The 57,671-nt window shown below is 34.6% G+C and carries 51 protein-coding genes (2 of these 51 cut by a window edge); 37 read left to right on the top strand and 14 right to left on the bottom strand.

All coding sequences use genetic code 11. The annotated features are described in order from the left end of the window. A protein-coding gene (locus ACXAFS_RS02435; RefSeq protein ID WP_475305062.1) for an aspartate kinase crosses the window boundary here: on the bottom strand, positions 1 to 488 show its start. Its footprint begins 841 nt before the window's first position; only the first 488 of its 1,329 coding nucleotides appear in the window; its start codon is at positions 486 to 488; the stop codon falls past the left edge of the window. Between the two features lie 186 nt (positions 489 to 674). Here ACXAFS_RS02435 and ACXAFS_RS02430 point away from each other — a divergent pair, with 186 nt between their 5' ends. Both ACXAFS_RS02430 and ACXAFS_RS02425 read left to right on the top strand, forming a co-directional pair. Continuing rightward, entirely contained in the window at positions 675 to 1,304 is a 630-nt protein-coding gene (locus ACXAFS_RS02430; protein WP_475305061.1) for a GntR family transcriptional regulator, read from the top strand. Then, positions 1,294 to 2,817: a serine hydrolase gene (locus tag ACXAFS_RS02425; RefSeq protein WP_475305060.1), complete on the top strand. Its 1,524-nt coding sequence runs from the start codon at positions 1,294 to 1,296 to the stop codon at positions 2,815 to 2,817. The genes ACXAFS_RS02430 and ACXAFS_RS02425 overlap by 11 nt, the downstream gene beginning before the upstream one ends. Here ACXAFS_RS02425 and ACXAFS_RS02420 read toward each other — a convergent pair. From ACXAFS_RS02420 to ACXAFS_RS02410, 3 genes are read right to left on the bottom strand one after another with little or no spacing between them, the layout of a single operon-like run. Beyond that, entirely contained in the window at positions 2,814 to 3,518 is a 705-nt protein-coding gene (locus tag ACXAFS_RS02420) for a DNA adenine methylase (protein ID WP_475305058.1), read from the bottom strand. The genes ACXAFS_RS02425 and ACXAFS_RS02420 overlap by 4 nt on opposite strands. After that, entirely contained in the window at positions 3,515 to 4,819 is a 1,305-nt protein-coding gene (gene brnQ / locus ACXAFS_RS02415; RefSeq protein WP_475305057.1) for a branched-chain amino acid transport system II carrier protein, read from the bottom strand. The genes ACXAFS_RS02420 and brnQ overlap by 4 nt, the downstream gene beginning before the upstream one ends. Continuing rightward, positions 4,819 to 6,369, bottom strand: coding sequence for a serine hydrolase (locus ACXAFS_RS02410; RefSeq protein WP_475305056.1), 1,551 nt, complete (start codon positions 6,367 to 6,369; stop codon positions 4,819 to 4,821). Before ACXAFS_RS02410 ends, brnQ begins: the two co-directional genes overlap by 1 nt. Before the next feature lie 92 nt (positions 6,370 to 6,461). On the opposite strand from ACXAFS_RS02410, the gene ACXAFS_RS02405 reads away from it, so the two are divergent. The 3 genes from ACXAFS_RS02405 (at position 6,462) to ACXAFS_RS02395 (ending at position 7,876) form a co-directional block, all read left to right on the top strand. Further along, positions 6,462 to 7,238 (top strand): alpha/beta fold hydrolase, encoded by a 777-nt coding sequence (locus ACXAFS_RS02405; RefSeq protein WP_475305055.1) that lies wholly within the window; start codon positions 6,462 to 6,464, stop codon positions 7,236 to 7,238. 78 nt (positions 7,239 to 7,316) lie between these two features. After that, a complete protein-coding gene (locus tag ACXAFS_RS02400; protein ID WP_475305053.1) occupies positions 7,317 to 7,559 on the top strand; it encodes a hypothetical protein in 243 nt (80 codons plus the stop codon). A gap of 86 nt (positions 7,560 to 7,645) precedes the next feature. Continuing rightward, positions 7,646 to 7,876, top strand: a complete 231-nt coding sequence (locus tag ACXAFS_RS02395; protein ID WP_475305052.1) for a hypothetical protein — start codon at positions 7,646 to 7,648, stop codon at positions 7,874 to 7,876. On the opposite strand, the gene thiL is transcribed toward ACXAFS_RS02395, so the two are convergent. Continuing rightward, positions 7,860 to 8,912, bottom strand: a complete 1,053-nt coding sequence (gene thiL / locus ACXAFS_RS02390) for a thiamine-phosphate kinase (protein WP_475305051.1) — start codon at positions 8,910 to 8,912, stop codon at positions 7,860 to 7,862. The two genes, ACXAFS_RS02395 and thiL, sit on opposite strands and share 17 nt — an antisense overlap. A gap of 108 nt (positions 8,913 to 9,020) precedes the next feature. Between thiL and ACXAFS_RS02385 the strand changes: the two genes are divergently transcribed. The 17 genes from ACXAFS_RS02385 (at position 9,021) to ACXAFS_RS02305 (ending at position 24,035) form a co-directional block, all read left to right on the top strand. Next, positions 9,021 to 10,475: a choice-of-anchor B family protein gene (locus ACXAFS_RS02385; protein ID WP_475305049.1), complete on the top strand. Its 1,455-nt coding sequence runs from the start codon at positions 9,021 to 9,023 to the stop codon at positions 10,473 to 10,475. A gap of 5 nt (positions 10,476 to 10,480) precedes the next feature. Next, a complete protein-coding gene (locus tag ACXAFS_RS02380) occupies positions 10,481 to 11,803 on the top strand; it encodes a hypothetical protein (protein ID WP_475305047.1) in 1,323 nt (440 codons plus the stop codon). A gap of 13 nt (positions 11,804 to 11,816) precedes the next feature. Continuing rightward, positions 11,817 to 12,587 (top strand): MbnP family protein, encoded by a 771-nt coding sequence (locus tag ACXAFS_RS02375; protein ID WP_475305046.1) that lies wholly within the window; start codon positions 11,817 to 11,819, stop codon positions 12,585 to 12,587. A 9-nt stretch (positions 12,588 to 12,596) separates the two neighbouring features. Beyond that, positions 12,597 to 13,649, top strand: coding sequence for a cytochrome-c peroxidase (locus ACXAFS_RS02370; protein WP_475305044.1), 1,053 nt, complete (start codon positions 12,597 to 12,599; stop codon positions 13,647 to 13,649). A gap of 107 nt (positions 13,650 to 13,756) precedes the next feature. Further along, positions 13,757 to 13,993 carry a hypothetical protein gene (locus tag ACXAFS_RS02365; protein ID WP_475305043.1) on the top strand — a complete coding sequence of 79 codons (237 nt, stop codon included), beginning with the start codon at positions 13,757 to 13,759 and terminating at the stop codon, positions 13,991 to 13,993. A 111-nt stretch (positions 13,994 to 14,104) separates the two neighbouring features. Next, the gene (locus ACXAFS_RS02360) at positions 14,105 to 14,434 is read left to right on the top strand and encodes a HesB/IscA family protein (RefSeq protein WP_475305042.1); all 330 of its coding nucleotides are present in this window, start codon (positions 14,105 to 14,107) and stop codon (positions 14,432 to 14,434) included. A gap of 9 nt (positions 14,435 to 14,443) precedes the next feature. Then, positions 14,444 to 15,892 carry a Fe-S cluster assembly protein SufB gene (sufB, locus tag ACXAFS_RS02355; protein WP_475305041.1) on the top strand — a complete coding sequence of 483 codons (1,449 nt, stop codon included), beginning with the start codon at positions 14,444 to 14,446 and terminating at the stop codon, positions 15,890 to 15,892. A 4-nt stretch (positions 15,893 to 15,896) separates the two neighbouring features. Further along, the gene (locus ACXAFS_RS02350) at positions 15,897 to 16,313 is read left to right on the top strand and encodes a hypothetical protein (protein ID WP_475305040.1); all 417 of its coding nucleotides are present in this window, start codon (positions 15,897 to 15,899) and stop codon (positions 16,311 to 16,313) included. A gap of 4 nt (positions 16,314 to 16,317) precedes the next feature. Next, positions 16,318 to 17,070 (top strand): Fe-S cluster assembly ATPase SufC, encoded by a 753-nt coding sequence (sufC, locus tag ACXAFS_RS02345; RefSeq protein WP_475305039.1) that lies wholly within the window; start codon positions 16,318 to 16,320, stop codon positions 17,068 to 17,070. Positions 17,071 to 17,082: 12 nt separating this feature from the next. Beyond that, on the top strand, positions 17,083 to 18,396 hold the full coding sequence (gene sufD, locus ACXAFS_RS02340; protein ID WP_475305038.1) for a Fe-S cluster assembly protein SufD: 1,314 nt from the start codon (positions 17,083 to 17,085) through the stop codon (positions 18,394 to 18,396). Next, positions 18,397 to 19,635: an aminotransferase class V-fold PLP-dependent enzyme gene (locus tag ACXAFS_RS02335; protein WP_475305037.1), complete on the top strand. Its 1,239-nt coding sequence runs from the start codon at positions 18,397 to 18,399 to the stop codon at positions 19,633 to 19,635. Positions 19,636 to 19,722: 87 nt separating this feature from the next. Then, on the top strand, positions 19,723 to 20,250 hold the full coding sequence (locus ACXAFS_RS02330; RefSeq protein ID WP_475305036.1) for a hypothetical protein: 528 nt from the start codon (positions 19,723 to 19,725) through the stop codon (positions 20,248 to 20,250). Positions 20,251 to 20,285: 35 nt separating this feature from the next. Next, positions 20,286 to 20,708 (top strand): SufE family protein, encoded by a 423-nt coding sequence (locus ACXAFS_RS02325; RefSeq protein ID WP_475305035.1) that lies wholly within the window; start codon positions 20,286 to 20,288, stop codon positions 20,706 to 20,708. A gap of 2 nt (positions 20,709 to 20,710) precedes the next feature. Next, positions 20,711 to 21,037: a DUF59 domain-containing protein gene (locus ACXAFS_RS02320; protein ID WP_243473520.1), complete on the top strand. Its 327-nt coding sequence runs from the start codon at positions 20,711 to 20,713 to the stop codon at positions 21,035 to 21,037. Between the two features lie 10 nt (positions 21,038 to 21,047). After that, on the top strand, positions 21,048 to 22,487 hold the full coding sequence (locus ACXAFS_RS02315) for a hydroxymethylglutaryl-CoA synthase family protein (RefSeq protein WP_475305034.1): 1,440 nt from the start codon (positions 21,048 to 21,050) through the stop codon (positions 22,485 to 22,487). A gap of 3 nt (positions 22,488 to 22,490) precedes the next feature. Beyond that, complete coding sequence (locus ACXAFS_RS02310; RefSeq protein ID WP_475305032.1) at positions 22,491 to 23,000, top strand: DUF2480 family protein; 510 nt, start codon at positions 22,491 to 22,493, stop codon at positions 22,998 to 23,000. Between the two features lie 126 nt (positions 23,001 to 23,126). Further along, positions 23,127 to 24,035: a DUF3078 domain-containing protein gene (locus ACXAFS_RS02305; protein ID WP_475305031.1), complete on the top strand. Its 909-nt coding sequence runs from the start codon at positions 23,127 to 23,129 to the stop codon at positions 24,033 to 24,035. Between the two features lie 53 nt (positions 24,036 to 24,088). Here ACXAFS_RS02305 and hflX read toward each other — a convergent pair whose 3' ends face one another. Then, positions 24,089 to 25,300: a GTPase HflX gene (gene hflX, locus ACXAFS_RS02300; protein WP_475305030.1), complete on the bottom strand. Its 1,212-nt coding sequence runs from the start codon at positions 25,298 to 25,300 to the stop codon at positions 24,089 to 24,091. Between the two features lie 72 nt (positions 25,301 to 25,372). On the opposite strand from hflX, the gene ACXAFS_RS02295 reads away from it, so the two are divergent. From ACXAFS_RS02295 to ACXAFS_RS02280, 4 genes are all read left to right on the top strand, one after another. After that, the gene (locus ACXAFS_RS02295; RefSeq protein ID WP_475305029.1) at positions 25,373 to 26,323 is read left to right on the top strand and encodes an endonuclease/exonuclease/phosphatase family protein; all 951 of its coding nucleotides are present in this window, start codon (positions 25,373 to 25,375) and stop codon (positions 26,321 to 26,323) included. A 210-nt stretch (positions 26,324 to 26,533) separates the two neighbouring features. Then, a complete protein-coding gene (locus ACXAFS_RS02290) occupies positions 26,534 to 32,245 on the top strand; it encodes a fibronectin type III domain-containing protein (protein WP_475305027.1) in 5,712 nt (1,903 codons plus the stop codon). Between the two features lie 28 nt (positions 32,246 to 32,273). After that, positions 32,274 to 33,185 (top strand): PorP/SprF family type IX secretion system membrane protein, encoded by a 912-nt coding sequence (locus ACXAFS_RS02285; RefSeq protein ID WP_475305025.1) that lies wholly within the window; start codon positions 32,274 to 32,276, stop codon positions 33,183 to 33,185. A gap of 19 nt (positions 33,186 to 33,204) precedes the next feature. Further along, on the top strand, positions 33,205 to 35,118 hold the full coding sequence (locus ACXAFS_RS02280; RefSeq protein ID WP_475305024.1) for an OmpA family protein: 1,914 nt from the start codon (positions 33,205 to 33,207) through the stop codon (positions 35,116 to 35,118). Between the two features lie 60 nt (positions 35,119 to 35,178). Here ACXAFS_RS02280 and ACXAFS_RS02275 read toward each other — a convergent pair whose 3' ends face one another. Continuing rightward, the gene (locus ACXAFS_RS02275; RefSeq protein WP_475305023.1) at positions 35,179 to 35,718 is read right to left on the bottom strand and encodes a YciI family protein; all 540 of its coding nucleotides are present in this window, start codon (positions 35,716 to 35,718) and stop codon (positions 35,179 to 35,181) included. Next, entirely contained in the window at positions 35,715 to 36,191 is a 477-nt protein-coding gene (locus ACXAFS_RS02270; RefSeq protein WP_475305021.1) for a CYTH domain-containing protein, read from the bottom strand. Before ACXAFS_RS02270 ends, ACXAFS_RS02275 begins: the two co-directional genes overlap by 4 nt. Before the next feature lie 30 nt (positions 36,192 to 36,221). Here ACXAFS_RS02270 and dinB point away from each other — a divergent pair, with 30 nt between their 5' ends. Continuing rightward, a complete protein-coding gene (gene dinB / locus ACXAFS_RS02265) occupies positions 36,222 to 37,334 on the top strand; it encodes a DNA polymerase IV (RefSeq protein WP_475305020.1) in 1,113 nt (370 codons plus the stop codon). Between the two features lie 47 nt (positions 37,335 to 37,381). Next, positions 37,382 to 38,356: a TolB-like translocation protein gene (locus ACXAFS_RS02260; RefSeq protein ID WP_475305019.1), complete on the top strand. Its 975-nt coding sequence runs from the start codon at positions 37,382 to 37,384 to the stop codon at positions 38,354 to 38,356. Positions 38,357 to 38,407: 51 nt separating this feature from the next. Here the strand turns inward: ACXAFS_RS02260 and pyk are convergent, their stop codons facing one another. From pyk to ACXAFS_RS02235, 5 genes are all read right to left on the bottom strand, one after another. Beyond that, the gene (gene pyk, locus ACXAFS_RS02255; protein ID WP_475305017.1) at positions 38,408 to 39,847 is read right to left on the bottom strand and encodes a pyruvate kinase; all 1,440 of its coding nucleotides are present in this window, start codon (positions 39,845 to 39,847) and stop codon (positions 38,408 to 38,410) included. A gap of 4 nt (positions 39,848 to 39,851) precedes the next feature. Next, the gene (locus ACXAFS_RS02250) at positions 39,852 to 40,328 is read right to left on the bottom strand and encodes an IPExxxVDY family protein (RefSeq protein WP_475305016.1); all 477 of its coding nucleotides are present in this window, start codon (positions 40,326 to 40,328) and stop codon (positions 39,852 to 39,854) included. Positions 40,329 to 40,462: 134 nt separating this feature from the next. Continuing rightward, the gene (gene rnc / locus ACXAFS_RS02245; protein ID WP_475305014.1) at positions 40,463 to 41,206 is read right to left on the bottom strand and encodes a ribonuclease III; all 744 of its coding nucleotides are present in this window, start codon (positions 41,204 to 41,206) and stop codon (positions 40,463 to 40,465) included. Between the two features lie 7 nt (positions 41,207 to 41,213). Next, positions 41,214 to 42,464: a beta-ketoacyl-ACP synthase II gene (gene fabF / locus ACXAFS_RS02240; protein WP_331808929.1), complete on the bottom strand. Its 1,251-nt coding sequence runs from the start codon at positions 42,462 to 42,464 to the stop codon at positions 41,214 to 41,216. 12 nt (positions 42,465 to 42,476) lie between these two features. Continuing rightward, positions 42,477 to 42,710, bottom strand: coding sequence for an acyl carrier protein (locus ACXAFS_RS02235; RefSeq protein WP_008269813.1), 234 nt, complete (start codon positions 42,708 to 42,710; stop codon positions 42,477 to 42,479). Between the two features lie 182 nt (positions 42,711 to 42,892). On the opposite strand from ACXAFS_RS02235, the gene purN reads away from it, so the two are divergent. From purN to ACXAFS_RS02215, 4 genes are all read left to right on the top strand, one after another. Next, positions 42,893 to 43,459, top strand: coding sequence for a phosphoribosylglycinamide formyltransferase (gene purN / locus ACXAFS_RS02230; protein ID WP_475305010.1), 567 nt, complete (start codon positions 42,893 to 42,895; stop codon positions 43,457 to 43,459). Beyond that, positions 43,452 to 44,093 (top strand): ribonuclease H1 domain-containing protein, encoded by a 642-nt coding sequence (locus tag ACXAFS_RS02225; protein ID WP_475305009.1) that lies wholly within the window; start codon positions 43,452 to 43,454, stop codon positions 44,091 to 44,093. Before purN ends, ACXAFS_RS02225 begins: the two co-directional genes overlap by 8 nt. Positions 44,094 to 44,172: 79 nt before the next feature. Next, entirely contained in the window at positions 44,173 to 45,099 is a 927-nt protein-coding gene (locus ACXAFS_RS02220; protein ID WP_475305008.1) for a PfkB family carbohydrate kinase, read from the top strand. 46 nt (positions 45,100 to 45,145) lie between these two features. Continuing rightward, positions 45,146 to 47,044: an amidophosphoribosyltransferase gene (locus ACXAFS_RS02215; RefSeq protein WP_475305006.1), complete on the top strand. Its 1,899-nt coding sequence runs from the start codon at positions 45,146 to 45,148 to the stop codon at positions 47,042 to 47,044. Positions 47,045 to 47,550: 506 nt separating this feature from the next. Here ACXAFS_RS02215 and ACXAFS_RS02210 read toward each other — a convergent pair. After that, a complete protein-coding gene (locus ACXAFS_RS02210; RefSeq protein WP_475305005.1) occupies positions 47,551 to 48,159 on the bottom strand; it encodes a superoxide dismutase in 609 nt (202 codons plus the stop codon). Between the two features lie 113 nt (positions 48,160 to 48,272). Between ACXAFS_RS02210 and ACXAFS_RS02205 the strand changes: the two genes are divergently transcribed. From ACXAFS_RS02205 to ACXAFS_RS02185, 5 genes are all read left to right on the top strand, one after another. Next, the gene (locus ACXAFS_RS02205; protein WP_475305004.1) at positions 48,273 to 51,404 is read left to right on the top strand and encodes a UvrD-helicase domain-containing protein; all 3,132 of its coding nucleotides are present in this window, start codon (positions 48,273 to 48,275) and stop codon (positions 51,402 to 51,404) included. 41 nt (positions 51,405 to 51,445) lie between these two features. Beyond that, positions 51,446 to 52,639 carry a glycine C-acetyltransferase gene (gene kbl, locus ACXAFS_RS02200; RefSeq protein ID WP_475305002.1) on the top strand — a complete coding sequence of 398 codons (1,194 nt, stop codon included), beginning with the start codon at positions 51,446 to 51,448 and terminating at the stop codon, positions 52,637 to 52,639. A gap of 124 nt (positions 52,640 to 52,763) precedes the next feature. After that, a complete protein-coding gene (locus ACXAFS_RS02195; protein ID WP_475305001.1) occupies positions 52,764 to 54,161 on the top strand; it encodes an OmpA family protein in 1,398 nt (465 codons plus the stop codon). 64 nt (positions 54,162 to 54,225) lie between these two features. Further along, positions 54,226 to 56,988 (top strand): PD-(D/E)XK nuclease family protein, encoded by a 2,763-nt coding sequence (locus ACXAFS_RS02190; RefSeq protein ID WP_475305000.1) that lies wholly within the window; start codon positions 54,226 to 54,228, stop codon positions 56,986 to 56,988. Beyond that, positions 56,988 to 57,671, top strand: partial view of an alpha/beta hydrolase family protein gene (locus tag ACXAFS_RS02185; protein ID WP_475304998.1) — the 5' portion only. Its footprint extends 156 nt past the window's final position; 684 of the gene's 840 nt are visible here — the first part of the coding sequence; it begins with the start codon at positions 56,988 to 56,990; the stop codon falls past the right edge of the window. Before ACXAFS_RS02190 ends, ACXAFS_RS02185 begins: the two co-directional genes overlap by 1 nt.

The following is a 57,671-nucleotide window of genomic DNA, read 5'->3' as shown; positions in this document are numbered from 1 at the left end:
AGGTTTTGTTTGATATAGAAATTATCAGGTTCATTATGACTATCGATTCGCATAAAATCTAAAGCAGGCAATAACCTTACATTAAAGCCTTCTTGTTGTAATAAGCGACTAAACATATAAGTAGACAAGAGTTCACCATTGGCAACAATACTGTTATGCAACCTTTGTGAAAATGGCTCGCTAATCGCATCCAATAACAGCTTGAATCTGGCATTAACGTACTTGCTCACTTCCAAACGTAATGCCTGATCTTGTAACAAATCGTAAACCACAGCATTATATGTTTCGTTCAGTTCTGTGATGATGGTTTTGGCTGTTGAGAGTTCACCAACCTCAATCAATCTTGAAATTTCAACCAACATATTCGTAGTGCCAGACATGGCAGACAACACAACAATCTTACGGTCTTTGGTGTTAATGATATCTTTTACATGATTCATATTCACTACCGAACCTACTGAGGTGCCACCAAACTTATATACTAACATAATGCGTTTATTTTAAGGCGCAAATGTAGATGACCTTTAAGCTATTGACCTAAATTTTGAAAAAATAGTACAATTAATTACAATTTGTTATATAATTAACAAAATTACTGTTCATTAGTATACTTCAATCTAACCATGCTATTAAATAAATTTGTTAAATCATATATGATATATTATATTTGAAACATGATTACAATACAAAACCTCCGAAAAGACGTTAAAACCATACTATTAAATCAGATGGCTGAAGGCATAATTGCTCCTGGTCATCGTATCTCATTACCTAGTATTGCTGAGGCTTTAGAGATTAGTGCAACACCTGTTCGTGAAGCTTTGAGTCAGTTGGTAGAAACTGGTATTGTGACTTATATTCCTAATCGTGGTTTTTTTGTTACCGAGCTCAACACTCCTGAAGCCTTGGAGCTTTATGAGCTTATGATAACCTTAGAGACTGCAGCTGTAAAACAATCCACATTCACTAATGCACAATTAGCAGAATTAAAACTTATCAACCTTAATTTTGCTGAGGCAACGCACGCTACAGAACGCCTTAAACTCGATATGGCGTTTCATAAATGTCTTATAAAATCGTACACCAATCAGCATGCACATAAACTCATAGAAGATATTCGGCTTCGAATATTTATCTATGAGCATGTGTATATGACCAATATGCCAAATGAAACCTCAGTAAAAATGCACAATGACATTATCAATGCTTTAGAACAAAAAGAGGTTGATAAGGCTATAAGCATTCTACAGGACAATTGGAATATCAGCATCAATCACATCAATCAAAATCATCATGAACAGTAAACAACTCATTGGTCTCGTCTGTCTATTCATGCTTTTTGGCAGTTGCAAAACCGAAACGACACCAGAGCCAAAGTCTAAAACAACTTTGGTAAAAACCGAATTGGGTCAGCATATAGATAGTATGCTTACACCTTACGTTAACAACCTTAGGGAACTTACAGATAATACTGCTGGTTTGGCCATTGGCATTACCAAAGGCAACGAAATTATCTATGCCAAAACATTTGGTTATGCAAATATTGAAACAGAAGAAAAAACCGACTTTAATACAGTTTTTCATATTGCATCAGTTTCAAAACCTTTTACAGCAGCTGCTGTTGTAAAACTAATTCAGCAAGGAAAACTAAACCTCTCTGATCCTATCATCAAATATATTCCTGAGTTTGAAATGAAAGGTGAAGGTTATAAAGACATCACTATTCAACATATTTTAAATCACACATCTGGAATTCCTAGACATGTGAGTTCTAACGATTGGCTAAATCCAAAAACTGGACCTGAAGCCATGGAAGAAAATTTAAAAAATGTAAAAGATTTTGAACTCGATTATGAACCTGGCTCTCAGTTTAGCTATAGCAATTCGGCCTTTGATATTTTGGGAATTGTAGTAAGCAGAGCAAGTGGTATGTATTTTCCGGATTATGTTAAGGAACATATTTTAATGCCTTTAGACATGAATGAAAGTCATTATTTTAAACCCTTAGATACCTTACCAAAAGGTTGGGCAAAACCTTATTCTTATGGTATTACTACGCAAAAATGGTCTCCATATCCTTATACAGAAAAGTACTTTCCGAGTTCAGGTTTGCAATCGACACTTTTAGATATGTGTAAATGGGGAATGCTATATACCGGAAAAGGCACCTACAACGGAACACTTATTTTTGATGAAAAGCATTTTGATATGCTTACAAAACCCTATAGAGATACACCTTGGGGAGATAAAATAGCACTAAGTTGGTTTGTGAAATCGTATTTAGATAAACCTATTATAATGCATACCGGAAATGATACTGGCTTTGAGACTTTGTTTTATGTTTATCCAGAGGAAAATATTTCTATAGTCGTAATGGCAAATAGGGATTTTGCAAGAACAGGTCGAATTGTTAATGCAGCATCTGAAGTTGTGTTTGAAAAAGAGCCAAAATCCTATAATGTTTCGGCGCGTTATCCATTCGCAAAAACCTACAAAAGCGAAGGTATTGATGCTGCTGAAAACCTATGGAATAACATGAAGACTGATACTACTGATATCTATTTTGTTGATGATAATGACATCTTAACTATGGGAGCTGTTTTAGAAAATGGTAAACATTGGGAAGATGCTAAAACTATTCTTAGTCATTACAATACTATTAATGAAACTTCAACCTATTCATGGCGACTTTTAGGAAATACATATCTTAGCTTAAAAGACACCTTGAACGCAAAAGCATGCTATGAAAAAACATTAGAAATCAATCCTAATTACGAAAAAGGAAAGATTGCTCTAGAAAGCCTAATCAAGAATTAATCAGCATAGACAAACAAACGTTCCAGACTCTTTTTAGCAGGTAAGTTATCGACATGCCACGAGAAACTTGTTTTTGCTGGTTTTTCCCAAATACATTTAAAGTCTTCTGGTGCGTTGTATTCGCTTATAAACACTTGATGACCTGCTTTACTTTGTTGCCTGCACCATTCCCAAAACTTGTCATGGTCGAAACTATCTCTGTATTTGGTGGTAGATGCGTAAGGTGGATCGCAATAGACGATACTATTTTCAGGAATCTCTAATTCGGTATACGATTTACAGGACAAAATAACACCTTCAAGATTTGGCACTTGTTTGGTAATATTTCGGTAATGTTCTGCCCAATAATCGCGCTTGCCTTGCTTATCGCGTCGGTAACCAGCAAACCATTTTCCACCAAAAGAATTGAAACCAACATAAGCCACTAAATGTTTTGGGTAATTATCTTGATTGTATTTTATGGCCTTGTATTCGTCCTCACTTACCGATTTTGGAGGATCCCAATTCTCGTAAATCAAGGCTTGCCACATGGCCATTAATTCTTCATGCTGATCGTTGGCAATTCGGATACCGTCGACCTTGTCTATCATATTCATACCACCTGCAAAAGGCTCAATGTACGATTGGCCTGGCTGTCTGTCTTTTAGAATAATTGGTAATATATGTTTGGCAAAACGTGCCTTGCTTCCCATGTATTTCATGCGTCTTTCGGCTTTGATTTCAACATAGACACTATTCCAAAGGCTACAACAGCAGGCAATACCCAACCCAAACTGTGCTTTGCAAAAGGAATGTATTTTGTTAACTTTTCTAAGCCTTCCGAAGGGCTCAAAAACCCAATAACATCTGGTATGCTGAATACTAAAGTGACGATAATTACAGCTCTAAACAGAAGTGGAGTTGCTAATTTTTCTGGCAAAACATTAAGTAAAATAAGCATAATAGTAATTGGATACACTAATAACAATACAGGAATAGCCACTACAACAATAGAGTTAAAATCGAGCTGCCCAACAATAACACCCAACACACAACCAATAATAGCAGTTACTACAAAAACAGTTTGAGAATCATTTAACAGTCCCTTAAAATAATCTGCTGTACCAGCAATAATACCAACAGCTGTAGTAAAACAAGCCAAAGAAATAAGAACACTTAAAACCGTATTACCAAATTCGCCCAAGGATTTTATGCTAATATCTCTTAGTAAGTTAGCGCGTTGCATATCGTTACTCAAAGCTGTATCAACACTAATCTCAGAACCATAATACGCACCAACAGCAATTAAGCCAGCGTAAATTATAAATAGACCTAAACCTGCAATAAAGCCTGAATTTCTAATGAGTTTGCGTTTCGACTCGAAGCGGCTTACCTCCATATTATCGAAGTTAAGTGACACAATAATCACTGCACCTACAACCACTGCTCCGATAGCATCAAAGGTTTGATAGCCTTCTAAAATTCCTGAAACGATAGGTGTGTCAAATTGAGGTGTTCCTGTGGTAAATTCCGAATAAAACAAACCAATTGCAATCACTGCTAACAACATAATGACAATAAATGGTGTTAAAAACTTTCCGATGAGATTCAATATTTTGGAACGATTCAACACAAAAACTAACACTAAAGCAAAATAAATACTACTGGTTAATAATGGCGACGTACCAAAGGCAGGATGAATGGCAATCTCGTGCGTTGCAGCAGCTGTTCGTGGTGATGGAATGGCAACTGCAATAACATAAATAAGAATACAGTAAATTAAGCTAAATGTTGGCGATACTTTTTTACCAAAATCGAACAATGTGCCTTGTAATCTTGCATGTGCTAATATACCAATGATTGGAATCACTACGGCTGTAATCATAAAGCCTACAGCAACCCAAAGCCAGTTTTCACCAGAGTTGTAACCCAACATTGGTGGTAACAGCAAGTTTCCTGCACCAAAAAAAAGCGAAAATAAGGCGAAGCTTGTAACTAAAAGTTCTTTGCGTTGAATATGCACTAGTTGGTCTTTTTAAGTTCTAAGTCGTGAAAATCGAAACTAAAATCTGTGATTGGTGCAATGTACTTCATCGTTGCAGAAACCGCTTCCTCCTTTTCATTAAATGTAAATTGCACAAATACATCAGCATCGTAGCTCCTGTCATTCCATTTGGCAACAAATGTTGTTGCGTTGTATGGTAACAATTCGCCATATAAACGTTGTGAACGCTTACATATGATACTGTATTTTTTTCCATCGTGCGTAATGGTGATATCACTAAACCAATCGTCTGTATACGTACCTGTAATTTGCTCTGGATTTGGTGTTGTCAATTGCGTTTTTGCCTTTTCTACCTGAGCAAAAACTTCTGCTTTTATACTGTCGTTATACTTTAAATAATCAGCATTGTTCTGTCCTAAGCGTTGTAGCCAATTACGGTTTTCATAACCTAAATATGAATCTTTAATGGTATTTGTGATTGTCGTAAATGCAGAACCATTCATTTGATTGGTTAGTACTACAATTGCCAAATCTAAATCTGGAATCATGGTAAACTGCGTCACAGTACCAATTAATCCACCTGTATGATAAACTTGTTTATGTCCACCTTTCACATCTGTTACAAACCAACCCAATCCATAACCTCTAAAATTAGAATCGTAAGAGTCGTTGGCTCTGACTTTTAATGGTGTTTGCAATTGCCAAAGCTCGTGAAACTGTGCTTCGCTCAATAAACGTTCTCCATTTTCTGTAACAGCGTCATTCATTAAAAACTTTGCCCAAGTCATCATATCATGTACATTACTCACAATACCACCAGCTGCATTTGCAGTTTCGCTCCAATCATGTGGAATCTGAATCACCTTACCTTCAGCTCTGGTGTGTGCGTCAATAATATTAGATTTATCAGTAACACGATTATAAGAAGCTTTAGAACTCGTCATGCCAACAGGTTTCATTATCTTAGTTTCAATAAAGTCTTCCCAAGACAATCCACTAATACGCTTTAAAACTTCACCAGCAATGATGAACATGTTATTGTTATAGGCAAACTTACTTCTGAAGGATGTTTCAGGCTCTAAAAACTTCACGTTATCAATAATATCCTGAACCGTAAAATCATTACCTTCTGGAAAAAACATAAGATCACCAGCGCCTAATCCCATACCACTTCGATGCGTTACTAAATCTCTAACTGTAAAATTTTCAGTAACCCAAGAATCATGTAATTGAAACTCTGGAATGTGTTTTCTAACAGGATCGTCCCAATTTAATTTGCCTTCGTCAACTAGCATTGCTAAAGCAAAACACGTAAAACCTTTACTGTTGGAAGCTACTCCTACTAAGGTTTCAGAATTCATATCTTTTTTGGAAGTTAAAGATCGTACTCCATGTCCTTTTGCATAGACTTCTTTTCCGTCTTTAAATACACCAACCGAAATGCCTGGCACATCAAAGGTGGTGAGCGTTTCCTTTACTAATTTATCAATTTCAGCCTCATTCAATTGGGCAAAAAGGCTAGTACTACTTACTAAAAGAAGGGCAATAAACAGTCGTTTTAAAAGCATGGTGTTTTGTTTTAACATGAAAGACTTCAAATATAATAAATGTTACCGATGAAAAGTTTACTGATCGCGTTTCAACATTTATCTTTGCATCTATGACCATCTATTACAAAAACATAAATATTCATTATACAGTTTCTGGTGAAGGTGAAACTGTTGTTCTGTTACATGGTTTTTTAGAAACCATTGAAATGTGGCGCAACTTAGCACCTGAAATTTCAAGAACACATCAAGTCATTTGCATTGATTTATTAGGACATGGTAAAACAGAATCTTTAGGCTATGTGCACACAATGAAAGACATGGCTGATGCAGTCTTTGCCGTGTTGCAACACCTAAACATTAAAAAAGCAAAGTTTATTGGACATTCTATGGGAGGATATGTGGCTTTGGCTTTAGCAGAAGAGCAACCTCAACTTTTTGAAGGGCTTTGTTTGATGAATTCAACGTTTGAAGCTGATAGTGAAGAACGAAAAGTGTTAAGAACACGTGCTAACGATATGGCAAAGACTAATTTTGAGAATTTAGTACGTATGTCTTTTGCCAACCTATTTGCGCCTGAAAGTAGGATTAGCTTTAAAGTAGAATACGAATGGGCTTTAAATATTGCGCTTAAGACATCGCTTCAAGGCTACATGGCTGCTAATGAAGGTATGAAGCTTAGACCGAACAGATTTGAAGTTTTTAATACTCTTAATGCTGATAAATTCATAATCATTGGTAAGAAAGACAGCTTAATCAATAGAGAACAGCTTCTTTCTAAAATTGACAATACAGATATAAATTTTGCTGAATTATCGGAAGGACATATGAGTCATATTGAAAATAAATCAGAATTATCTTACTTATTATTACATTTTATCGAAAAATAAAACATTTTGACGTTTTTTTAATCTTTTTTATAGTAAGTTTAACCAACGAATAAAGTTTACCTTAAATCCTAACCTACTATGTCAGCAACCAAACTCTATTGTGATTTCTTCGGTCATAACTACAAGATGACAAAAAAAGTGACAAACCACGTGAAGGAATACACCTGCTCATGTTGCAAAAAACAGCTTACTACAGACAGTAATGGTAAGCTTACTGAACTAACCCCAAAATATCAAGAAATAAATTCGGCATTAGAACGTATTTACAATAACCGGATGATGCGTTTAAAGCGAAAAACACTCAATTCATCGATTTGTTAAGTGTTGATAACTTGTGAATAACTCTTTTTCTTATATTTAAATCCCTTAATTGAATTTATCCCTTAACTAAGAAAAAGTACACAACAATGAAAAATGTATTATGCTCCTTAATTGGACATGATTACGAAGTCTCTAAAGTAGTAACGTATCACGTAAAAGAATATAAATGTAAGCGTTGTAATGCTGAAATGACTATTGATGGCAATGGTAAATTCATTCCTCTAACACCAAAACACAAAGAAATTAATTCGGTATTAAACCGCGTACATAATAAGCGTCTAGAAAGAAGTCAGAAACTTCTTATGGTTGATTATTAAGTGCATTCCACCCTTTTGCAATAATCGGTATTTTTTGCTCTGCCCTTGTAATTAAGTGCATTCCTCTTTCTTCCTCCGTCATATATCCAATTACTGTTAGATTAGGATTTCCTTTTATCTTAGGATAATCTTCTTGCGAAATTGTCATTAACAATTCATAATCTTCACCACCATTTAAAGCTACAGTTGTGCTATCTATGTTAAATTCTTCACATGTAGAAATCACTTGTGGATCTAACGGAATTTTATTTTCATAAATGTCAACACCAACCTTGCTTTGCTTGCAAAGATGAATAACCTCAGACGATAATCCATCACTTATATCAATCATACTTGTTGGTTTTACCTCCAGTTTCTGAAGTAACTCTATAATATCTTTCCTTGCTTCTGGTTTTAATTGTCTTTCAACAATGTAAGTATACATTGATAAATCTGGCTGAGAGTTTGGGTTCACTTTAAAAACCTCCTTTTCGCGTTCTAACACTTGCAGTCCCATATAAGCTCCACCAATATCACCTGTTACAACCAACAAATCATTTGGTTTTGCACCAGAACGTAATACTTCGTTTCCTTTATCTACTTCACCTATTGCTGTAACTGAAATAATTAAACCAGATGTTGAGGACGTTGTATCTCCACCAACAACATCAATTTTATAAATTTCTGCTGCTGTAGTAATACCTGCATACAACTCCTCTAGAGCTTCTAATGGAAAACGATTAGACACAGCTATAGATACTGTAATTTGTGTTGCTTTGGCATTCATAGCATATACATCAGACAGGTTAACCATTACAGCTTTATAGCCTAAATGTTTTAAAGGCACATAACTCAAATCAAAATGCACTCCTTCCACCAATAAATCTGTAGATACAACTATTTGTTTTTTTCCATAACTTAAAACTGCCGCATCATCTCCAATACCTTTTACAGTAGATTTTTGACTAATCTTAAAATGCTCTGTTAAGTGATCTATTAATTTAAACTCACCTAACTCACTCAATGGTGTTCTCTTAGGATTCTTATCTTCTATCATACTGCAAAAATATTATGCTTTTTTAAATAAAAGAGGTTCTATGGACGTTATTTATTTGGTAATTTTAACAATGTTTAAATTTTACTGTAAATTGCTAAAAAAAAGGTTATGAATTTTTTTGCCCTAAAAAGATACTTCTTTCAAATTCTTACATGTACTGCCTTATCTATAATGATTATGGGATGTTCTGGCGATGATGACGGTAATACCAATATAGATACAGATAACGATACCATTTTAGATAGTTCTGACAATTGTCCGACAATTTCCAATGAAGACCAACTTGATACTGATAGTGATGGTCTTGGTGATGCTTGTGACGAAGATGATGACAATGATGGTATTTTAGACATTGATGATAATTGCCCTTTGACTTCAAATCCGCTTCAAGAAGATGCTGACAATGATGGCATTGGTGACGTCTGTGATGGCAATACTATTTTACCGCAATTTCCTTGTGAAAATGGATTAGCTAACGGCCATCCATGTAGTGGATTTGATCTAATGAGTCAGATTCCAATTGATGTTTTGGGAGGAGATGGTGCAGAAGGCAATGATTCTTGGGGTTGGACAGATCCTCAAACCGGAAACGAATATGCTTTAGTGGGAACCTCAACCAACGCTGCTTTTGTTGATATTACCAATCCATCAAACCCAATTTTGTTAGGAACCTTACCAACAGCTACAACCAATAGTCCTTGGAGAGATATAAAAGTGTACAATAATCATGCATTTATTGTGAGTGAAGCACCAGGTCATGGAATGCAAGTTTTTGATTTAACACGTTTGAGAAATGTTGCTAATCCACCTGAAACTTTTACTGCAGATGCCAATTACAATGGTTTTGGCAGAGCTCACAATATTGTAATAAATGAAGACAGTGGCTTTGCCTACGCTGTAGGTTCTGACACTTTTAATGGAGGGCCTCATTTTGTGAATATTCAAAACCCAACAGTGCCTATTGCAGCTGGTGGCTACGCTGACGATGCATACTCACATGATGCTCAGGTTATAACTTACAACGGACCAGATGCCGATTATACAGATAGAGAAATTTTAATAGGTAGTAATGAGAATGAGGTAGTTATTGTAGATGTTACCGACAAAGCAAACCCTGTTCAAATTTCGACAATAGATTATGGTAATTTAGGATATGCTCATCAAGGTTGGTTTACAGAAGACATGGTGTATTTTTTACTTGGTGATGAAGTTGATGAAATTAGTTTTGGTATTAATTCCAGAACTATAGTCTTTGATTTTAGTGACTTGGATAATCCCTTATTTCATATGGAATATTTCGGACCTACGGTAGCAATAGACCACAACGGCTATGTAGTTGGCAATACGTTTTACGTAGCTAATTATACTGCAGGTCTTAGAGCTATTGATATTTCTAATCTAGACTCTGGCGTGATGACAGAAATTGGTTTTATAGACACCTACATTCCAGATGACAATACATCTTTTAATGGAGCATGGAATATCTATCCGTTTTTTGAAAGCGGTAATATTGTCGTAAGCGACATTAATGGAGGTTTATTTATTGTAAGACCTTCTAATTAACACTTATGTTTAGTAAAGTCGCATATTGTTTTTTGGTTTTACTATTATTAAACTGTAGTAGTGATGATAATTCATCTACGAATAACGATGGGCAATTAACATTTGTCAAAACAATTGGAGGCTCCAAAAACGATAGTGCACAATCAATTACTGCAACATCAGATGGAGGTTATGCGATTTTAGGTTACACACAAAGTAATGATAACGACATCACCGACAAGCAAGACGAAAGTTTTGATTATTGGGTTTTAAAGTTTGACGCTAACAATCAGTTAGAGTGGCAAAAAACCTATGGTGGCTCTTTAGATGACAGAGGCAGTGATATAATTCAAACTTCAGATGGTGGTTATGCCATTTTAGGATATAGCTTTAGTGCCGATGGAGATACAACTGAAAATGCTGGATTACAAGATTATTGGATCGTTAAACTAGACGCTACCGGAAATATCTTATGGGAAAAATCATTTGGCTACCAAGGTGCAGATTCTGGTATTTCTATGATTGAAACTATTGACCAAGGCTTTTTAATTACTGGTATTTTAGATGTTACCGCTTCTGGCGGTGCAGGCAATTCGTCACGAACAGCCAATAGACATGCTGGTGGAGATTATTGGGTGTTAAAGCTAAATAATTCTGGCAACTTAGAATGGAGTCGTTACTTTGGTGGCAATTTTACCGATACACCATATGGTGTTGTTCAAACCGATGATAACGGTTTTATAATTGCAGGAAGTTCGGACAGTGAAGACACGGATATTTCTGGCAATGTTGGCACCTATGATTTCTGGGTAATCAAGGTTTCTGCATCTGGAGATTTAATTTGGGAGAAGTCTTTTGGAGGCTCCCAAATAGATGAGGCTAGAGCCATCTCAAAAACTGATGATGGTAATTACATCATTGCTGGTGACACACGTAGCAATGATAACAACATCTCTCAAAATAAAGGTGCAGCAGATTTATGGCTTATAAAGATATCACCTTCAGGAAATCTCATTTGGGAAAAGACCATAGGAGGCTCTAGTTTTGATGTTGCCAGAGCGATAAAGAGTACTCAAGACAATAGCTTTTTACTCTCAGGTAGTTCGCGAAGTAGTGACATGGATGTGTCGGAAAATAAAGGACAAAATGATGCCTGGATTTTAAAAACAGACGATACGGGAAATTTAGTTTGGGAGATAACAATAGGTGGCTCTAATATTGATTTTGCCTATGATATAGCCGAATTAACAGATGGCTCAATAATCGCAGTTGGAGACACGGCAAGTTCTGATGGAGATATTTTAGAAAACAAAGGCTTCACAGATTTATTAATTATTAAAATTGATTAAAAACATTACATAAATGAAAAAACTTGTTTCTCTCTTGTTCTCACTAGTGTTTCTAATTTCATGTAACTCAAGTGATGATTCAGATAGCACACCAGAGGTTTCGACTACATTTAAGTTTACGCATAATTGGGACGGAGCACTCATTAGAGATTATAATTTCGGACCTATACAATATGTAAATGCAAATGGTGAAAGTATTGGATTTGAAAGATTTCGTTATGTGATTTCTGATATAGTATTCACCAAAGCCAATGGCGAAGAAATTGAACTCGATGTTTACAATCTAGTAGATCTTACAAATGAAGTAAATATGGAATATACTCCAGATACTCAGATTCCTGTTGGTAATTACACAAATGTGTCTTTTACTTTTGGTTTAGATAATGAAGATAATGCCGAAAATTACACCGATTTAAATTCGACTTCCTTTAATGTGCCAGAGATGATGGGCGGTGGTTACCATTATATGCAATTTGATGGTAAATTCATTAACTCCAACAATGAAGAGCAAGGTTTTAACTACCATGCTATAAGGGCTGTTGATAATGTCGGACCCAACCCTACATTTCCACAAGACACCTTTTTCACCGTAAATCTTGGTGCTATAAATATTAACAATGATGTAGAAATTGAGGTGAAAATGAATATTGCTGAATGGTTTAAAAATCCGAATTTATGGGATTTGAATGTTTACAATCAAATGCTGATGCCAAACTCTACAGCACAGATTATGATGTATGAAAACGGACAAAATGTTTTTAGTTTAGGAGAGGTGTTTCAATAATCTATAACTATGAAAAAAGGACTAATCCTTATTGTTGTTTTACTATGCTTTAGTTGTTCTGATGACGATTCGGGTTACCAACCTACACCTTCACCTCTAGAAATACCAGAAATATTTTCGGCCAATATTATTCCACCTGTAATTCCTTCAGACAACCCTCAAACTATTGAAGGCATAGCACTCGGCAAGAAGCTTTTTTTTGATAGAATTCTATCTGCAGATGGCACTCAATCTTGTGCATCTTGCCATTCACCTCAAAAGGCTTTCGCCGAAAATTTACAGACAAGTGTAGGTATAGATGGGATTTCAGGACCTAGAAATGCTATGCCGTTGTTTAATTTGGCATGGAATTATGGAGAACGCTTTAATTGGGACGGATCTGCATTGAGTCTTGAACGTCAAGCCGAAGAGCCAGTAGAAAACCCTATTGAATTGCATAGTGATTGGAACAATGTTGTTAACCGATTACAGAATCACCCTGAGTATCCTGAGCTTTTTCAATTAGCATTTAACACCTCAACCATAACCAAAGAACTAACTACAAAGGCCATAGCACAATTTGAGCGTACTTTAATTTCAGCTAACTCTAAATTTGATAGGTACTCTCTAGGTCAAGCTTCATTAACTCCACAAGAACTGAATGGTCTAGATATATTTTTAAGAGAAGATAAAGGAGATTGTTTTCATTGCCATGGTAACCCTAATAATCCACTCTGGACCAATAATGATTTTCATAACAACGGACTTGATACAACGTTTACAGATTTAGGATTAGGAGCTATTACTGGCGACCCTAATGATAATGGAAAATTTCGCTCCCCTTCTTTAAGAAATTTAGCATATACTGCACCTTACATGCACGATGGAAGATTTGCTACATTAGATGAAGTTATAAATCATTACAGCGAAGGACTTCAAAACTCCCAAACAATAGACCCATTGATGAAACAAATTGCTCAAGGAGGTGTTCAATTAACTACCCAAGAAAAAGCAGATTTAAAAGCATTTTTGCTAACACTTTCTGATCCTTCGTTTTTAAACAATCCTGATTTTCAAAACTAAAATTGTAGGTTTATTCTTGTTTTTGGGTGCATTTCATCGAAAAATAGCGACTTTAATCACTTAATTCTCTTCATTTTACTTACATTTTCAGTCCCAAATTTTATGAGATGAAACCTACTACAAGCAAAGCATTGCCCTGTGCTGTGTTTGGTCATAACTATGTTAAATCCAAAACAAACTCTGACCAAACGGCTGAATTAACATGTTCTCACTGTAACACTGTTGTGAAAACAGATGCCAGTGGTAATTTTGAAGAGTTAAGCGTATCCAACAAGCACATACAGACTACACTTAGACAGTTATTTCATCTTAAGCTTCAGATTTCCAAACCTAAATTTTCTTAATCAATAGGAAAACTCTATTAAATCATATGCTAATATAATGTTAGTAAATATGGTTAAACCTTAGTTAAATCGTATATTTGCATTCAATTTAGAATTAATCTGCTTTAATATATGATTAAAGTTTCTGAACAAGCTAAGAAAAAAGTCGTCGAGCTAATGAATGATGACGGCTACAATCCTGATACCGACTACATTAGAGTTGGTGTTAAAAGTGGTGGTTGCTCTGGTTTATCATATGATTTAAAATTTGACAAAGAGCAAATTGAAGGTGATAAAGTCTTTGAAGACAATGGTGTAAAGATTATTGTTGACAAAAAGAGTTTTTTATACCTAATCGGTACTACTTTAGAATATTCAGGAGGATTAAACGGAACCGGATTTGTGTTTAACAATCCAAATGCCAACCGAACATGCGGTTGTGGCGAATCATTTTCTTTATAAAAAAATGCAATGAGTAAATATACTGAAGACGATTTAAGAGAAGAATTAAAAACCAAAGAATACGAATACGGTTTTTACACAGATATTGAATCTGAAACTTTTCCTAATGGACTAAACGAAGATATTATTAGGGCTATCTCCCAAAAGAAAGAGGAACCAGAATGGATGACAGAGTGGAGACTTGAAGCTTTTAAGGTTTGGCAAGAAATGGAAGAGCCAGAATGGGCTAATGTAAAGTATGAAAAGCCAGATTTTCAAGCAATATCATATTATTCGGCACCAAGCAAAAAACCGAAATACAACAGTATAGATGAAGTTGATCCAGAACTTCTTGAAACTTTTAACAAGCTTGGCATTTCTCTAGACGAGCAAAAGAAATTAGCTGGCGTTGCTATGGATGTGGTTGTTGATTCTGTTTCTGTAGCTACAACTTTTAAAGAAACCCTAGCGGAAAAAGGAATCATCTTTATGAGTATTTCTGAAGCTATCAAAGAGCATCCAGAACTTGTAAAAAAATATATTGGTACTGTCGTACCACAGAAAGATAATTTTTATGCAGCTTTAAATTCGGCTGTATTTAGTGATGGATCATTCTGCTACATTCCAAAAGGAGTACGTTGCCCAATGGAACTTTCTACCTATTTCCGTATTAACCAAGCAGGTACAGGTCAGTTTGAAAGAACCCTTGTTATTGCAGACGAAGGAAGTTATGTAAGTTACCTTGAAGGTTGTACAGCACCAAGTAGAGATGAAAACCAGTTACACGCAGCAGTTGTAGAATTAATTGCTTTAGAAGATGCTGAAATAAAATACTCTACAGTACAAAACTGGTTCCCAGGAAATGCTGAAGGCAAAGGTGGTGTTTTCAACTTTGTAACCAAACGTGGTTTATGTGAGAAAAATGCAAAAATCTCTTGGACACAAGTAGAAACAGGTTCAGCTGTGACATGGAAATATCCAAGTTGCGTTCTTAAAGGAGATAACTCTGTTGGTGAATTTTATTCCATTGCTGTAACCAATAATTTTCAGCAAGCAGACACAGGTACCAAAATGATTCACTTAGGTAAAAACACCAAGTCGACCATTATCTCAAAAGGGATCTCTGCCGGAAAATCTCAAAATTCATACAGAGGACTTGTACAAATAAGCCCAAGAGCAGAAAATGCTCGTAACTTCTCACAGTGTGATAGTTTGCTTATGGGTAATGAGTGTGGCGCTCACACATTTCCGTATATAGAAGCTAAAAATAAAACTGCACAAATAGAGCACGAAGCAACAACTAGTAAAATTGGTGAAGACCAGATTTTTTACTGTAACCAACGTGGTATTGATACAGAAAAAGCAATTGCTTTAATTGTTAATGGTTTTAGTAAAGAGGTACTTAATAAGCTTCCGATGGAATTTGCTGTTGAAGCACAAAAATTATTAGAAATTAGTTTAGAAGGCTCAGTAGGATAAGACTATGAAAAAAATTGCAATCATTTTATTGGCTATAATGAGTTTTGTGAGTTGTAAAGACGAAAACAAACAAGAAGCTAATTTAGAAGAAAACAGAGGAAAATCATACGACCAAAATGATGGTTACATAACCATGAAAGGTGAATTTGTTTACGATGCTGACCAAAATGCTGCTGTTTTTGAGTCACCAAACGGAACCATTTACGCAGTTGTTGTGGATGATAACATGCATCAACTAAATGAAAAGGTAAAACCATTTAAAGAGCACAAATACACCTCTGTTCCTGTTACGGTTAGAGTTAAAAAAGCTAAAAATACAAACCCAAAAATTGAATGGGAATATACCTTAGAAATTAAGGATATACTAAAGGTTGAAAAACCAAACCCTAAAAAAGAAGACGTTATAAAATTATCAAACTAAGACAATGTTAAAGATAAACAACTTACACGCAAGCGTAGAAGATAAAGCTATATTAAAAGGTATTAACCTAGAAGTTAAACCTGGCGAAGTACATGCTATTATGGGACCTAATGGTTCTGGTAAAAGTACTTTAGCTTCAGTTATAGCTGGTAAAGAAGAATATGAGGTTGATGAAGGTGAGATTTTACTTGAAGGCGAAAACATAGATGAACTTGCTGCTGAAGAACGTGCACACAAAGGAATTTTTCTTTCATTTCAATATCCTGTAGAAATTCCTGGAGTTAGTGTAACTAATTTTATGAAAACTGCTATTAACGAAACTCGCAAAGCTAAAGGATTGGAAGACATGCCAGCAAATGAAATGTTGAAGATGATTCGCGAAAAGTCTGAGCTTTTAGAAATAGATCGCAAATTTTTATCACGTTCTTTAAATGAAGGGTTTTCTGGTGGTGAAAAAAAGCGTAACGAAATCTTTCAGATGGCAATGTTAGAGCCTAAACTAGCTATCCTTGATGAAACAGATTCTGGTTTAGATATTGATGCTCTTAGAATTGTTGCTAATGGTGTTAACAAATTAAAATCTAAGGACAATGCTGTTATCGTTATTACGCACTACCAAAGATTATTAGATTATATCGTACCAGATTTTGTGCACGTATTACATAATGGTAAAATTGTTAAATCTGGCTCTAAAGAATTAGCTCACGAGTTAGAAGCAAAGGGTTACGATTGGATTAAAGAAGAAGTAAACGCTTAATTTATAAGCAAAATGGAATTAAAAGAAAAGTTAGTATCTTCTTTCATGGCATTCGAAAACATGGTCGATGTAGATTCGCCTGTTCATGATATTAGAACTGAAGCAATAAAGCATTTTGAAAACGAAGGTTTCCCTACTAAGCGTCAAGAAGCCTGGAAATACACCTCTTTAAATTCAATTTTAAAGCATGATTATAGTGTATTCCCTAAGCATGAAGATGCGTTAGATTTTAAAGATGTTAAGAAATACTTTATTCACGATATAGATTCTTACAAGATTGTTTTTATTGATGGCAAGTATTCTTCGCACTTATCGCAAACCACACATGACGGTATAGATGTTTGCTTAATGTCTGCTGCACTTACAAAACCAAAATACAGATTGGTTATTGAAAACTATTTCAATAAGATTGCATCAAAAGATGGATTATCGTCTTTAAACACAGCATTCTCTGCAGAAGGAGCTTATATTCATATCCCTAAAAACAAACTGGTTGAAAAGCCAATTCAGATTTTACATTTTTCTACAGGTAATGAAGCTGCGCTAATGCTTCAGCCAAGGAACTTAATTGTTGTAGATGAAAATTCGCATGTACAAATAATAGAACGTCACCAGAGTTTAACAGACAATCCTGTTTTAACCAACTCTGTAACCGAGATTTTCACCAATAAGCGTGCTATTGTAGATTACTACAAAATTCAGAACGATAGAGAAACTGCTTCTTTGATTGACAATACATTTATCAATCAGAAGCAAGAGAGTTTAGCCAAAGTACATACCTTTTCTTTTGGTGGAAAAATTACAAGAAACAATCTAAACTTCTATCAAAATGGAGAGCGTATAGACTCTACCATGAAAGGTATTACCATTATTGGCAACAAACAACATGTAGATCATAATACTCTAGTACACCATATTGAGCCAAATTGTGAGAGTCATCAAGATTACAAAGGTATTTTTGGTGATAGTGCAACAGGTGTGTTTAACGGTAAGGTTTTGGTTGAAAAAGAAGCACAAAAAACAGATGCTTTTCAAGCCAACAACAACATATTATTAAGCGATAAAGCTTCAATAAATACAAAACCTCAACTAGAGATTTTTGCTGATGACGTTAAATGTTCTCACGGTTGTACCATTGGTCAGTTAGACGAAAGTGCAATGTTCTATTTACGTTCTCGTGGTATTCCAGAAAAGGAAGCCAGAGGATTGCTAATGTTTGCCTTTAGTAATAACGTTTTAGATTCGGTAAAAATCCCTGAAATTAAAAGTAGAATTACTAAGATTATTGCCAATAAATTAGGTGTAAATATTGGTTTTGATTTATAAATGAGCGAAGCCCTAAGCCATACCACTTTCAATGTACAACAAATAAGAGAGGATTTTCCTATTCTTAAAAGAGATGTTAATGGCAAGCCTTTGATTTATTTTGATAATGCTGCAACATCGCAAACACCTCAGCAAGTTATTGATGTTATTGTAGATTATTACTCTAATTACAATGCCAATATACATAGAGGTGTTCATGTGTTAAGCCAAGAAGCTACAGATGCTTATGAACAAGCACGTATAAAAATCCAAAAACACTTTAATGCTGCTAAAGCTTATGAGATTATTTTTACCTCAGGTACTACTCATGGCATTAACTTGGTTGCAAATGGTTTTTCTTCAATTTTAAAAAAAGGAGATGAAATCATTGTTTCAGCTTTAGAACATCATAGTAATATTGTCCCTTGGCAAATGCTCTGTAAAAGAACTGGAGCTACTCTAAGAGTGATACCAATGAATACCAATGGAGAGCTGATACTATCTGAGTTTGAAAATTTACTTAACCAAAACACAAAACTCGTTTTTGTTAACCACATATCTAATGCACTTGGAACCATAAATCCAATTGAAACTATTATAGAAAAGGCGCATAGCGTTGGTGCTGCTGTTTTAGTAGATGGTGCACAATCGTGTCCACATATAAAACCAGATGTACAAGCCTTAGATGTTGATTTTTACGTTTGCTCAGCACATAAGATTTGTGGCCCAACAGGTGTTGGTATGCTTTATGGAAAAGAAGAATGGCTAAAGAAATTACCTCCTTATCAAGGCGGAGGAGAAATGATAGCAGAAGTAACCTTTGACAAAACCACCTATGCTGATTTGCCACACAAATTTGAAGCTGGTACTCCAAATGTTTGTGGTGGAATAGCTTTTGGTGCTGCAATAGATTATATGAATGCTATTGGTTTTGATGCTATTGCGCAATACGAAAACGAACTTTTGGTTTACGCGACTGAAGAACTTCAAAAGATTGAAGGTTTAACCATTTACGGAACTGCAACACACAAAACATCTGTTATATCATTTAATGTCGGTAATATCCACCCTTACGATATCGGTACCATATTAGATAAAATGGGAATTGCCGTACGTACAGGTCATCATTGTGCTCAACCGATAATGGACTTTTATAAGATTCCTGGTACTATTAGAGCATCTTTTATGTTTTATAATACCAAAAAAGAAATAGATATTTTCATTGCCTCATTAAAGAAAGCCATAATGATGTTATCTTAACATTTAGTCAAGGGTAAAAATTCTTGAATCTTAATTATTGAGAGTTTGGCATCAAAAGTGTACCTTTCATAAATAAAACTTTTAGTTATGAAATTTTTACTAAGCATTTTCACATTAGTTATACTCACAGGATCTTGCAATTCTAAAAAAGAGGCTATTTCTACTTCTGATGAAGCAGAACAAATAGTAGCTTCAAAACCAAGTAGAGAAACTTCAAACTCTAAAAGTGATATCGTTCAGGATAATTATAAAAAATTCATGGTTATTTATGAAACGTCTACAAGAGGCTCGTTTGAGCATATTGAGATTTCAAAATCTGAAATAAAAATTTCTAAAGACCGAAGCTTAAAAGAAATAGACACCTTTGAGTGTAATCCGCAAGACTGGAAAGAGCTTAAAGAACTTCTTAGTAATTCAGTGGTAGAAAATCTTGATTTACTTGAAGCACCAACTCAAAAGCGCCTACATGATGGTGCACCTCATGCTACATTATCGGTTGTAAAGGGTGATGTTGTGATGATGACACCTACGTTTGACCATGGTTATCCTCCAAAAGAAATAGAAACACTAGTTAATAAAGTGTTATCTATGGCAGAAAATGCGACTAAGCAATAGTGATTTTGTAACTTTGTTTTTAAATAAGTTTGATTATGACTATTGAAGAAATTCAAAATGAAATAATAGATGAGTTTTCTATGTTTGAGGATTGGGAAGAGCGCTATCAATACATGATAGATTTAGGCAAAACGCTTCCGTTAATCGAAGAACAATACAAAACCGATGACCACATTATAAAAGGTTGCCAAAGTAAGGTTTGGGTACATGCTGAAATGAATGATGATAAGGTAGAATTTACAGCAGATAGTGATGCTATTATTACAAAGGGCATCATTGCTATTTTAATTAGAGCGTTCTCTAACCAACATCCAAAAGATATCATTGAAGCCAATACTGATTTTATTGATAAAATTGGCTTAAAAGAACATTTGTCGCCAACAAGGGCTAACGGATTGGTTAGCATGATAAAACAATTAAAAATGTATGCAATAGCATACCAAACACAGTTGAATTAAAAATGAGTGAATCAACTATAGATACTAATGTACTTGGAGATAAAATAGTACGTGTTTTAAAAACAATTTACGATCCAGAAATTCCTGTAGACATCTATGAATTAGGATTGATATATGATGTTTTCGTAAACGAAGATTATGAGGTAAAAATATTAATGACTTTAACTACACCAAATTGTCCAGTCGCTGAGACTTTACCTTTAGAAGTTGAAGAAAAGGTAAAATCTATAAACGAGGTCAAAGATGCCGAAGTAGAAATTACGTTCGACCCACCGTGGTCTCAAGACCTAATGAGCGAAGAGGCTAAGTTAGAATTAGGGATGTTATAAATTATAGATTATGAGCAATACAGGAATTGACGCAATAACATTTTATGTTCCACAACTATATGTTTCTATGGATAATCTTGCTGAGGCTAGAGGAATTCCTGCAGAAAAATTAAAAAAGGGCTTAGGTCTTCAAAAAATGGCAGTGCCAAATGTTGGTGAAGATGCTGCTACTTTTGCAGCTAACGCTTTACTCAACTTAATAACCCAAAATAACATAGATCCAAACGAGATTGGCCGTGTGTATTTAGGGACAGAAAGTGCGATTGACGGTTCAAAACCCACTGCAACCTATGCTGTAGAAATTGTTGAAAACGAATTAGCAGCTACATATGGTGAGCGTAGTTTTAAAAACTGCGATGTTTTAGACATGACATTTGCTTGTGTTGGTGCTGTAGATGCCCTACACAACAGTATTGATTGGGTTAAGCAAGATGTTAATAGAAAAGCTGTTGTGATTGCTTCAGATCTTTCTAAGTACGACATCAATTCTACAGGTGAGTATACCCAAGGTGCTGGTGCAGTAGCTGTATTGGTTAGTCATAATCCCTCAATATTAGAAATTAATACTGTTTGGGGAATCGCCTCAAAGAGTGAAGGAGACTTTTTTAAACCAAGAAGAACTTTTAAAAAAGTAGAGCTTTTAAAAGCTGTATTCAAGGAATTAAATCTTGATACTTCCGATGAAAAGATAAATGAATTTATGGCTTCATCAGATTCAGAATTCTGGTCTGATAGTAGCGATATAGTTGAAGTTTTTAAAGAAGAACCTGTTTTTGATGGTCAGTTTTCTAATGCTTGTTATAACGATAGGATTACGGAAGCACTTACCCATTTTAGCTCTCAGAAGGATATAGCTTTTAATAATGATTGGCACAAAATAGTATTTCATTTACCTTATGCATTTCATGGTAGACGCATCATTTTTGATAATTGGTTAAAATGGCTAAAAGCATCTAACACCTATGAAGAATTAGAAAATGAAATAGGGAGATTAGAGGACTCAGACAAAAAAGAATGGTCTAAAAAAGCTTATAAATCTCAGTTATACAGCCATTTTGTAAATTCTAAAATAGCTCAGGGAGAACTAGCTTCTTCAGAAATTGGCAATATGTACACGGCATCAATTTTTATGTCACTTTTGAGTTTATTGTCTGATAGTTATGACAACAAATTAGATTTATCAGGTAAAACCATTGGCTTTATAGCCTACGGTAGTGGCTCTAAATCAAAAGTTTTTGAAGGAGTTGTTCAAGAGAATTGGACATCAAAATTAGCTTCTATTAATCTTTTTGAAACCTTAAAACAAAGGTCTTCTATAGATGTAACCACTTATGAAAACATTCATCGTTCTAAAATTGAAAGCCCAATCCATAATGGAAGTAAAATTTCTCTAGATTTTATAGAACAAGATGAGACAAACTACGGATTACGTCGTTACACTGTAAAATAATCTATGGCAGAAGAAATTATAAATAGAGTTGCAAACAGTAAGCTAAAAGTCATTGACCTTGAAGATTTCTATCCAGAAGGACAGCGAATTCTATTTGATATAAAGGACTGGTTGCTTGAAGGTTTAGTGCTCAGAGAGAAAGAATTCAGAGCACATGTAGCCGAATATGATTGGTCTCAATATAAAGATTGTTATGTAGCATTATATTGCTCTACAGATGCTATAGTTCCAGATTGGGCATATATGCTTATTTCCCTAGAATTAGAAGGGTTCTCAAAATTAACTGTCATTGGCAAATTGGATGATTTAGAGTCAATTATATATTCTCAAATAATTTCAGATTTTGATGTTTCGGCATACAAAGATTTACCTGTTATAATTAAAGGTTGCTCTAATAAACCTGTACCTGCTAATGCTTTAATATTATTGTCTCAAAAATTAAAACCATTTGCCAAATCTATCATGTTTGGCGAAGCATGTTCTGCAGTACCTCTTTTTAAAAGAAAAAAATAATTGTGACTTATTGTCTTTTTTGATGTCTAATCAATATTGATTAGATGATACAAATCGTCTAAAAGATTAATAAACACGTATATTTGTAAATTATTTACAACTTAAATTATTAAAATTTAATTCATTATGAACAGAAAATTACTTTTATCAGCAATCTTAATGCTTGCAATTACGTTTGGTTTTTCTCAAACAAAAGAAGAGTTACAAGCTCAGAAAGCCGAAAAACAAGCTGAGGCTGACAAGTTTCAAGCAGAAGCCAATGCGTTACAAGCACAAATAGATGCTTTACCAGGCTGGAGAGTAGGTGCTTTTGGTACTATTGGTGGTAGCTTATCTAACTTTAACAATTGGTATGCTCAAGGTGTACCTAACAACTCTTCAGGAAATATTGGCATTACTTTTAATGCATTCGCTAACAAAATTGAAGACAAATATTTTTGGAGAAACTCTTTAACAACTAATCTTGCTTGGGTAAAATTAGACAACAAAGACACAGACTTAGACAGTGATGACTTTGAGCCAACAACAGATGTTTTCAACTTATCTTCTCTTTATGGTCGTAAATTAAGTGAAAAGTGGGCTATTTCTGGATTAGGTGAATACAGAACAACGTTACTAAACAACTTTAACGACCCTGGTTACTTAGATTTAGGTGTTGGTGCTACTTGGACTCCGATTGAAAATTTAATCGTAGTTATTCATCCATTAAACTACAACTTTGTATTTGCTGATAACGATGCTGTATTTGAGTCTTCTGCTGGTGCAAAAATTGTAGCAGATTATACTAGACAAATTGGTGCTGTTGCATTTAAATCTAATCTTTCTACATTCCAAAGTTACAAGTCTAGCGACTTATCTAACTGGACATGGACTAACTCTTTTAGCTACACATTATGGAAAATGATTGGTGTTGGTTTTGATTTTGCTTTAAGAAGCAATAAGCAAGAAGCCGCTAACTTCCAAGGTGTGGCATTAGAAGATGCTGATAACGATTTGCAATCTTATTACACGATTGGTTTAAGCTACAAATTCTAAATAGTAGATTTTTTAAAACATAAAAAAGCCCTTCACAAACTGAAGGGCTTTTTTTATGAAATATCTTCAACATCAGGATATAGAAAATGATTGTATGGGAAACGTGTAACATGAATTTCTCTTACCTCTTGGTAAACACGTTTTCTAAATTCATCCATATTTTCTTTATTCAACGCTGAGATGAAAAGTGCGTTATCACCTATTCTAGACATCCAGGTTCTTTTCCATTCCTCAATAGAGTAATTTGCTTTCGTGCGTTCTTCAGTTAAATCCTCTTCATCAAAAGGTTCAGGCTCGTAAGCATCAATTTTATTAAAAACCATTATGGTCGGCTTGTCTTTGCTTTCAATTTCATCTAAAATCTGATTTACTGATTCTATATGTTCTTCAAAATTAGAATGCGAAATATCTACGACGTGAAGCAACAAGTCTGCTTCTCTTACCTCATCTAAAGTACTTTTAAAAGATTCTACTAGTTGCGTTGGTAATTTTCTAATAAATCCTACAGTATCGCTTACCAAAAATGGCAAGTTTCCTATTACCACCTTTCTAACAGTAGTATCTAAAGTTGCGAAGAGCTTATTTTCTGCAAATACTTCACTTTTACTAATAACATTCATCAAAGTAGATTTACCTACGTTGGTATAACCTACCAAAGCCACACGCACCATCTTGCCTCTGTTCCCACGCTGAACAGCCATTTGCTTATCAATGGTTTTTATCTTGGCCTTTAGCAACGCAATTTTATCGCGTACAATACGTCTATCCGTTTCAATCTCAGTTTCACCAGGACCACGCATACCAATACCACCTTTTTGTCTTTCGAGGTGAGTCCACATTCCTTTTAGTCGCGGTAGTAAGTATTCGCATTGCGCCAATTCTACTTGAGTTCTGGCGTAACTGGTTTGGGCACGTTGAGCAAAAATGTCTAAGATAAGATTGGTTCTATCTAAAATTTTACAATTCAGTATTTTACTGATGTTGCGTTCTTGTGCTGGTGAAAGCTCATCGTCAAATATTACAGTACCTACTTCATTTTCTTTTACAAAGTTCATTACCTCTTCCATCTTACCTGTACCTATAAAGGTCTTAGGATTAGGCATCGTCATCTTCTGAGTAAAACGCTTTACTACATCTCCTCCTGCTGTGTAGGTTAAAAACTCAAGCTCGTCTAAATATTCTTTAGATTGCTCTTCGTTTTGATCTTGAGTGATTATACCTATAAGTACTACACTTTCTAGTTCTATGTCTTTTTTCTCTAGCATAAATAAATTCAAAGTACAAAGTTAAACAAATGTCATTTTCTTTATGCACTTTAAAAACCTATATTTAATCCCATGAATACACCTTCTATTACACATACTATAGCGTTCTATAATATTGAAAATTTATTTGATATTGAAAATGACCCTTTAACAAATGATGATGACTTTTTACCAACCTCTGCAAAGCGATGGACACCTAAGCGTTATGAAAATAAGCTTAAAAAAATAGGAAGTGTTATTTCTAAAATTGGAGAAGAAAATGCAGCAACAGCTCCAGTAATTATAGGCTTAGCTGAAGTTGAAAACAAAAAAGTTTTATCAGATTTGGTAAGGAGTGAAAATCTAATCTCAGAAAAATACAGCTACATCCATTATGATTCTTCTGATGAACGCGGAATTGATGTTGCTTTATTATATAAGGACGACCTTTTTGAAGTAGAATATTCCGAAACATTTTCAGTATACCTACAAACCGAAACTGGCGAAAGAGATTATACAAGAGATATATTATTGGTTAAGGGAAAATTAAATGATGAAGCTATACACATAATAGTAAATCATTGGTCTTCTCGAAGAGAAGGGGAAAAAGAAACAGAATACAAAAGACTTGCTGCCGCAAGAGTAGTAAATTCAATAATTGCGAAACTTAAAAGAGATGATAATAATGCTAAGGTCATTGTGATGGGAGACTTTAATGATAACCCAGGTGACCGTAGTATTAACTTGTTAGAAGAAGAGAGCAAATTATATAACCCTTTTAATACCGTACTTTCTTATAACAAAGGCAGTCTAAATCACAATTTTCAATGGAATATGTTTGATCAAATACTTATTAGCGGAAATTTTTTTGATCCAGATGGCAGCAACTTAAAATTTACCAAAGCAGATGTTTTCAATTCTAAGTTTGTAACCCAATATCATGGTAAGTATAAAGGGCAACCTTTTAGGACATATGTTGGGAAAAAATACAAAGGAGGATATAGCGATCATTTTCCTGTTTATATACAATTCAAAACCCCTTAAACCATTTGTCGATAAATAAAGCCGTTCATCTATTATAGTATTGTTAACATCACGTTAATAGGCATTTTTTATATATTCGAGTGGGCAAAAAAGAACGACTAACCAACGTCCTTGTATGCTTCCCCAAGCCTCACAAAAATTAAAAAAAATAAATCCTTTATAATCAACGTATTATAAAGGGTTAAATAATTTCTAACAAACCGATTAATAATGAAAAAGATTACTCTATTTTTATTTCTGCTTTCATTTGTTGCGATAACAAGTTTACAAGCACAAATAACTACTTTTCCATACACCGAGGACTTTGAGTCTGGTGATGGTGGTTGGGTGGCCGAAAACACTACGAATGGTACTTGGGCTTTAGGCACACCAACTGGCGCTATTATCAACAGCGCTGCTTCTGGGACAAATGCTTGGGTAACAAATCTCTCAGGTAATTACAATTCCGGTGAAGACTCTTGGGTTACTAGTCCTGTCTTTGACTTCTCATCACTTTCTGCTCCTTCAATTGAATTGAGCATTTGGTATGATATCGAATTCAGTTGGGATGGTGCTGTGCTTCAATCTTCAATAGATGGTGGTACTACATGGATTAACGTTGGTGCTAATGGAGATCCTAACAACTGGTATACTGATGATACCATTAATGGAAATCCAGGTGGTCAACAAGAAGGTTGGTCTGGAACTGGCGCAGCTGGAACAAATGCTTGGGTTACAGCAAGACATGCACTTACTGGTTTAGGTGGTCAGTCTAATGTAATTTTCAGGATTGCATTTGGCTCTGATGGCTCTGTAACTGATGAAGGTTTTGGTTTTGATGATATAAATATTTTTGAGGTTACTTGCCCTGAACCTTCTGATCTTGCAATAGTAAGCACAAATTCAGATAGTGCTACGTTATCATGGACAGAAAATGGAACTTCCACTGATTGGAATATCGAGGTTGTACTCGAAGGCTCAGCACAAACTGAAACTCCAACGCATACTGCTGATTCAAATCCTTTTACAGTTACCGGATTAACACCAGCGAGTAATTATGTTTATTATATTCAGGCAGACTGCGGTGGAGATGTAAGTTCATGGGTTGGTCCATTTGCCTTTTCTACAGAATGTGTCACCTTTGTTGCACCATATACTGAAGGTTTTGAAAATGGAGGAACAATTCCTCTATGTTGGTCCATGGATGGTGGTGAAGACTGGTTTTTTGACAATGACCCTGGCTTTAACCATATTGGAGATAATGGTACTATAATTGGTACTACAGCAACTAACGGCTACTTTGCTTGGTGTGATTCATCTGGAAATGATGGTGTAAGAACTTTGACAAGTCCATTAGTAGATGTGTCTGGGTTAACAACACCTGCCCTTTCTTTCTATGAACTAAGTGACAATGAAGGAAACGCAAACTGTCAACTTGATGTTGAAATTTGGGATGGTGCAGCTTGGAACCTTATGGCTACTTATAACACTAATACAGGTGGATGGCTGCTCAATGTTATTGACCTTAGTACATTAACAATTACCGGAGATGTACAAGCCCGTTTTATATTTTCAGAAATAGTCACTGGAGATTTTTATGATGATATCGCTATAGATGATGTAACGTTTGATGAAGCTCCTTCTTGTTTTAATCCTGCTTCGTTAACAGCCAATGCTATTACTTCTAATAGTGCCGAATTAAGTTGGACTCAAGATGGTACAGTAGCAACATGGAATATAGAAATTGTTACATCTGGAACAGCTCCAACAGGAACCCCAACTTATAGCGATGTAACAAATCCATATACAGTTTCAGGTTTAACCGCAGTAACAGCTTATGATTATTATGTACAAGCTAATTGTGGTAGTGAATTGAGTGGTTGGACTGGCCCTTTTACATTCGAAACGCTTTGTGATGTATATGTTCCTGATTACTTAGAACAATTTGACACAATAATTCCAGACTGTTGGGATGAAGCCGATAGTGGTGATGCCACTACTGGTCCTGGTGATTTCGGCGCTGGTTCATGGGGTGCGGATGGTTTCCTCAATAATGGTTTTGATGGCGCTTATAAGATTAACCTCTGGGTTGCTACAAAAAGTGATTGGATTATATCACCTCAGTTTGATTTAACTGGCGGACCTTTCCAAGTAGAATTTGATTTTGGAATTATGCAATTTGGTAGTTCTACTAATGCAGGCACGCTAGGGTCAGATGATATTGTTCAACTACTTATTACTAACGATAATGGAGTCACTTGGACTCCTCTATTAACATACGACAGTACTTCTGTAGTTCCTGCGACTGGAGAACACCCGGTAGTTACTCTAGAAGCATATGCTGGTCAAACTGTACAATTTGGTATCTTAGGTTCTGAAGGTACAGTAGATGATCCTGAGGATAATGACATTTTTGTAGACAACTTCCGCGTAAGAGGAATACCTACATGTCCAGAACCTACCGACTTAACTTCAACTAACTTGAGTTTAACTTCTACCGAAGTAGGTTGGACAGAGACAGGTACATCCACAACTTGGAATATTGAATATGGACCTGCAGGATTTACACCTGGAACAGGTACTTTAGTTACTGGTGTTACTACAAATCCTTATGTTTTAACAGGCTTAACTTCTGATACAGATTATGATTTTTATGTTCAAGCAGAATGTGATCCTACAAACTTAAGTTCTTTTGCTGGTCCTGCTTCATTCTACACTGGTTATTGTCAATCGGAACCATCAAGTAATGATGGTGATGGTGTTACAAATGTAACTATTGGCTTCACAGACTTCCCTAGTTTAGGTGATGTTACTTACGAGGATCAAACTTCGCCAACTGTAAATGTATTCCAAGGTGTCGAAACTAATGTTGAGGTTACTTTTGCAACTGGATTTACTTATGATACCAATATTTGGATAGACTTTAATGATGATTTAGTTTTTGACAATGCTACTGAACTTGTCTTTTCTGGCGAGTCTACTAACGCAAACCCAACAACATTAGATGCATCATTTGTTATGCCATTAACAGCACCTCTTGGTGTTCACAGAATGCGTATTGGTACTGCTGATGCTGGTCAAGACCCACCTAATCCATGTTATAATGGTACTTGGGGCGTTACTTTAGACTTTACGGTTAATATTCAAGAGCTAACTTGTACGTTACCCGAAGCTAGTTACTCAGTAAACACTGATTGTGCTACTGACCAATTCTATATTGATGTAGATGTAACTAGTATGGGTGATGCGACTTCTTTAGAAATTTCAAATGATTTTGACGCTGGTACAGTACAGGCTTTAGCTACTGGTATTTATCAAGCTGGTCCATTCCCTTTTGGAAATTCTGTTAAGGTATTTGTTGCTAATGAACAAAATAACAATTGTACTATAAGTAGTGACTCTTACGAAGTTCTTGCTTGTCCTCCAGACAATGATGAATGTGTTGATGCAACCGTTGCATTTGTTAATGCTGATGAAAGTTGTGACACAATAAATTCAGGTACTATTTTAGCTGCTACACCGTCTGGTGTACCAAGTGGAAGTTGTTCAGGAGATCCTGATGATGATGTCTGGTTCGAGTTTACTGCTTTAGGTGAACAACAAATTATTGATATACAAAATATAACAGGAGGTACTACTAATATTGACCACGCTCTTTATGGAGGTGATTGTGGAAACCTTACAGAAATTTACTGTTCTGATGATACGTTCAGTCTTACTCCTTCTTTAGTAGTTGGTAATACGTATTACTTAAGAATTTTCTCTGCTGGCAGTATTAGCGAGACTAGTACATTCGATTTATGTATTAGCACATTAGGTACTCCAGTGTATTGTTTAGACGCATTACCAATTTGTCCTGACCCAAGTATCAATTATCCAAGTATTGTAGGTGACCAAGTTGCACCTCCTTATTTAGATTATGACTGTTTATTTTCTCAACCTGATCCTCAATGGAATACTATTCAATTTGATCTTGCTGGTGATTATGAATTTAGTTTAGACCAAGTAAATAATGCTGGTACAGGCTTAGATATAGACTTTATAGTTTGGGGTCCTTTTGTAGATCAACAAGGTGGTTGTGTAGATTTAGTGACCGATAATATCGCAGACTGTAGTTATTCTGCAACTGCTAGTGAGACCATAACACTTACAAATGTTCCAGCAAACTCAATCTATGTTATACTAATAACTAACTTCTCTCAGCAAGAAGGTACTTATACTCTAACTCAAGATACAGGTCCTGCTAATGGTGTGAGTTGTGATGTTGTTTGCGATGTTACTCTAGCTTTAGAAGGCACTGATGTTGAAGACGATGTTGAAGATCCTTTAACACCAGATGAAACTTTTGAATTCTGTGGTTTTGAAAGTGTAGAATTAACAGCTAGTACTGTTTATAATATAGATGAGTACAGATGGTATCAAGATGGTTTTATTATTCCTGATTATAACCAACCTACCTTGACTGTAACAGAATCTGGAACTTATCAAGTTCAAGCTTTAGGTGGTATATGCGATCAAAGTGAAACTTATTTTTCTGCGTTAGTAGATATTAGATTATATGATGAATCACCAACTGTAGATCCACAAAATATTACTGTTTGTGATGGTCTAGAAGCTGATGGTTCAGAAGTTTTTGACTTAGATGACTTAACAGCGTCTTTAGGCTTAGGCTCAGAATTTGCTGTAAGTTATTACACTAGCACTGCTGATGCTAATCAAGCAATTAATCCGGTACAATCGCCTTATACGTCTTCAGGAGAAACACTAATAATAAGGATAGAAGATGTTGTTGCTCAAGACGACAACTTCCTAGGCTGTAGACAACTATCAGAAGTTGAATTGGTTGTACAACCTGCACCTGCAATAGGCATGCCTATGGATCTAGAAACTTGTTCTGCTAATACAATGGCTGAATTCTCGTTGGCAGATAATAATGTTGCCGTTCTTAACGGGTTAAATGCAGCAGACTACACAATTTCTTATCATGCAAGTATGGAAGACGCTGAAGATGATACTGCAGAACTAACGTCTCCATATAACGGAATGAACGCTGAAACTATCTACGTTCGTCTAGAAGATAATGCTACAGGATGTTATAACATTGCTTCATTTAGTCTTGTTATAAATGCACCAACACAAACAGCGACGAGTCAAAACATAGAGGAATGTGATGACTCAGATGGTTTTGTTGACGATATGGCAGATTTTGATTTAGATGCACACACTAGTGTTGTTTTAGGTTCTCAGGACGCATCTAGCTACAACGTTACTTATCACAGTTCTCAAGAGGATGCTGAAAATAATGTTGATGCACTACCTGGTTTATATACTTCAGGAAGTACAACTATATATGTGAGAGTTGAAGATGCAACACTCCCTAACTGTTATGTTGTAAATTCATTCGAATTAATAGTGAACACTGTTCCACAAGCTACTTTTGACCCACAATTTGAGTATGAAGTTTGTCCTAATGCTACTGTACCAGTTACAATAGGCATTATTCCAGATAACTTTACTGCTTCTGATGTTTCTGTAACTTGGTTATTAGATGATGTAGTCATAGCAGGAGCTAGTGGTTTGACTTTAGATACTGTTTTAGTTTCAGGAGATTATTCTGCCGAAATTACTTTTAATGCTACAGGTTGTACCAATACAGTAACCACTTTTGTCGAAGAATTAGAGTCTTGCATTTTCCCAGAAGGTATATCACCTGGTGTGAGTCCTGGGCTAAATGACCGTTTTGACTTAAGTAGTTTTGACGTTGTTAAGCTTGAAATCTTTAATAGAAACGGAACACTTGTGTATTCTAAGACTAATTACGTAGATGAGTGGGAAGGTCAAACTAACGATGGTGAGGAGCTACCAGTAGGAACGTATTTCTATACGGTTATTTACGAAGGTGGTGCGAAACAAAAGAGCGCATGGGTATATATAAACAGATAATCAACTAACTGAATCAACTTAAATTATAATGAAAAAACTCACGATAATAGCGGTTTTGCTCCTTGCATTTCAAATGTATGGGCAACAAGATCCACAGTACACGCAGTACATGTATAATATGAATATTATGAATCCAGCTTATGCTGGTTCTAGAGAAAACCTCTCGTTTGGATTATTATACAGAAATCAGTGGACTAAAATAGATGGTGGTCCTGAAACTGGAACATTTTTTGGACACTCACCAATAGGAAACAATCTAGGCTTAGGTGTATCTTTAATTGCAGATCAAATAGGACCTGTAAAAGAAACCAATGCTTATGTTGATTTATCTTATACCTTAAAATTAGGTGGTGAACACCGTCTAGCATTTGGTGTTAAAGCAGGTGCTACTTTTCATGATATAAATCTTACTACTGGAAATGTAGATGTTATTGATGCAGGTGACCCTTTCTTTGGGATGCAGATAAACGAAACTACACCAAACATTGGTGCTGGTTTCTTTTACTATACAAACAAGTATTACTTGTCATTATCGGTACCTAATATGTTATCATCTATACATTTAGATTCTAATGGAAACAAAATAGGTTCTGAAACGCAGCACTATTTCTTAACTGGTGGTTATGTTTTCGATTTATCACCAAATACAGAATTAAAGCCTTCTTTCATGGTAAAATCTGCTTTTGATGCTCCAACTTCTTTTGATGTAAACCTAAATGCTAGGTTCTTCAAGAAATTTGAAATTGGTGCTTCTTACAGATTAGATGATTCGTTTTCAGGTTTAGTTAATTTTGCATTATCACCATCGTTTAGAGTGGGCTATGCTTATGATGCTGTTTCTTCAGATATAAAAGCATTTGCACCCGCTTCGCACGAAGTTATGTTGTTATTCGATCTTAATTTCCCAAAACGTGTTTCTCGTTCACCTAGATACTTTTAATCAGTTAAGCTAAACAATTATGAAAAACTTAAAAACACTATTATTTATCACGTTGATGAGTAGTTTATGCTTAACTGCTCAAAACAAAAACACTAAAAAGGCTGACAAAGAATTCGCTAGGTTCGAATATGTAGATGCCGCTGAAAGCTATAAAAAGCTTATAGATAAAGGAGAAACTTCTTCTTACGTATATGGGCAATTAGCGGAATGTTACTATAATATCTTTAATACTGTTGAAGCTGAGAAATGGTATGCAAAAGCTTTAGAAAGTAGTGACAATCCTGAGATGATTTACAAATATTCTGAAATGCTTAAAGCAAACGGAAAATATGAAGAGTCTAATAAGCAAATGGAAAAATTTGCTTCTATGCGTCCATCCGATAATAGAGCAACTGCTTTTAGAAAGAACCCTAACTATTTACCTAAGATTTTAGAGCAAGGTAAAAAGTTTAATGTTCAGGATGCTGGTTTTAATACTGCACAATCAGAATTTGGTGGTATGGAACACGATGGCAAACTTTACATTACATCTTCAAGAAATGACAACCGTAAAACTTATGGCTGGAACGAAGAACCATTCTTAGACATTTATACATTAACTAAAAACTCAGATGGTTCTTATGGTACAGCAACTTTAATGAACGACCAGATTAACACCAAACACCATGAAGGCTTAGTATCTTTTACACCAGATGGTAAAACAATGTATTTTTCTAGAGAAAGTTACTTTGAAAAAGATTTTCAAAAAGATTCTTTAAGCAAGGTTCGTTATAGCCAACTTTATTTATTTAAAGCCACTAAACTAGGAGATGATTGGGATTCTGTTGAAAGCCTAGGCGTAAATAGCGAAAATTATTCTGTTAAAAATCCTTCTGTAAGTGCAGATGGCTCTACGTTATATTTTTCATCTAATATGCCTGGTGGTTATGGTAACTTTGATCTTTACAAAGCGGCTATCAACGAAGATGGTACTTTAGGTGAGCCTGAAAACTTAGGACAAAAAGTTAATACTGAAGGCCAAGAAATGTTTCCTTACATAAGTAGCAACAATACACTTTATTTCTCATCTAACGGTCATTTAGGACTAGGTGGTATGGATGTGTTCTATACCAAAGTTATAGATGGTAAAATGGCACCCGTAAGAAACGTAGGTATTCCTATTAACAGTAATGGTGATGACTTTGCCTTTATGATTAACGAAGAAACAGAAGAAGGTTTTGTATCTTCTAACAGAGATGGCGGACAAGGAAGCGATGACATTTACGCGTTTAAAAAGCTTCAACCACTTTGTGATGTTTTAATTACAGCAACTGTTTTAGATGACAAAACAAGAGAGCCTGTAAATGGAGCTTCTGTTTCGTTATACGATGCTGAAGGAAATAAAGTGGTTACAAAAACTACAAACGAAGAAGGTGTAGCAGAATTTATTGTTGAGTGTGAACAAGACACTGAACTAGAGGTTGTAATGGAAGATTTTGAAAGCAAAAAAGTACCTGTAAAAGGAACAAGTGAAGAAGAATTAGCAGTTCAAATTTCTTTAGACCCAATAGAGAAAATTATAACTCCTGAAGAAATTGTACTAAACCCAATTTATTTTGATTTTGATAAATCTAATATTACTGCTCAGGCGGCATTTGAGTTAGATAAACTAGTTCAAATCATGAACAAATATCCTGATTTGGTAATCAATGCCACATCTCATACAGATAGCAGAGGATCAGATTCATATAACCAGAGATTATCTCAACGCAGAGCTAAGAGTACACAACAGTACGTAATTTCAAAAGGTATTGATGCATCTCGTATTTCTGCCGAAGGTAAGGGTGAAACCGAGCCTAAGGTTAATTGTGGTTCTAATTGTACTGATGAAGAACATTCTCAAAACAGACGTTCTGAGTTTAAAATTGTAAGCGGAGGACCTCAAGCGCAATAGTAAAACTTCGACTTTATAAATTATAAAAAACGCTCTGAGAAATCTCAGAGCGTTTTTTTATTATCGTAATGGAAAGCCTTTGGCCGCCCACCAAGGATGGACTTCTATAACCAAGCGTCCTGCTTTTACCATAGGGTCAGCATTTGCTAAACTATCTGCCATTTTTAATGTTGGCACATTGTAGATTGTAATTCCTCTTATTTCTCCATCATCTCCGAAAGGACCCGAAATATCTGCGTATCCTAGCTCGTACATTTTGCCTAGATGTGCCAAATGCTCACTTTGTAATTGATTTGCCTCTTCTTCATTTTGATTCCTAATTGGTCCATTTTTTAAAAAAGCAATAAAATACTGTTGCATTAAAGTTGTATCCTTAGTCTTTTCATCTACATAATCAAATACCTGATAACCCTTACTTATAAGTTCTGCCTTTAGTTCTGCGACTGACTTTCCTGATTCTTTCAAAGGGTTAGATTTTTCAATTGGCGTCTCGGTAATCTCTTGTTTTGTCACTGTCTCATCGATTTTACCTGATTCCTTATCATCTTTACATGATACTAAAAAGCAAATTAATATTAACGTTAATAATAGGTTTTTCATTTATTCCAGTTTTTGAATGGTTGTTTACTTAATTGTGAATTATAATATCGTATATCTCCTGTAACTTCTTCTCCTAACCAATTTGGTTTATTAAAATCTTCACTTGTGGATTGTAATTCTACCTCGGCAATAACTAAGCCTTTATTATCTCCAAAAAACTCATCTATTTCAAAAGTATGGCAGCCTGAATTTACTTCGTACCTCTTCTTGTCAACTACGCCCTCTTCACAAAGCAACAATAGCTGTTCTGCCTCCTGCCTAGTAATTTCAGTTTCCCACTCAAAACGAACCAATCCATCATCTGACGATTTTCCTTTTACAGTTAAATATCCATTATCTTCTTTTAATCTAACTCTAACTGTTCGCTCTTTATCGCTATTTAAAAATCCTTGTTTTATGCTATAACTTTTAACAGCTTCTTTTTTAAAATCATTTGAAGTTACTAAAAATTTACGCTCTATTTCTACAGTCATTAAACGGTATTTAATGTCTAAATTTACACTATGCTAAACGATTTACCAATTAGAAAGATAATTCATGTAGATATGGATGCATTTTATGCCTCTGTTGAGCAAATGGATAATACAGAACTAAAAGGTAAGGCTATTGCTGTAGGTGGTGGTGGAAAACGCGGTGTAATTAGTGCTGCTAGCTACGAAGCCAGAAAATTTGGTGTAAAAAGTGCCATGTCTGGTCGTTTGGCTGAGAAACTCTGCCCAGAACTTATATTCGTTAGACCAAGATTTGACAGGTATAAGGAAATTTCTAACCGTATACGTAAAATATTTTTTGACTACACAGATCTGGTTGAACCTTTGTCTTTAGATGAAGCCTATTTAGACGTCACCGAAAACAAAATAGGGCTTCCAAGTGCTACTTTAATTGCTCAAAAGATAAGACAACGTATTTATGAAGAAGTGGGCTTAACAGCCTCTGCAGGCATCTCTATCAATAAGTTTATCGCTAAAGTAGCTAGTGATTACAATAAACCAAATGGACAAAAGACTGTTAACCCAGAAGATGTACTACAGTTTTTAGAAGATTTAGACATTAGAAAGTTTTATGGTGTTGGTAAGGTTACTGCTGAAAAAATGTATCAAAAAGGCATATTTACTGGGAAAGATTTAAAAGCTAAAAGCCTGGAATATTTAGACGAAAACTTCGGAAAATCTGGTCGTTACTACTATTATATTGTCAGAGGTATTCACAATAGCGAAGTAAAACCAAATCGTATTAGAAAATCTTTAGCAGCAGAACGCACTTTTAGTGAAAATCTTTCTTCTGAAGTCTTTATGTTAGAAAAACTAGATCATATCGCTGAAGAAGTTTCAAGACGATTAGAAAAAAGCAAAGTAGCAGGAAAAACAATAACATTAAAAATTAAATACAGTGATTTTACTTTACAAACGCGTAGTAAAACACTTCCTTATTTTTTGAGTGACAAATCTATAATCCTAGAAACTGCGAAAGAGCTTTTATATCAAGAAAAATTGAACAATTCGGTTCGTCTTTTAGGAATATCACTATCTAATCTAAACACTGATAAGAATAAACCTTCTAAACCAAATATTGAGGATAAAAAATCTGTTAGTGTACAGCTAAAGTTTGATTTTTAAACTGTTCAATTTGTTAAGTTTATAGAACAATATAATCAATCAAGAAAATGAAAACCTTCTTTCTATCTTTTTTTACACTATTTATTCTTTGCGTGTTTTCGTGTAAAGATACCGAAACAAATAGCTCTGAACCTAAATTAACAGAAACCAAAACTGAAGTGCCGGAAGGAGTGCAACCTTTTGCAAAACATATATTCTCTAAATATAGTAATGTAAGAGACTTTACCATAACAGCAGATGAAACTGAAGCCTATTTCACATTGCAAAGTCCTGCCAGAGAACTATCCGTAATTATGAAAATTAAAAAAGAGAATGATGTTTGGCAACAACCAGAAATTACTAGCTTCTCAGGAAAATATACCGACTTAGAACCCTTCTTGTCCCCTGATAATTTAAAACTCTATTTTGTATCTAATCGTCCTGTTTCAAAAGACAGTACAAACACCAAGGATATGGATATTTGGTATGTAGAACGTGCAGCAAAAACTGATGTTTGGTCTAAACCAAAAAATATTGGAGCACCTATCAATACAGAAGCTGACGAATTTTATCCATCGGTTGCCAGTAATGGAAACCTATACTTCACTACTATTAAAAAAGAAGTGAAATCCCAAGATGATATTTTTATGAGCAGGTGGGAAAACAACACCTACTCAGAACCTGTAATTCTTGGAGAAGGAGTAAATACCATAGGCGCTGAGTACAATGCCTTTATTGCGCCTGATGAATCTTACTTAATTTTTGGTGGTTGGCGACGTCCTGACGGTTTGGGATCTGGCGATATGTACATTAGCAGATATATTAACGGGAAATGGACTAATGCTGAAAACCTAGGAGATAAAATTAATTCTAAGGATATGGAGTTTTGCCCTTTTGTAAATAATGGTACGTTATATTTTACAAGTCGTAGAAGCAATGTAAGCTCTAAAGAAGATGGCTTTACCAATACTGAAGAATTACTTACTGAAATTAATAAATATGATAATGGTTCGAGTAGGATTTATAAAACACATTTTAATTAATGTTTAGAGTTTCAAAAACTTAACGGTAATTAATATTTATAATAAAAGCTTTTAAAAACTACAACTCTCAATCTCGGTAACACGTAGGGTATTTACCATACCTCTATCTTTAATTGGCATTGCAGCTAAACTAATTAACATATCACCTACTTCTAAATAGCCTTTTTTGCAAGCAATGGCGTTTACATCTTCAATAGTTTCATCTGTACTCACATACTTATCATAATAGAATGCCTTAACACCCCAAAGTAGACTTAATTGAGATAGAATTCTCTTATTAGAAGTAAAAACTAAAATATGAGCTTGAGGTCTCCACGCTGAAATTTGAAAAGCTGTATAACCACTATTAGTAAGTGTTGATATAGCTTTTGCGTTAATCTCATTAGCCATATTGGCCGCATGATAACATATAGCTTTGGTAATGTAACGTTTTGTACGAATATGTGGTGGAGATTGTGGCACCTCTATTAATGGCGAGTCTTCTACACTTCGAATAATATTGGCCATCTGACGTATGACCTGAACTGGATATTGACCTACCGAAGTTTCACCAGAAAGCATTACTGCATCAGCACCATCCATCACTGAGTTAGCAACATCATTAACCTCTGCTCGTGTCGGTGTTAAGCTTGTAATCATTGTTTCCATCATCTGTGTAGCAATAATTACCGGAATTCTTGCTCTCTTAGCTCTTAATACTAATTGTTTCTGAATTAGCGGAACCTCCTCTGCTGGTATTTCTACGCCCAAATCACCACGTGCAACCATTAAACCATCGCAATAGGCAACAATTTTGTCTATATTTTCTACAGCTTCAGGTTTTTCAATCTTAGCTATTATTGGAATTTTATGATTGCTATGCTCTTTAATTAACTCTTCTAATTCCATTAAATCTTCTGCATGACGCACAAAGGATAGTGCTATCCAATCTACTTCCTGACCAATTGCAAAAATGGCATCTTCAATATCCTTTTCTGTTAAAGCAGGTTGAGAAATGTTCGTATTGGGAAGGTTAACACCTTTTTTAGATTTTAATGGACCACCTTGAATTACCTTAGCCTTAACTTCTTTTTTGCCATCAGTAGAAACAACTTCAAAAATAAGTTTTCCATCATCTAATAAGATACGTTCTCCTGGTTTTGCATCTTGAGGAAACTTCTCATAAGTCATGTAAACACGCTCTTTTGTACCATCAAATCGCTTTCCTGTCGCAAAAATAATTTCATCACCTTCGTTTACGATAACTTCACCTTTCATAGTACCAACCCTAAGTTTAGGGCCTTGCAAATCTGCTAATATAGCTGCATTATACTCAAACTGTTCATTAAGTTCGCGAATCATGTTAATACGCTCTTTTACATCATCATAATTAGCATGCGAGAAATTAATTCGAAACACATTAGCTCCTTCATCAAGCATTGCTTTTAAGGTTTCCTTATTACTAGTTGCTGGACCTAATGTGGCCACTATTTTGGTCTTTTTATTTGGCATTAATTCAAAAAATTAAATGATCTTTAGATTTTAATTTAGTCGGGTTAACCGTATAACTTGTTATAATCTGTGGTATATTTTGGAGCTTATTTAAAATAAGTTTTTCGTTAACATTCTGGATTTCATCAGAAATTTTAATAAAATAATCTACCTTCTTATACTCTGGAACAAGATTAAATGTTTTAATTACTTTTTCGTTAGTTTGAAACAAGCCTGTACTATACAAACTATCTTCTTCTTTTTTGCAAACATTTGAAACTAGATTCCAAGTAACGTATTGCGAAACATTATTCCACTCAAAAATACTGTACGAAGCTTTTAAATATTGCATATCTAAATCTTCTGTTTTTCGTTGTAATCTAAGGCCTAAACTTTGATTGAGTAAATAGGCTAAACGATAATCTTCTAACCCACAATGTATAGCAATGAGCTTATAGGTATCGTCATAAAAATCATCAACCAAAAGTTTATGCAACGCCATACAATTATAACTTTAAAAGGTAAATATAGTACAATAATAGATTGTTAATGTCAACTTTTGGTTAATCTTAACCCTAAAAACCTACGAAAACGTTGTAGATTTTACTTTTCTATACAATCTCTATAAACTCTAAATTATATGAGCTTTGTGATTTGTTTCTGAAATGCAAAGAATGCACGCTTGGATGCTTTTTCTTCTGCTTTTTTCTTAGAGGTTGCTCTAGCTTTAGATACTACTTTATCATTAATGCTGAGCCTTACAGAGAAGTGTTTTAACTCATCATTTCCGGTATCTTCATACACTTCATAGTCAAAAGTGTTTTTCTCTTTTTGGCACCACTCGATTAGCAGGCTTTTATAACTAATAACTTTCCCTTCTAAAGTCTCTATGTCTACGTGTGGATTTATAACCCTCTTGTACAAAAACTTTTCACAAGCCTTATAGCCTCTGTCTAAATAAATAGCACCAACCAAAGCTTCAAAAAGATTACCATGAATATTGTTTCCAAAATTAGATTTTGGTATTCTACTTTGCACTAAATCAATAAGATTCAACTCTTTACCTAATTCATTAAGATGCTCTCTACTTACTACTTTAGAGCGCATTTTGGTAAGATAACCTTCGTCTCCGTGTGGTACTTGCTCGTAGAGATAAGCAGCAATAACTGAACTTATCATAGCATCACCAACAAATTCTAGACGTTCGTAATTAATAGGATTTCCTTTTTTATCCTTAATATTCATCGAACGATGCGTGAAGGCCTTGATGTATAAATTTTGAGATCTTGGCTTAAATCCAAGAATATCTTTAAGTTTTAAAAAAAAATTCCCGTCATCGAATGAACGGGAATTTTTTAATATGTTACGAATGAAACTCATTCGGGATTTAGTCTAATTTTTTAAATAATACACAAGCGTTATGTCCGCCAAATCCAAATGTATTACTCATTGCTATTTTAATATCTCGTTTCTGAGCTTTATTGAGCGTTAAATTTAATTCTGAATCTATATTCTCGTCCGCAGTTTCATGGTTAATTGTTGGTGGTATAATACCATTTTCTAGTGCTAATATAGAGGCAATAGCTTCTATTGCACCAGCAGCACCCAACAAATGACCAGTCATAGACTTAGTAGAATTAATATTAATCTTTTTAGCATGGTCTCCAAACACTTCTGATATAGCTTTCAATTCGGCAACATCTCCTAATGGTGTGGATGTTCCGTGTGTATTAATATGATCTACATCTTCGGGTTTTAAACCAGCATTTTCTAAACAGTTTTTCATTACCGCAACAACACCAATTCCATCAGGATGTGGCGCAGTCATATGATACGCGTCAGAAGACAAGCCTCCACCTACAACTTCTGCGTAGATTTTAGCTCCTCTTGCTTTAGCGTGCTCATACTCTTCTAAAACAATAGAACCTGCTCCTTCACCTAGTACAAAACCATCTCGATTTGCATCAAAAGGCCTTGAGGCAGTTTCAGGACTATCATTTCTGGTACTCATAGCATGCATAGCATTAAATCCACCCATACCAGCAATCGTTACCGCTGCTTCACTTCCACCAGTAATAACAACATCACAATGACCTAAACGTATAGTGTTTAGAGCATCAATCATTGAATTAGCAGAAGAGGCACAAGCAGATACCGTTGTATAGTTAGGGCCCATGAAACCATATTTAATAGATATGTTTCCTGGTGCTATATCCGCAATCATTTTGGGGATGAAACGAGGACTAAAACGAGGTGTACCGTCACCAGCAGCATAGTTAAGCACTTCTTCTTGAAATGTTTCTAAGCCACCTATACCAGCTCCCCAAATTACTCCTACTCTGTATTTATTTATCGTGTCTAGATCTAATTTCGAATCTGCTATCGCTTCATCTGAAGCCACCATTGCATATTGCGAAAATTTATCCATTTGACGCGCTAACTTTCTATCAATAAAGTCAGTAACTTCAAAGTTTTTTATTTCACAAGCGAATTGCGTTTTGAACTTCTCAGCATCAAAATGCGTGATTGGGGCAGCACCACTTTTTCCATTAACAAGACCATTCCAATATTCATCTTTGGTATTGCCAATAGGTGTAAGTGCACCTAGACCAGTAACTACTACTCGCTTTAATTCCATAAAAATAAAGTCTTATTTTGCTTCTTCTATATAAGAGATAGCTTGACCAACTGTTGCAATGTTTTCAGCTTGATCGTCTGGGATTTGAATATCAAATTCTTTTTCAAATTCCATGATTAATTCTACAGTATCTAATGAATCTGCACCTAAGTCGTTAGTGAAGCTTGCTTCAGTTACAACTTCGTTTTCATCAACACCTAATTTGTCTACGATAATCGCTTTTACTCTTGATGCAATGTCTGACATAATCTTTTAATTTTAAGTTTTAATTAGACCGCAAAAATAAAAAACTTTATTTTAAAAATCATCTTTACCGATAAAATGTGCACCTTAATGCCAAAAATCAATATAAGTATTTCGGTTTTGCGTCTAATTGTTAATTATTATTCTTTCTTTTGTTTCTGAATAAGAAACCAATATACCTGTAAATGAAACGTATTGTAATTTTTGCATCCGGAAGCGGATCTAATGCTGAAAATTTAATTAAGTTTTTTCAAAACAGCGATAATGCGTCTGTTATTCAGGTACTGACTAACAATCCTTATGCCAAAGTACTAGATCGTTGTAAAAGATTAAAAATTAGTGCTTTATCATTCAACAGAATTGCATTTACCAAGTCTAATGATGTTCTAAATATTTTAAAATCATCACAACCAGATTTAATTGTACTAGCTGGTTTTCTGTGGAAATTTCCTGAATTTATTCTTAAAGAATATGAAAATAAAGTCATAAATATTCATCCTGCTTTGCTGCCAAAATACGGAGGAAAAGGCATGTATGGTATGCATGTACACAATGCTGTTGTGGAAAATAAAGAAACTGAAACTGGCATAACAATTCATTATGTAAATGAAAATTATGATGAAGGAGCCATTATTTTTCAGGCCAAATGTGAGATAAAAACGTCAGATACTGCTGAAGATGTTGCCGCTAAAATCCATGAATTAGAGATGGAGAATTTTCCGAAGGTTGTTGAAAAGCTATTAAATGGCTAAAAAGAAAAAGAAATATTACACGGTTTGGAAAGGCCATAAAACCGGAGTTTTTGAATCTTGGGATGACTGTAAAGCTCAAATCAAAGATTTCAAAGGTGCTCAGTATAAATCGTTTTCAACCTTTGAAGCCGCAAAAAAAGCATACAAAGATGGCCCAAAAGATTATATAGGGAAATACAAAAGTTTTAAAAGCGAACTTTCTGCTGAGCAACTAAAAAAAATAGGGCAACCCAATTACAATTCCATTTCGGTAGATGCTGCTTCGTCTGGCAATCCAGGTAAAATGGAATATCGTGGAGTAGATACCAAAACAAAAAAACAACTATTTATACAAGGACCTTTTGAAGAAGGTACCAATAACATTGGCGAATTTTTAGCCATTGTTCACGGATTAGCATTTTTAAAACAACATAACAGCGACCGCATTATTTACACAGACTCTAAAACCGCAATGAGTTGGGTACGAAAAAAAATGTGTAATTCTAAGTTAGAGCGTAACGAAAAGAACAAAGCGCTTTTCGAGCTTGTAGATCGCGCTGTAAAGTGGCTAGAAACAAATAACTATTCAACAACCATAGTAAAATGGGAAACTAAAGCTTGGGGTGAAATTCCTGCAGATTTTGGTCGGAAATAATTAAATTTAGATGTTACATTGTATGTTTCATCAGCAATATATTTTATGTACTTTTGCACCTTAATTCAAACTTACTTTAATGGGTAAATTAGTAATTGTCGGAACCGTAGCTTTTGATGCTATTGAAACACCTTTTGGTAAAACTGACAAAATCCTTGGCGGAGCTGGTACATTTATCGGTTTAGCTGCTTCAAATTTTAATGTTGATTCTGCTGTTGTTTCAGTAGTTGGCGGAGATTTTCCGCAGGAATATTTAGACCTCATGTCTAATAAGAATATCGATGTGTCTGGTATAGAAATTGTAAAAGACGGAAAAACTTTCTTTTGGAGTGGCAGATACCATAATGACATGAACTCAAGGGACACTTTAGTTACTGAGCTAAATGTACTTGCTGATTTTGAACCAAAAGTTCCTGAAAATTACAAAGATGCCGAAGTGGTTATGCTAGGGAATTTACACCCTTTAACCCAAATGAGTGTATTAAATCAAATGACAACCAAGCCTAAAATGGTAATTTTAGATACCATGAACTTTTGGATGGACTGTGCATTAGAAGATTTACACAATACGATTAAGCATATCGATGTCATAACCATAAATGATGAGGAAGCAAGACAATTAACAGGTGAGTATTCATTGGTAGTTGCTGCAAGAAAAATTCATGAAATGGGACCAAAGTATGTAGTTATTAAGAAAGGTGAACACGGAGCCTTATTATTTCATGATGATAGTGTGTTCTTTGCTCCTGCATTACCATTAGAAGAAGTATTTGACCCAACTGGAGCTGGTGATACTTTTGCAGGTGGTTTTGCTGGTTATTTAGCAAAAACAGGTGACTATTCTTTTGAAAACCTAAAAACTGCTGTAATCTATGGCTCAACTCTAGCTTCGTTTTGTGTTGAAAAATTTGGCACAGAGCGCATGGAGAATTTGAAAGCAGAAGAAGTGCATAAACGCTTAGACCAATTTAAAAGTCTAACACAATTTGATATAGAATTAACTTAAAAAACCAACGCGCTTAATTTTTTAGCGCGTTTTTTTATTACATAACATGAGTGATGCTTTAAAACACGAGTGCGGTATTGCACTTATTAGGCTTTTAAAACCATTAGAATATTACAAAAAAAAGTATGGCAGTGCGTTTTATGGTGTGAATAAGATGTACTTAATGATGGAAAAACAGCACAATCGAGGACAAGATGGTGCTGGTTTTGCAAGTATTAAATTAGACACCAAACCCGGAGAGCGTTATATAAGCAGAGTACGTTCTATAGCTCAGCAACCTATTCAAGATATTTTCTCTCAAATCAATGAGCGTATTAATAAAGAAATGGTACAACATCCTGAATATAAGGATGATGTTGAACTACAGAAAAAGAACATTCCGTACATAGGTGAATTATTGCTAGGTCATGTGCGTTATGGTACTTTTGGAAAAAATAGTGTAGAGAGCGTTCATCCTTTTTTAAGACAGAACAATTGGATGCACAGAAACCTTATTGTTGCAGGTAACTTTAACATGACTAATGTTAATGAGCTATTTAACAACCTTGTAGATATTGGTCAGCACCCAAAAGAAAAGGCGGACACCATAACTGTTATGGAAAAAATAGGTCATTTCTTAGATGATGCGGTTAGCAAAATCTACAAAGACCTAAAAAAAGAAGGCTATTCTAAGATAGAATGTTCTCCTCTAATTGCAGAACGTTTAAAACTTAGTAAGATTTTAAAACGTGCTGCTAAAAATTGGGACGGTGGTTATGCTATGGCTGGTTTATTAGGTCATGGAGATTCCTTTGTTTTGAGAGATCCTGCTGGTATAAGACCTGCATATTATTATAAAGATGATGAAGTGGTTGTTGTAGCTTCAGAAAGACCTGTAATACAAACAGTGTTTAACGTTGCTTTTGATGATGTTAAAGAATTAGATCCAGGACATGCTATCATCACTAAAAAATCTGGTGATACTCAGATAAAGAAAATTTTAGAGCCTCTAGAGCGAAAAGCCTGTTCATTTGAACGTATTTATTTTTCTAGAGGAAGTGATGCTGAAATTTATGAAGAGCGAAAAGAACTGGGAAGACTATTAATGCCAAAAGTTCTTGAAGCTATTGAAAATGATACACAAAACACTGTTTTTTCATTTATACCTAACACGGCAGAAACGTCTTTTTTTGGAATGATAGATACGGTTGAAGAACATCTAAATCATAAAAAAACCAAAGCCATACTTAATGGGCAAAGAGAATTATCAGCAGAAAAAGTCGAAGAAATTCTCTCAGAGAGACCACGAATAGAAAAAATAGCTATAAAGGATGTTAAGCTGAGAACCTTTATTACAGAAGACAGTAGCAGAGACGATTTAGTAGCGCATGTTTATGATGTAACCTATGGTGTAATAAAGCCAACAGATAATCTCGTTATTATAGACGATAGTATTGTACGAGGTACAACCTTAAAGAAGAGCATCATAAAAATGATGGATAGACTAAAACCTAAAAAAATAGTTGTAGTCTCTTCTGCTCCACAAATACGCTATCCGGATTGTTATGGTATAGATATGGCAAATCTAGAAAGTTTAGTTGCTTTTAGAGCTGCTTTAGAGTTATTGAAGGACAACAATCAATACCACATCGTTGAAGAAGTGTATAAAAAATGCTTAAAGCAAGTTGACCTTAAAGATAAAAATGTGGTTAACTATGTTAAGGAGATTTATAACAATTTCTCAGATGAACAAATATCGGATAAGATTTCTGAGTTACTAAGTGATGAATCTGTTAACGCAGAGGTGAAAATCATTTTTCAACCTGTAGAAAACCTACACAAAGCTTGCCCTAAAAACTTGGGTGATTGGTACTTTACAGGTAACTATCCAACTGATGGTGGTAATAGAGTAGTTAATAGAGCATTCATTAATTTCTATGAGGGTAATAAAGAGCGTGCTTACTAATTATCATGTAAATTCAGCTTTTAATCCGAAAAATTATGTATTTAATCGATGATAAATGCTTTTCGTCTAATATTTACATCCGTTTTAACAAATTAAAATTACATTGGTATCACCATAACATAAGTAGGTTAAGTTCATGGTAGATTTGGGGCAAAAAAAGGTGAACAGTGTTCACCTTTTTTTATGGGCTTTATTGAAGTAATACTTTAACTCGTTTCGTTTAAATCAATCTTCACTTTTAAAGTTAGTTTTTAGTAATCAACGTAGTATCCACGCTTAGACTAATATATAGGTCGTTTATCCGAAAAATTTAAATATTAAATTATTGTAAACTTATATTTGACTCACCATAACATAAGTAGGTTAAGTTTATGGTAGATTTGGGGCAAAAAAGGTGAACTCTCTGTTCACCTTTTTTCATTTCTAATTCTTGTGCAAATTTCAATTTCACTTCATAAAAAAAGCCAGACTTAATTGCCTGGCTTTTCTAGTATTTAATAAGAATATTATTTAGCCTCAGCATAACGACGCTCAACCTCGTTCCAATTAATAACCTTGAAAAAAGCATCGATATAATCTGGTCTTCTGTTTTGGTAGTTTAGGTAGTATGCGTGCTCCCAAACATCTAATCCTAAGATTGGTGTACCACCACAACTAACGCCAGGCATTAGTGGATTATCTTGGTTTGGAGTAGAGCAAACCTCTACCTTACCGCCTTTGTGTACGCACAACCAAGCCCAACCTGAACCAAATTGTGTGGCTGCTGCTTTAGAAAAAGCTTCAACAAAAGCATCTTTAGAACCAAATTCTGCTTCAATAGCATCTTTTAATTCTCCAGATAAATAACCTCTATCTTCAGGATTCATTACATCCCAAAATAAAGAGTGATTATAAAAACCACCGCCATTGTTTCTAACACCAGCATTATTCATATCTAGGTTAGTTAAAATGTCTTCAATAGATTTTCCTTCTAAAGCCGTTCCTTCAATTGCTGCATTCAACTTAATTGTATAGCCGTTATGATGTTTTGTATGGTGGATTTCCATTGTACGTGCATCAATATGTGGTTCTAGTGCATCGTATGCATATTTTAATTTTGGTAATTCAAAAGCCATAATGTATATGTTTTTTAGTGTTATTATTTCGATTTTAACAAATTTACGATTTTGAAAACAAGAAGTTCTAAATAAATTATTAAGATTCCCTATTTTGGTATAAAATTTATCTTTTGCTAGACTCAGCCTTCAAAATATACAATGCTTCTGCTGGTAGCGGTAAAACGTTTACCTTGGCAAAGACCTATATAAAAATCCTCGTCGCATCCAAAAACAACGAACAGTTTAAGTCCATATTAGCCATAACATTTACCAACAAAGCTGTTGGTGAAATGAAGGAGCGGATTATAGAGATGCTAAAAGTATTTTCTCAGGCAGAAAGCTTTACAGCACCTCATCCTATGTTTAGCGCAATATGCGATGAACTATCTATATCACCCGAATTCTTAATAAATCGTTCTAAAACTATATTGAAACACATCATGCACAACTATGGCGCTTTTGATATTTCTACAATTGATGGTTTTACACATAGAGTTATTAGAACTTTTGCTCACGATCTAAAACTTCCTGTAAATTTTGAAGTAGAGCTAGACCAAGAACGTCTTCTTAACGAAGCTGTTGATAATTTAATTTCTAGAGCTGGAAATAACGACGTTTTAACCCAAACACTAGTTGATTTTGCGATTGAAAAAGCTGATGATGACAAAAGTTGGGACATTAGCTACGACTTTAACAAAATAGCCAAACTTCTTGTTAATGAAAATGACTTAGAAGCCATTGAGACTTTTAAAAACAAAACGATTGAAGACTTTAAAACCTTAAAATCTACCTTAATAAAGGATAGTTCTGTCATAGAAAAGGATATTGTAACTACAGCCGAGACAGTACTTTCTCTAATTGACGAGTGTGGCTTACAATTTGATGATTTTAATAGAAAATCGCTTCCTAATCACTTTTACAACTTAGCACAAGGCAATTTGGGTATTTCTTTTTCATCCGCATGGCAAAACGATTTGATAGAAGGCAATACGCTTTATCCAAAACGTGTTACAGATACAATTGCAAGCACCATAAAGAGCATTCAACCAAACCTGGCTGAAGCTTTTCTAAAAACAAAAGATTTAGTTTTTGAATTAAAACTAAAACAAGGCCTCTATAAAAATATAACTCCACTCTCTGTATTAAATGCTATTCAGAAAGAACTAAACATCTTAAAAGAGGAGCAAAACAAAATGCTTATTTCAGAATTTAATAAAATTATAAGCAATGAAATAAAAGGCCAACCCACACCATTTATTTATGAACGTCTGGGAGAAAAGTTTAAACACTACTTTATAGATGAGTTTCAAGATACCTCTAATATGCAGTGGGAAAATTTGGTGCCACTTCTAGATAATGCGCTCTCTGCATCTAATGGTTCTGCTATGCTTGTAGGAGATGCCAAACAATCTATCTACAGATGGAGAGGTGGTGAGCCAGAACAGTTTATCGACTTGTATAACAGATCTAGCAAACCTTTTCAGGTTGAAGCAGAAGTACTAAGCTTAGATACAAACTACAGAAGCGCTAGAGAAATTATAGATTTTAACAATGCTTTTTTTCTGTTTTTGAGTCAAAATTATTTTAGCGATAGTAGATATGCTGAACTTTACTTAAACTCTAAACAAAAGCCATTTCAAAATACAGAAGGTTACGTTAACATTGAGTTTTTAGACATTTCAAAAGAGGATAACGCTAATGAACTTTACACCAATAGCACTCTAAAAACCATTGAAGAATGCCTTAAAAATGGGTTTTCATTAGACGACATTTGTATCATTGTAAGAAAACGAAAAGAAGGTGTTGAGATAGCTAAATTCTTAAGTGAAAAAGGTATAAAAATCACTTCTTCTGAAACCTTACTATTAAAGAACTCTGACAAAGTTCAGTTTCTTGATGCTTTTCTAAAACTATTAATTCAACCCGATAATGATAGTTTAAAAATTGATGTTTTAACTTTTATTGCAAATCAACATAACATCGATGACAAACATTCATTTTACAGCGCTCATTTAGCCATTGGTTTTGATGAAATGCTCAAAAAACTTGAAGATTTAAATATCTACTTAGACAAAAACAAACTACTACAAGTTCCTCTTTACGATCTTGTTGAAGAACTTATTAGAGCGTTTAATCTTCACAACTCATCTGATGCTTTTGTTCAATTTTACTTAGATGTTATTTTAGAATTTACACAAAAGCAAAATTCAGATTTGTCGTCGTTCATAAATTATTTTGAAAAGAAAAAAGATAGTCTCAGTGTTATTTCGCCAAAAAATAATAATGCTGTACAGATTATGACCATTCATAAATCTAAGGGGTTAGAATTTCCTGTGGTTATTTTTCCGTTTGCGGATCTAAATATTTATCAAGAAATAGAACCAAAAGTTTGGTTTCCTGTAGAGCAAAATAATTACAATAATTTTGAAACATTATTACTCAACTACAATAGTGATATTGAACACTTTGGTGATGATGGCAAAGCACTCTATGAAACTCGAAAATCTCAATTAGAACTAGACAACATTAATCTTCTGTATGTAACTTTAACCAGAGCTGTAGAGCAGTTATATATCATAACAAAAAAAGACATTAGCGCTAAAGGTGTTGTGAGCGAAAAAACATATGCTGGTATGTTTATTTCTTATTTACAAGACAAAGGATTATGGTCAGATAGCACGCTTACATACAATTTTGGCACTTCAAAAAATCAAAACCAAAAAACAGAGACAGAAACAGACACATCTTCTATTAATTTAATCTCTGTACCAAAAGAAGATCATAATTTAAAAATCATAACAAAAGCCGGTCAACTCTGGGACACCAAACAAGGAAAAGCTATAGAACGTGGTAATTTGGTGCATCTTTTACTCTCTAAAATCGTAACTCAAGAAGATATTGACTTTGCCATTGACGATTTATTAGCTTCTGGCGATATTACAGCCTCAGATGAAGAAGTTCTTAGAACAATTGTAATGCAAGTTATAGAGCATCCAAAAATTAAATTATACTATAACAACGACCATAAAGTTTATAATGAAAGAGATATCGTAACACCTTCTGGTGAACTGCACAGACCAGATCGTATCAATATCAATCAAAAAAATGAAGTTACAATAATTGACTACAAAACGGGAGATCAAATGGCATCTCATAAAACTCAACTCAACACTTATGCTGCTGTCCTAAAAACAATGAACCATGATGTAACTTGCAAATTTCTTGTTTACATTAATGAAACTGTTGAAGTTGTTGAAGTCTAATTTCAAGATAGTATCTTTGCGCAACAACTAACACAAAAATTATGTACGGAAATATTAAAGCTCATTTACAACAAGAAATTGAAGCTATTAAAGACGCAGGTCTTTTTAAAGAAGAACGAATTATCACTTCGCCTCAAGGTGCAGAAATTACTTTAAACACAGGGCAAAAAGTCCTTAACTTTTGTGCAAACAACTACTTAGGACTTTCTTCTCATCCTGAAGTTATAAAAGCCGCTCAAGAGACTTTAGATACTCATGGATTTGGAATGTCATCTGTTCGTTTTATTTGCGGTACTCAAGACATACATAAAGAGTTAGAACAAAAAATAGCAGATTTTTATGGCACCGAAGACACCATTTTATACGCAGCTGCTTTTGATGCAAACGGAGGAGTCTTTGAACCACTTTTAACTGCAGAAGACGCTATTATTTCTGACTCTTTAAATCACGCCTCTATTATTGATGGAGTACGATTATGTAAAGCTGCAAGATATCGCTACCAAAACAACGATATGGCAGACTTAGAAAAGCAGCTCATTGCTGCTAATGAAAATGGCGCACGCTTTAAAATCATTGTTACTGATGGCGTATTCTCTATGGATGGATTAGTAGCTCCTTTAGACAAGATTTGTGATTTAGCAGATAAATACGATGCCATGGTAATGATTGATGAGTGCCATGCTGCTGGTTTTATTGGTGAAACAGGAATTGGTACACTTGAAGAAAAAGGAGTTTTGGGAAGAATTGATATTATCACCGGAACACTTGGTAAAGCATTAGGTGGTGCAATGGGAGGATACACAACTGCCAAAAAAGAAATCATTGAAATTTTACGTCAGCGTTCTCGTCCGTATTTATTTTCAAACTCTTTAGCTCCTGCAATTGTTGGTGCTTCTATCAAAGTTTTTGATATGCTTAAAAACGATACTGCACTTAGAGATAAAGTAGAATGGAATACTAAATATTTCAAAAAAGGGATGAAAGAAGCTGGTTTTGACATCGTTGACGGAGACTCTGCTATTGTACCTGTAATGTTATATGATGCTAAGCTCTCTCAAACTATGGCCAATATGTTATTAGAAGAAGGTGTTTATGTAATCGGTTTCTTTTACCCTGTGGTTCCTAAAGAAAAAGCAAGAATTCGCGTACAATTATCTGCTGCACATACAAAAGAACAGCTAGATACAGCAATAAATGCCTTCATTAAGGTTGGGAAAAGACTTGAAATTATTTAAAATGGTTACAAACTCTTTATTTTAGGGCGATGTAACAATATTTTTATATATTTGTCTTTGTTAATAACATTTAACAACTTACATTTGCCAACAATTAACACTTAAAATTAAAATTAATTAGAATATGAAAAATCTTAGCAGATTACTTTTTGTTGTGGTGCTACTTATAAGCTTTAGTACTACACATGCTCAAGACAAGAACAATCCATGGGCTGTAACAATTGGTGCTAACGCAGTTGACCCATATCCAGTAGGTGAGGATGCACCTCAAGGTGATTATTTTGATGAGTACTTTAATGTAACAGATCATTGGAATATATTTCCTTCATTATCAACAATCTCTGTTTCTAGATACCTTAGCGATGGATTTACTTTTACTGCTACAGGTTCATTGAATAGAATCGATAAGTTTGGAACTAATTTAAATCCTGATGGTTCTGAAGCTGGAACTAACAGCGTTGATGATTTAACATACTATGGTGTAGACGGTAGAGTATCTTACAGTTTTATGGATTTAATCAACTCTAAATCTATTGACCCATACCTTGGAGTTGGTGGTGGTTACACATGGTTAGACGATATAGGTGCTGGTACTTTAAATGGTTCTTTAGGTTTAAGATATTGGTTCTCAGAAAAAATTGGTATTGATGTAAACTCTACTTACAAACATGCTTTTGAGGATTACCTACCAAAGCATTTTCAACATTCAGTTGGTTTAGTATTGAAGTTTGGTGGTGTTGATACAGATGGTGACGGTATTTATGACCAAGATGATGCTTGTCCTGAAGAAGCTGGTTTAGAAATCTTTAATGGTTGCCCGGACTCAGATAACGATGGAATCCAGGATTCAAAGGACGATTGTCCTAACACGGCTGGTTTAGCTGAGTTTAACGGTTGCCCTGATTCTGATGGTGACGGTGTAATGGACAAAGACGATAAGTGTCCTTCTGTTGCTGGTTTAAAATCTTTAATGGGTTGTCCAGATGCTGATGGTGATGGTGTTGCTGATGGTGATGATAACTGTCCTAACGAAGCTGGTCCTGCTGCAAACAATGGTTGCCCTTGGCCAGATACTGATGGTGACGGTATATTAGATAAAGACGATAAGTGTCCTAACGAAGCTGGTGTAGCTGCTAACAATGGTTGTCCAGAAGTTAAGCCAACTGAAGAAGTTATGGAAACTTTAAACTCTTACGCTAGAACGATCTTATTCGATACTGGTAAAGCATCTTTCAAGAAAGAAACAGACCAAGTATTACAAGCAATGGTAGCTATTTTTAAGCAATATCCACAAGCAGACTTCGCTATCGAAGGTCATACTGATAGTGTAGGTTCTAAGAAAACTAACCAAGCTTTATCTGAAAGAAGAGCTAATGCAGTTAGAGATTACTTAATCGCTAATGGTATCAGTGCTGCTAGATTAACAGCTGCTGGTTATGGAGAAGATAGTCCTATCGCTAGTAACAGTACTAGAGCTGGAAGAAAAGAAAACAGACGTGTAGAAGTTAAGTTGAAAAACTAATCAAACACTCTAAAATATATTTAAAAAACGCTCCGAAGTTCGGAGCGTTTTTTATTTTTATATAATGAGTAGTTTTATTAAATCTGTACTATTAGACCTCCAAGATAAGGGCAATAATTTAGATGAACTATATTTTATTCTTCCCAGTAAACGTGCAGGTGTTTTTTTAAAACATCATCTTTCTAAAATAATCGATCGCCCCATTTTTTCGCCTCATATTCTAAGTATTGAAGAATTTGTTGAGGAAATGTCAGGTTTAAAAAGTTTGTCTAATACAGATACTCTATTCCAACTATATAGTGCTTACGCAAAAGTTACACCAAAAGAGAGTCGGGAACCATTCGAAGCTTTTTCAAGTTGGGCACAAATACTAATACAAGACTTTAATGAAATAGATCGGTATCGTGGAAATCAAGATGCTATTTTTGACTATCTTCTTGCTGTTAAAGAATTAGATCATTGGTCTTTAGAAACAGAACCAACTAATCTAGTAAAGTCTTATTTAAAATTTTGGCGGCAGCTTAAAAACTATTACCGGGTTTTCACAGACAAGCTACTTAATGAAAAATATGGCTATCAAGGCTTGGTTTACAGAGAGGCTGTGGAGAATCTAGAGGTATATATAGAAAGTAATTATAACAAAAAGCATGTTTTTTTAGGGTTTAATGCTCTTAATACCTGCGAATCTATTATTATTCAAGGTTTATTACAGAATGGCGTAGCCCATATATATTGGGATGTTGACAATATTTATTTAGAAGATGATATGCATGATGCTGGCTTATTTATTAGGCAACATAAAGCTAAATGGAATTTCTTTAAAACAAACCCTTTTAATTGGATAACTTCTAATTACAGTGAAAAGAAAAGTGTTCATGTCATTGGTGTATCTAAATTGGTAGGGCAAGCAAAGTATATTGGGCAAATTTTAGAAAAAATCGGTTTAGAGAATAACGATATAAAAAATACTGCGGTCGTTCTGGGAGAAGAAAATTTATTAATTCCTGTTTTAAATACTATACCTAAGCAGATTAATAAAATTAACGTCACAATGGGACTACCACTTAAGTTTATTCCCTTAGCTTCGTTGTTTGATATTTTGTTTTCCATTCATAAAAAAAGCACAGATAAATACTATTTTAGAGAGGTAATAGACCTTATATCTCATTCTTCTATTTACAGTTTATTTGAAACAGAACAAGGTGACAACCTAAGTGATATATCCATATATATTCAAAAAAACAATCTGGTATACATTACATTGGAAGAGCTTAAAAAGATTTCCCATAAAGATGTTCATGGAATATTAGATTTAATGTTTAAATCTTGGGGAAACAATCCAAAAACGGCTTTAAATTACTGTTCAGAGTTAATATACTTAATCAAAAACAATTTCAGCAATGACAGAGACGATAAAGGTTTAGAGCTCGAATATTTATACAGATTTCATTCCTTGTTTAATCAATTAACTGAACTCAACAACAACTATCATTACTTAAACTCTATAGATAGTTTATATCGTGTCTATAATGATCTTTTACAAACAGAAACTTTAGACTTTAAAGGGGAACCGCTAGAAGGGCTTCAAATAATGGGAATGTTAGAATCTCGTGTTCTAGACTTTGAAACCGTTATAATTAGCTCTGTAAATGAAGGTATATTGCCTTCTGGTAAAACGAACAACTCTTTTATACCTTTTGATGTTAAACTTCAAAACAAACTGCCAACCTATAAAGAAAAGGATGCTGTTTACACCTATCACTTTTATAGATTAATACAACATGCAAAAAATGTGTATATCTTATACAATACAGAAGTTGACACGCTAAAAGGTGGTGAAAAAAGTAGATTTATAACCCAAATAGAAGTAGAAGGCATCCACAAAATAAAACATAGCATTGCAGCTCCAGATGTTCCAATAGTTGAAAAAAAACTAAAACAGATCACAAAAACAGATGATGTGCTTAACAGACTAAAAGCTATCTCTAACAAGGGCTTCTCTCCTTCGTCACTAACCAATTATATTAGAAATCCTATAGATTTTTATTATGAAAAAATACTTGGTATTAAAGAGTTTGAAGAGGTAGAAGAGAACATTGCCGCTAACACCTTAGGCTCTGTAATACATAATACATTAGAGGATTTCTACAAACCCCTTGAAGGCAAGTTGCTTACTATTGATAACCTCGAAGGCTTTAAAATGCAAATAAATGAAACTGTTACGCAACATTTTAAGCACTTGTATAAAGACGGAGATTTTAGCTCTGGAAAAAACCTCATCATTTTTGAAATTGCCCAACGCTACATTTCTAACTTTATAAATTCTGAAATTGAACAACTAAAAGCAGGTAACCAAATTAAAATATTGGCTATAGAAACCGATGAAAAAGTAGAGTTAAATATTGAAGGCTTTAGCGATTCTGTAAAATTAACTGGTAAAGTTGACAGAATAGATCAATTTAATGGAGTAACACGTGTTATAGATTATAAATCTGGCAAAGTAGACCAAAGCAAAGTCGAAATCGTTGATTGGGAAGACCTCACAACAGATTATAACAAGTACAGCAAATCTTTTCAGGTATTGTGTTATGCATATATGATGTATAAAAGAAATAAAATTGAATTACCAATTGAAGCTGGTATCATTTCTTTTAAAAACTTAAATTCAGGCTTCCTAAGATTTGGTGTAAAAGAATCTACTCGAAGTCAAAAGAAAATTCAATTAATAACCGAAGACACCCTAAAAAGTTTCGAGACCGAACTGCATAAACTCATTTCAGAAATATGTAATCCAAACGTAGATTTTATAGAAAAGGAACTAGACTAATGCAAATAGAGAAGAATAAAATACTATACAGAACAGATAAAAAACCAATACTAATTGACACTTTTTATTCTGAAAAAAACTCTAATCAGCCCATAATAATTTTTTGTCATGGATACAAAGGTTTTAAAGATTGGGGAGCATGGAATATTATGGCAAAATCTATTGCAGAAGCGGGAGTTTGCTTCGTGAAATTTAATTTTTCGCACAATGGAGGCACAATGGAAGATCCTATAGATTTTCCAGATTTAGAAGCTTTTGGGCACAATAATTATACTAAGGAACTAGACGACCTTAATGACGTAATAAATTGGGTTAAACACCATTTTAAAGACCACGAAAATATAAATACAAACAAAATAACTTTACTTGGCCATAGTCGTGGAGGAGGCATTGTAATACTAAAAGCTTCAGAAGACAATAGAATAGATAGTTTAATCACCTTGGCAAGTGTATGCGACTTTGCTAAACGTACAGCTACAATTGGTAATTTAGAAGAATGGAAAGCAAATGGTGTAAAATATGTTGTTAATGGTAGAACAAAACAACAAATGCCTCATTATTATCAATTTTACGAAGACTTTAAAGCCAATGAAAAGCGATTAGATATAGAAACTGCAGAAAAACGATTACTGATACCACATTTAATCATTCATGGATCTAATGACACTTCTGTTAAAATAGAT

It is taken from the genome of Winogradskyella sp. ABM4_392, assembly GCF_056160445.1.
Note: the sequence above shows the minus strand (reverse complement) of the source record. Positions and strands in the feature narration are given on the sequence as shown.

What these genes read in the sequence shown, in the direction of transcription:
- ACXAFS_RS02430 (WP_475305061.1), top strand. Translation starts at nt 675, where the DNA reads ATGATTACAATACAAAACCTCCGAAAAGACGTTAAAACCATACTATTA.
- ACXAFS_RS02425 (WP_475305060.1), top strand. Translation starts at nt 1,294, where the DNA reads ATGAACAGTAAACAACTCATTGGTCTCGTCTGTCTATTCATGCTTTTT.
- ACXAFS_RS02420 (WP_475305058.1), bottom strand. Translation starts at nt 3,518, where the DNA reads ATGAAATACATGGGAAGCAAGGCACGTTTTGCCAAACATATATTACCA.
- ACXAFS_RS02410 (WP_475305056.1), bottom strand. Translation starts at nt 6,369, where the DNA reads ATGCTTTTAAAACGACTGTTTATTGCCCTTCTTTTAGTAAGTAGTACT.
- ACXAFS_RS02405 (WP_475305055.1), top strand. Translation starts at nt 6,462, where the DNA reads ATGACCATCTATTACAAAAACATAAATATTCATTATACAGTTTCTGGT.
- ACXAFS_RS02400 (WP_475305053.1), top strand. Translation starts at nt 7,317, where the DNA reads ATGTCAGCAACCAAACTCTATTGTGATTTCTTCGGTCATAACTACAAG.
- ACXAFS_RS02395 (WP_475305052.1), top strand. Translation starts at nt 7,646, where the DNA reads ATGAAAAATGTATTATGCTCCTTAATTGGACATGATTACGAAGTCTCT.
- thiL (WP_475305051.1), bottom strand. Translation starts at nt 8,912, where the DNA reads ATGATAGAAGATAAGAATCCTAAGAGAACACCATTGAGTGAGTTAGGT.
- ACXAFS_RS02385 (WP_475305049.1), top strand. Translation starts at nt 9,021, where the DNA reads ATGAATTTTTTTGCCCTAAAAAGATACTTCTTTCAAATTCTTACATGT.
- ACXAFS_RS02380 (WP_475305047.1), top strand. Translation starts at nt 10,481, where the DNA reads ATGTTTAGTAAAGTCGCATATTGTTTTTTGGTTTTACTATTATTAAAC.
- ACXAFS_RS02375 (WP_475305046.1), top strand. Translation starts at nt 11,817, where the DNA reads ATGAAAAAACTTGTTTCTCTCTTGTTCTCACTAGTGTTTCTAATTTCA.
- ACXAFS_RS02370 (WP_475305044.1), top strand. Translation starts at nt 12,597, where the DNA reads ATGAAAAAAGGACTAATCCTTATTGTTGTTTTACTATGCTTTAGTTGT.
- ACXAFS_RS02365 (WP_475305043.1), top strand. Translation starts at nt 13,757, where the DNA reads ATGAAACCTACTACAAGCAAAGCATTGCCCTGTGCTGTGTTTGGTCAT.
- ACXAFS_RS02360 (WP_475305042.1), top strand. Translation starts at nt 14,105, where the DNA reads ATGATTAAAGTTTCTGAACAAGCTAAGAAAAAAGTCGTCGAGCTAATG.
- sufB (WP_475305041.1), top strand. Translation starts at nt 14,444, where the DNA reads ATGAGTAAATATACTGAAGACGATTTAAGAGAAGAATTAAAAACCAAA.
- ACXAFS_RS02350 (WP_475305040.1), top strand. Translation starts at nt 15,897, where the DNA reads ATGAAAAAAATTGCAATCATTTTATTGGCTATAATGAGTTTTGTGAGT.
- sufC (WP_475305039.1), top strand. Translation starts at nt 16,318, where the DNA reads ATGTTAAAGATAAACAACTTACACGCAAGCGTAGAAGATAAAGCTATA.
- sufD (WP_475305038.1), top strand. Translation starts at nt 17,083, where the DNA reads ATGGAATTAAAAGAAAAGTTAGTATCTTCTTTCATGGCATTCGAAAAC.
- ACXAFS_RS02335 (WP_475305037.1), top strand. Translation starts at nt 18,397, where the DNA reads ATGAGCGAAGCCCTAAGCCATACCACTTTCAATGTACAACAAATAAGA.
- ACXAFS_RS02330 (WP_475305036.1), top strand. Translation starts at nt 19,723, where the DNA reads ATGAAATTTTTACTAAGCATTTTCACATTAGTTATACTCACAGGATCT.
- ACXAFS_RS02325 (WP_475305035.1), top strand. Translation starts at nt 20,286, where the DNA reads ATGACTATTGAAGAAATTCAAAATGAAATAATAGATGAGTTTTCTATG.
- ACXAFS_RS02320 (WP_243473520.1), top strand. Translation starts at nt 20,711, where the DNA reads ATGAGTGAATCAACTATAGATACTAATGTACTTGGAGATAAAATAGTA.
- ACXAFS_RS02315 (WP_475305034.1), top strand. Translation starts at nt 21,048, where the DNA reads ATGAGCAATACAGGAATTGACGCAATAACATTTTATGTTCCACAACTA.
- ACXAFS_RS02310 (WP_475305032.1), top strand. Translation starts at nt 22,491, where the DNA reads ATGGCAGAAGAAATTATAAATAGAGTTGCAAACAGTAAGCTAAAAGTC.
- ACXAFS_RS02305 (WP_475305031.1), top strand. Translation starts at nt 23,127, where the DNA reads ATGAACAGAAAATTACTTTTATCAGCAATCTTAATGCTTGCAATTACG.
- hflX (WP_475305030.1), bottom strand. Translation starts at nt 25,300, where the DNA reads ATGCTAGAGAAAAAAGACATAGAACTAGAAAGTGTAGTACTTATAGGT.
- ACXAFS_RS02295 (WP_475305029.1), top strand. Translation starts at nt 25,373, where the DNA reads ATGAATACACCTTCTATTACACATACTATAGCGTTCTATAATATTGAA.
- ACXAFS_RS02290 (WP_475305027.1), top strand. Translation starts at nt 26,534, where the DNA reads ATGAAAAAGATTACTCTATTTTTATTTCTGCTTTCATTTGTTGCGATA.
- ACXAFS_RS02285 (WP_475305025.1), top strand. Translation starts at nt 32,274, where the DNA reads ATGAAAAAACTCACGATAATAGCGGTTTTGCTCCTTGCATTTCAAATG.
- ACXAFS_RS02280 (WP_475305024.1), top strand. Translation starts at nt 33,205, where the DNA reads ATGAAAAACTTAAAAACACTATTATTTATCACGTTGATGAGTAGTTTA.
- ACXAFS_RS02275 (WP_475305023.1), bottom strand. Translation starts at nt 35,718, where the DNA reads ATGAAAAACCTATTATTAACGTTAATATTAATTTGCTTTTTAGTATCA.
- ACXAFS_RS02270 (WP_475305021.1), bottom strand. Translation starts at nt 36,191, where the DNA reads ATGACTGTAGAAATAGAGCGTAAATTTTTAGTAACTTCAAATGATTTT.
- dinB (WP_475305020.1), top strand. Translation starts at nt 36,222, where the DNA reads ATGCTAAACGATTTACCAATTAGAAAGATAATTCATGTAGATATGGAT.
- ACXAFS_RS02260 (WP_475305019.1), top strand. Translation starts at nt 37,382, where the DNA reads ATGAAAACCTTCTTTCTATCTTTTTTTACACTATTTATTCTTTGCGTG.
- pyk (WP_475305017.1), bottom strand. Translation starts at nt 39,847, where the DNA reads ATGCCAAATAAAAAGACCAAAATAGTGGCCACATTAGGTCCAGCAACT.
- ACXAFS_RS02250 (WP_475305016.1), bottom strand. Translation starts at nt 40,328, where the DNA reads ATGGCGTTGCATAAACTTTTGGTTGATGATTTTTATGACGATACCTAT.
- rnc (WP_475305014.1), bottom strand. Translation starts at nt 41,206, where the DNA reads ATGAGTTTCATTCGTAACATATTAAAAAATTCCCGTTCATTCGATGAC.
- fabF (WP_331808929.1), bottom strand. Translation starts at nt 42,464, where the DNA reads ATGGAATTAAAGCGAGTAGTAGTTACTGGTCTAGGTGCACTTACACCT.
- ACXAFS_RS02235 (WP_008269813.1), bottom strand. Translation starts at nt 42,710, where the DNA reads ATGTCAGACATTGCATCAAGAGTAAAAGCGATTATCGTAGACAAATTA.
- purN (WP_475305010.1), top strand. Translation starts at nt 42,893, where the DNA reads ATGAAACGTATTGTAATTTTTGCATCCGGAAGCGGATCTAATGCTGAA.
- ACXAFS_RS02225 (WP_475305009.1), top strand. Translation starts at nt 43,452, where the DNA reads ATGGCTAAAAAGAAAAAGAAATATTACACGGTTTGGAAAGGCCATAAA.
- ACXAFS_RS02220 (WP_475305008.1), top strand. Translation starts at nt 44,173, where the DNA reads ATGGGTAAATTAGTAATTGTCGGAACCGTAGCTTTTGATGCTATTGAA.
- ACXAFS_RS02215 (WP_475305006.1), top strand. Translation starts at nt 45,146, where the DNA reads ATGAGTGATGCTTTAAAACACGAGTGCGGTATTGCACTTATTAGGCTT.
- ACXAFS_RS02210 (WP_475305005.1), bottom strand. Translation starts at nt 48,159, where the DNA reads ATGGCTTTTGAATTACCAAAATTAAAATATGCATACGATGCACTAGAA.
- kbl (WP_475305002.1), top strand. Translation starts at nt 51,446, where the DNA reads ATGTACGGAAATATTAAAGCTCATTTACAACAAGAAATTGAAGCTATT.
- ACXAFS_RS02195 (WP_475305001.1), top strand. Translation starts at nt 52,764, where the DNA reads ATGAAAAATCTTAGCAGATTACTTTTTGTTGTGGTGCTACTTATAAGC.
- ACXAFS_RS02190 (WP_475305000.1), top strand. Translation starts at nt 54,226, where the DNA reads ATGAGTAGTTTTATTAAATCTGTACTATTAGACCTCCAAGATAAGGGC.